This is a genomic window from Paenibacillus sp. XP01 (assembly GCF_057364885.1).
In genome coordinates, this window is the sequence record NZ_CP139481.1 from 318,015 (window position 1) to 375,685 (window position 57,671).

General features: G+C 53.0%; 48 protein-coding genes, 17 tRNA genes and 3 rRNA genes (2 of these 68 cut by a window edge). 51 read left to right on the plus strand and 17 right to left on the minus strand.

Going from position 1 to position 57,671, the window contains the following annotated elements; translation table 11 throughout:
• From iolD to SNR34_RS01470, 8 genes are all read left to right on the plus strand, one after another.
• Positions 1 to 503, plus strand: partial view of a 3D-(3,5/4)-trihydroxycyclohexane-1,2-dione acylhydrolase (decyclizing) gene (iolD, locus tag SNR34_RS01435; protein WP_486180994.1) — the final stretch only. 1,363 nt of this gene lie to the left of the window's left edge; 503 of the gene's 1,866 nt are visible here — the last part of the coding sequence; its start codon lies off the left edge, out of view; its stop codon occupies positions 501 to 503.
• A gap of 21 nt (positions 504 to 524) precedes the next feature.
• Positions 525 to 1,454 (plus strand): myo-inosose-2 dehydratase, encoded by a 930-nt coding sequence (gene iolE, locus SNR34_RS01440; protein ID WP_486180995.1) that lies wholly within the window; start codon positions 525 to 527, stop codon positions 1,452 to 1,454.
• Positions 1,451 to 2,461, plus strand: a complete 1,011-nt coding sequence (gene iolC, locus SNR34_RS01445) for a 5-dehydro-2-deoxygluconokinase (protein WP_486180996.1) — start codon at positions 1,451 to 1,453, stop codon at positions 2,459 to 2,461. The genes iolE and iolC overlap by 4 nt, the downstream gene beginning before the upstream one ends.
• A 447-nt stretch (positions 2,462 to 2,908) precedes the next feature.
• A complete protein-coding gene (locus tag SNR34_RS01450) occupies positions 2,909 to 4,381 on the plus strand; it encodes a CoA-acylating methylmalonate-semialdehyde dehydrogenase (protein ID WP_339278301.1) in 1,473 nt (490 codons plus the stop codon).
• Between the two features lie 176 nt (positions 4,382 to 4,557).
• Positions 4,558 to 5,610 carry an inositol 2-dehydrogenase gene (gene iolG, locus SNR34_RS01455; protein WP_236420284.1) on the plus strand — a complete coding sequence of 351 codons (1,053 nt, stop codon included), beginning with the start codon at positions 4,558 to 4,560 and terminating at the stop codon, positions 5,608 to 5,610.
• Between the two features lie 115 nt (positions 5,611 to 5,725).
• On the plus strand, positions 5,726 to 6,535 hold the full coding sequence (gene iolB / locus SNR34_RS01460; RefSeq protein WP_486180997.1) for a 5-deoxy-glucuronate isomerase: 810 nt from the start codon (positions 5,726 to 5,728) through the stop codon (positions 6,533 to 6,535).
• A 153-nt stretch (positions 6,536 to 6,688) separates the two neighbouring features.
• Positions 6,689 to 7,696, plus strand: a complete 1,008-nt coding sequence (locus SNR34_RS01465) for a LacI family DNA-binding transcriptional regulator (protein ID WP_236420282.1) — start codon at positions 6,689 to 6,691, stop codon at positions 7,694 to 7,696.
• A 393-nt stretch (positions 7,697 to 8,089) separates the two neighbouring features.
• On the plus strand, positions 8,090 to 8,449 hold the full coding sequence (locus SNR34_RS01470; protein WP_236420281.1) for a hypothetical protein: 360 nt from the start codon (positions 8,090 to 8,092) through the stop codon (positions 8,447 to 8,449).
• Positions 8,450 to 8,530: 81 nt separating this feature from the next.
• On the opposite strand, the gene SNR34_RS01475 is transcribed toward SNR34_RS01470, so the two are convergent.
• From SNR34_RS01475 to pyk, 4 genes are all read right to left on the minus strand, one after another.
• The gene (locus SNR34_RS01475; protein ID WP_236420280.1) at positions 8,531 to 9,331 is read right to left on the minus strand and encodes a DUF4261 domain-containing protein; all 801 of its coding nucleotides are present in this window, start codon (positions 9,329 to 9,331) and stop codon (positions 8,531 to 8,533) included.
• Positions 9,332 to 9,439: 108 nt separating this feature from the next.
• Positions 9,440 to 9,811: a DUF1304 domain-containing protein gene (locus SNR34_RS01480; RefSeq protein ID WP_236420413.1), complete on the minus strand. Its 372-nt coding sequence runs from the start codon at positions 9,809 to 9,811 to the stop codon at positions 9,440 to 9,442.
• Between the two features lie 148 nt (positions 9,812 to 9,959).
• Entirely contained in the window at positions 9,960 to 10,709 is a 750-nt protein-coding gene (locus tag SNR34_RS01485) for a WecB/TagA/CpsF family glycosyltransferase (RefSeq protein WP_486180998.1), read from the minus strand.
• A gap of 238 nt (positions 10,710 to 10,947) precedes the next feature.
• Positions 10,948 to 12,363, minus strand: coding sequence for a pyruvate kinase (gene pyk / locus SNR34_RS01490; RefSeq protein WP_236420278.1), 1,416 nt, complete (start codon positions 12,361 to 12,363; stop codon positions 10,948 to 10,950).
• Positions 12,364 to 12,475: 112 nt separating this feature from the next.
• Here pyk and SNR34_RS01495 point away from each other — a divergent pair, with 112 nt between their 5' ends.
• Positions 12,476 to 13,255, plus strand: coding sequence for a helix-turn-helix transcriptional regulator (locus SNR34_RS01495; protein ID WP_486180999.1), 780 nt, complete (start codon positions 12,476 to 12,478; stop codon positions 13,253 to 13,255).
• 55 nt (positions 13,256 to 13,310) lie between these two features.
• On the opposite strand, the gene SNR34_RS01500 is transcribed toward SNR34_RS01495, so the two are convergent.
• Positions 13,311 to 13,991, minus strand: coding sequence for a phosphatase PAP2 family protein (locus SNR34_RS01500; protein WP_486181000.1), 681 nt, complete (start codon positions 13,989 to 13,991; stop codon positions 13,311 to 13,313).
• A gap of 301 nt (positions 13,992 to 14,292) precedes the next feature.
• On the opposite strand from SNR34_RS01500, the gene SNR34_RS01505 reads away from it, so the two are divergent.
• The 3 genes from SNR34_RS01505 (at position 14,293) to SNR34_RS01515 (ending at position 15,970) form a co-directional block, all read left to right on the plus strand.
• Positions 14,293 to 15,078: a CPBP family glutamic-type intramembrane protease gene (locus tag SNR34_RS01505; RefSeq protein ID WP_343262831.1), complete on the plus strand. Its 786-nt coding sequence runs from the start codon at positions 14,293 to 14,295 to the stop codon at positions 15,076 to 15,078.
• A 357-nt stretch (positions 15,079 to 15,435) separates the two neighbouring features.
• Positions 15,436 to 15,636, plus strand: a complete 201-nt coding sequence (locus SNR34_RS01510; protein WP_236420274.1) for a cold-shock protein — start codon at positions 15,436 to 15,438, stop codon at positions 15,634 to 15,636.
• A 115-nt stretch (positions 15,637 to 15,751) separates the two neighbouring features.
• On the plus strand, positions 15,752 to 15,970 hold the full coding sequence (locus SNR34_RS01515) for a cold-shock protein (protein WP_236420273.1): 219 nt from the start codon (positions 15,752 to 15,754) through the stop codon (positions 15,968 to 15,970).
• Between the two features lie 161 nt (positions 15,971 to 16,131).
• On the opposite strand, the gene SNR34_RS01520 is transcribed toward SNR34_RS01515, so the two are convergent.
• Positions 16,132 to 16,488, minus strand: a complete 357-nt coding sequence (locus SNR34_RS01520) for a hypothetical protein (protein ID WP_339275655.1) — start codon at positions 16,486 to 16,488, stop codon at positions 16,132 to 16,134.
• Positions 16,489 to 16,647: 159 nt separating this feature from the next.
• Between SNR34_RS01520 and SNR34_RS01525 the strand changes: the two genes are divergently transcribed.
• Positions 16,648 to 17,391, plus strand: coding sequence for a class I SAM-dependent methyltransferase (locus tag SNR34_RS01525; protein ID WP_486181001.1), 744 nt, complete (start codon positions 16,648 to 16,650; stop codon positions 17,389 to 17,391).
• 136 nt (positions 17,392 to 17,527) lie between these two features.
• Here the strand turns inward: SNR34_RS01525 and SNR34_RS01530 are convergent, their stop codons facing one another.
• Positions 17,528 to 18,172 (minus strand): GntR family transcriptional regulator, encoded by a 645-nt coding sequence (locus SNR34_RS01530; protein WP_236420270.1) that lies wholly within the window; start codon positions 18,170 to 18,172, stop codon positions 17,528 to 17,530.
• Positions 18,173 to 18,450: 278 nt separating this feature from the next.
• On the opposite strand from SNR34_RS01530, the gene rocD reads away from it, so the two are divergent.
• From rocD to SNR34_RS01645, 23 genes are all read left to right on the plus strand, one after another.
• Positions 18,451 to 19,647 (plus strand): ornithine--oxo-acid transaminase, encoded by a 1,197-nt coding sequence (gene rocD / locus SNR34_RS01535; RefSeq protein WP_486181002.1) that lies wholly within the window; start codon positions 18,451 to 18,453, stop codon positions 19,645 to 19,647.
• 40 nt (positions 19,648 to 19,687) lie between these two features.
• On the plus strand, positions 19,688 to 20,674 hold the full coding sequence (gene rocF / locus SNR34_RS01540; RefSeq protein WP_486181003.1) for an arginase: 987 nt from the start codon (positions 19,688 to 19,690) through the stop codon (positions 20,672 to 20,674).
• 529 nt (positions 20,675 to 21,203) lie between these two features.
• A 16S ribosomal RNA gene (locus SNR34_RS01545) occupies positions 21,204 to 22,755 on the plus strand.
• 280 nt (positions 22,756 to 23,035) lie between these two features.
• A 23S ribosomal RNA gene (locus SNR34_RS01550) occupies positions 23,036 to 25,961 on the plus strand.
• Between the two features lie 76 nt (positions 25,962 to 26,037).
• A 5S ribosomal RNA gene (gene rrf / locus SNR34_RS01555) occupies positions 26,038 to 26,154 on the plus strand.
• Together the 16S, 23S and 5S rRNA genes with 17 tRNA genes alongside form the textbook arrangement of a ribosomal RNA operon.
• 48 nt (positions 26,155 to 26,202) lie before the next feature.
• Positions 26,203 to 26,279, plus strand: a tRNA-Ile gene (locus SNR34_RS01560).
• A gap of 34 nt (positions 26,280 to 26,313) precedes the next feature.
• Positions 26,314 to 26,389, plus strand: a tRNA-Ala gene (locus SNR34_RS01565).
• Between the two features lies 1 nt (position 26,390).
• Positions 26,391 to 26,466, plus strand: a tRNA-Asn gene (locus SNR34_RS01570).
• A gap of 4 nt (positions 26,467 to 26,470) precedes the next feature.
• Positions 26,471 to 26,562 (plus strand) — tRNA-Ser (locus tag SNR34_RS01575).
• A 15-nt stretch (positions 26,563 to 26,577) separates the two neighbouring features.
• Positions 26,578 to 26,649 (plus strand) — tRNA-Glu (locus SNR34_RS01580).
• Positions 26,650 to 26,658: 9 nt separating this feature from the next.
• Positions 26,659 to 26,734 (plus strand) — tRNA-Val (locus tag SNR34_RS01585).
• A gap of 16 nt (positions 26,735 to 26,750) precedes the next feature.
• Positions 26,751 to 26,824 (plus strand) — tRNA-Met (locus SNR34_RS01590).
• 26 nt (positions 26,825 to 26,850) lie between these two features.
• Positions 26,851 to 26,928: transfer RNA gene (locus SNR34_RS01595), tRNA-Asp, on the plus strand.
• Between the two features lie 126 nt (positions 26,929 to 27,054).
• Positions 27,055 to 27,130 (plus strand) — tRNA-Thr (locus SNR34_RS01600).
• 83 nt (positions 27,131 to 27,213) lie between these two features.
• Positions 27,214 to 27,286: transfer RNA gene (locus tag SNR34_RS01605), tRNA-His, on the plus strand.
• A 17-nt stretch (positions 27,287 to 27,303) separates the two neighbouring features.
• A tRNA-Gln gene (locus SNR34_RS01610) sits at positions 27,304 to 27,378 on the plus strand.
• Positions 27,379 to 27,393: 15 nt separating this feature from the next.
• Positions 27,394 to 27,469 (plus strand) — tRNA-Lys (locus SNR34_RS01615).
• A gap of 10 nt (positions 27,470 to 27,479) precedes the next feature.
• Positions 27,480 to 27,567: transfer RNA gene (locus tag SNR34_RS01620), tRNA-Leu, on the plus strand.
• A 7-nt stretch (positions 27,568 to 27,574) separates the two neighbouring features.
• Positions 27,575 to 27,649, plus strand: a tRNA-Gly gene (locus SNR34_RS01625).
• A 5-nt stretch (positions 27,650 to 27,654) separates the two neighbouring features.
• Positions 27,655 to 27,731: transfer RNA gene (locus tag SNR34_RS01630), tRNA-Arg, on the plus strand.
• A gap of 17 nt (positions 27,732 to 27,748) precedes the next feature.
• Positions 27,749 to 27,822, plus strand: a tRNA-Pro gene (locus SNR34_RS01635).
• A gap of 13 nt (positions 27,823 to 27,835) precedes the next feature.
• A tRNA-Gly gene (locus SNR34_RS01640) sits at positions 27,836 to 27,906 on the plus strand.
• 158 nt (positions 27,907 to 28,064) lie between these two features.
• Positions 28,065 to 28,670 (plus strand): short chain dehydrogenase, encoded by a 606-nt coding sequence (locus SNR34_RS01645; RefSeq protein ID WP_339275662.1) that lies wholly within the window; start codon positions 28,065 to 28,067, stop codon positions 28,668 to 28,670.
• Positions 28,671 to 28,902: 232 nt separating this feature from the next.
• Here SNR34_RS01645 and SNR34_RS01650 read toward each other — a convergent pair whose 3' ends face one another.
• Both SNR34_RS01650 and SNR34_RS01655 read right to left on the minus strand, forming a co-directional pair.
• Complete coding sequence (locus SNR34_RS01650; protein WP_486181004.1) at positions 28,903 to 29,763, minus strand: hypothetical protein; 861 nt, start codon at positions 29,761 to 29,763, stop codon at positions 28,903 to 28,905.
• 142 nt (positions 29,764 to 29,905) lie between these two features.
• Positions 29,906 to 30,814, minus strand: a complete 909-nt coding sequence (locus SNR34_RS01655) for a LysR substrate-binding domain-containing protein (RefSeq protein ID WP_343262757.1) — start codon at positions 30,812 to 30,814, stop codon at positions 29,906 to 29,908.
• Positions 30,815 to 30,978: 164 nt separating this feature from the next.
• Between SNR34_RS01655 and SNR34_RS01660 the strand changes: the two genes are divergently transcribed.
• The 7 genes from SNR34_RS01660 to SNR34_RS01690 all read left to right on the plus strand — a co-directional run bounded on the left by SNR34_RS01660 (position 30,979) and on the right by SNR34_RS01690 (position 39,038).
• On the plus strand, positions 30,979 to 31,995 hold the full coding sequence (locus SNR34_RS01660) for an ABC transporter ATP-binding protein (RefSeq protein ID WP_339275665.1): 1,017 nt from the start codon (positions 30,979 to 30,981) through the stop codon (positions 31,993 to 31,995).
• Positions 31,996 to 32,083: 88 nt separating this feature from the next.
• Positions 32,084 to 33,166, plus strand: coding sequence for an ABC transporter substrate-binding protein (locus tag SNR34_RS01665; protein WP_339275666.1), 1,083 nt, complete (start codon positions 32,084 to 32,086; stop codon positions 33,164 to 33,166).
• A 29-nt stretch (positions 33,167 to 33,195) separates the two neighbouring features.
• Positions 33,196 to 34,881 (plus strand): ABC transporter permease, encoded by a 1,686-nt coding sequence (locus SNR34_RS01670; RefSeq protein WP_339275667.1) that lies wholly within the window; start codon positions 33,196 to 33,198, stop codon positions 34,879 to 34,881.
• Positions 34,878 to 36,365 (plus strand): MBL fold metallo-hydrolase, encoded by a 1,488-nt coding sequence (locus SNR34_RS01675; RefSeq protein WP_339275669.1) that lies wholly within the window; start codon positions 34,878 to 34,880, stop codon positions 36,363 to 36,365. Before SNR34_RS01670 ends, SNR34_RS01675 begins: the two co-directional genes overlap by 4 nt.
• 42 nt (positions 36,366 to 36,407) lie before the next feature.
• Positions 36,408 to 36,668, plus strand: coding sequence for a hypothetical protein (locus tag SNR34_RS01680; protein WP_339275671.1), 261 nt, complete (start codon positions 36,408 to 36,410; stop codon positions 36,666 to 36,668).
• A gap of 195 nt (positions 36,669 to 36,863) precedes the next feature.
• On the plus strand, positions 36,864 to 38,093 hold the full coding sequence (locus SNR34_RS01685; protein ID WP_486181005.1) for an anhydro-N-acetylmuramic acid kinase: 1,230 nt from the start codon (positions 36,864 to 36,866) through the stop codon (positions 38,091 to 38,093).
• 105 nt (positions 38,094 to 38,198) lie between these two features.
• Positions 38,199 to 39,038: a MurR/RpiR family transcriptional regulator gene (locus SNR34_RS01690; protein WP_236421472.1), complete on the plus strand. Its 840-nt coding sequence runs from the start codon at positions 38,199 to 38,201 to the stop codon at positions 39,036 to 39,038.
• Positions 39,039 to 39,328: 290 nt separating this feature from the next.
• On the opposite strand, the gene murQ is transcribed toward SNR34_RS01690, so the two are convergent.
• Positions 39,329 to 40,234: an N-acetylmuramic acid 6-phosphate etherase gene (murQ, locus tag SNR34_RS01695; protein WP_339275675.1), complete on the minus strand. Its 906-nt coding sequence runs from the start codon at positions 40,232 to 40,234 to the stop codon at positions 39,329 to 39,331.
• Positions 40,235 to 40,256: 22 nt separating this feature from the next.
• Complete coding sequence (locus SNR34_RS01700; RefSeq protein WP_236421459.1) at positions 40,257 to 41,219, minus strand: N-acetylglucosamine kinase; 963 nt, start codon at positions 41,217 to 41,219, stop codon at positions 40,257 to 40,259.
• A 326-nt stretch (positions 41,220 to 41,545) separates the two neighbouring features.
• Between SNR34_RS01700 and SNR34_RS01705 the strand changes: the two genes are divergently transcribed.
• The 7 genes from SNR34_RS01705 (at position 41,546) to nagZ (ending at position 49,647) form a co-directional block, all read left to right on the plus strand.
• Positions 41,546 to 42,901, plus strand: a complete 1,356-nt coding sequence (locus SNR34_RS01705) for an ABC transporter substrate-binding protein (protein ID WP_236421458.1) — start codon at positions 41,546 to 41,548, stop codon at positions 42,899 to 42,901.
• 38 nt (positions 42,902 to 42,939) lie between these two features.
• Complete coding sequence (locus tag SNR34_RS01710; protein ID WP_236421457.1) at positions 42,940 to 43,863, plus strand: carbohydrate ABC transporter permease; 924 nt, start codon at positions 42,940 to 42,942, stop codon at positions 43,861 to 43,863.
• 23 nt (positions 43,864 to 43,886) lie between these two features.
• On the plus strand, positions 43,887 to 44,720 hold the full coding sequence (locus SNR34_RS01715; RefSeq protein WP_236421456.1) for a carbohydrate ABC transporter permease: 834 nt from the start codon (positions 43,887 to 43,889) through the stop codon (positions 44,718 to 44,720).
• Positions 44,721 to 44,771: 51 nt separating this feature from the next.
• Positions 44,772 to 45,881, plus strand: coding sequence for an ABC transporter ATP-binding protein (locus tag SNR34_RS01720; protein WP_486181006.1), 1,110 nt, complete (start codon positions 44,772 to 44,774; stop codon positions 45,879 to 45,881).
• 73 nt (positions 45,882 to 45,954) lie between these two features.
• On the plus strand, positions 45,955 to 46,674 hold the full coding sequence (locus SNR34_RS01725; protein ID WP_486181007.1) for a hypothetical protein: 720 nt from the start codon (positions 45,955 to 45,957) through the stop codon (positions 46,672 to 46,674).
• An 89-nt stretch (positions 46,675 to 46,763) separates the two neighbouring features.
• The gene (locus tag SNR34_RS01730) at positions 46,764 to 47,945 is read left to right on the plus strand and encodes an exo-beta-N-acetylmuramidase NamZ family protein (RefSeq protein WP_486181008.1); all 1,182 of its coding nucleotides are present in this window, start codon (positions 46,764 to 46,766) and stop codon (positions 47,943 to 47,945) included.
• A complete protein-coding gene (gene nagZ, locus SNR34_RS01735; protein WP_486181009.1) occupies positions 47,932 to 49,647 on the plus strand; it encodes a beta-N-acetylhexosaminidase in 1,716 nt (571 codons plus the stop codon). The genes SNR34_RS01730 and nagZ overlap by 14 nt, the downstream gene beginning before the upstream one ends.
• Before the next feature lie 109 nt (positions 49,648 to 49,756).
• On the opposite strand, the gene SNR34_RS01740 is transcribed toward nagZ, so the two are convergent.
• The 6 genes from SNR34_RS01740 to SNR34_RS01765 form a co-directional block, all read right to left on the minus strand.
• Complete coding sequence (locus SNR34_RS01740; protein ID WP_486181010.1) at positions 49,757 to 50,734, minus strand: formylglycine-generating enzyme family protein; 978 nt, start codon at positions 50,732 to 50,734, stop codon at positions 49,757 to 49,759.
• A gap of 35 nt (positions 50,735 to 50,769) precedes the next feature.
• Positions 50,770 to 52,242 carry a sulfatase family protein gene (locus tag SNR34_RS01745; protein WP_486181011.1) on the minus strand — a complete coding sequence of 491 codons (1,473 nt, stop codon included), beginning with the start codon at positions 52,240 to 52,242 and terminating at the stop codon, positions 50,770 to 50,772.
• On the minus strand, positions 52,239 to 53,789 hold the full coding sequence (locus SNR34_RS01750) for a sulfatase (protein WP_486181012.1): 1,551 nt from the start codon (positions 53,787 to 53,789) through the stop codon (positions 52,239 to 52,241). Before SNR34_RS01750 ends, SNR34_RS01745 begins: the two co-directional genes overlap by 4 nt.
• A 7-nt stretch (positions 53,790 to 53,796) precedes the next feature.
• Positions 53,797 to 54,663 carry a carbohydrate ABC transporter permease gene (locus SNR34_RS01755; RefSeq protein WP_343262770.1) on the minus strand — a complete coding sequence of 289 codons (867 nt, stop codon included), beginning with the start codon at positions 54,661 to 54,663 and terminating at the stop codon, positions 53,797 to 53,799.
• Positions 54,664 to 54,672: 9 nt separating this feature from the next.
• Positions 54,673 to 55,545, minus strand: coding sequence for a carbohydrate ABC transporter permease (locus tag SNR34_RS01760; RefSeq protein WP_236421448.1), 873 nt, complete (start codon positions 55,543 to 55,545; stop codon positions 54,673 to 54,675).
• A gap of 69 nt (positions 55,546 to 55,614) precedes the next feature.
• Positions 55,615 to 56,919, minus strand: a complete 1,305-nt coding sequence (locus SNR34_RS01765; RefSeq protein WP_486181013.1) for an ABC transporter substrate-binding protein — start codon at positions 56,917 to 56,919, stop codon at positions 55,615 to 55,617.
• A gap of 219 nt (positions 56,920 to 57,138) precedes the next feature.
• On the opposite strand from SNR34_RS01765, the gene SNR34_RS01770 reads away from it, so the two are divergent.
• A protein-coding gene (locus tag SNR34_RS01770) for a helix-turn-helix domain-containing protein (protein ID WP_486181014.1) crosses the window boundary here: on the plus strand, positions 57,139 to 57,671 show its 5' portion. It continues 430 nt past the right edge of the window; only the first 533 of its 963 coding nucleotides appear in the window; it begins with the start codon at positions 57,139 to 57,141; the stop codon falls past the right edge of the window.

Here is a 57,671-nt window from a genome sequence, read left to right on the forward strand (position 1 = left end):
TAGCCTTGGCCGAGCCGGATCGTGAGGTGTATGCGTTGGTTGGCGACGGCAGTTATCTGATGCTGCACTCCGAATTGGTGACCAGCCTTCAGGAAGGGCGCAAAATGACGATTTTGCTGTTCAACAACAACGGCTTCCAATGCATTCACAATTTGCAGCGGGAGCACGGCAGCGACGGGTTCGGCAACGAATTCCGCTATCGCGAGGCCGGATCCGGACGTTTGACCGGGGAGTACATGCCGATGGATTTCGCCGCCCATGCCCGCAGCTTGGGTGCAAAGGGTTATCGGGCGGAGAATGCGGAGCAGCTGGAACAGGCACTTCGGGCGGTGCAGGCCGAGACGGTGACAACATTGATCGAAATTCCGGTGGTGCCTGGCACCAACTCGGGCGGTTATGAATCGTGGTGGAACGTGGGTGTTCCCGAAGTATCCGCAGAGGGCAAGGTGGTAGAAGCACATGGCGCCATGCGGCGGAATCGCGCCAAAGCAAGGCTCATCTAATCGCAAAGGAGACGGGAATATATGAGCAAGCTTCCATTTCGGATCGGCATTCATCCGATTAATTGGGTCGGCGAGGATGTGAAGGAACACGGCAACGATACGACGTGCGAACAAATTTTGGACGACATTCAGCGTCTAGGGCTGACGGGCACGGAGATGGGGCGCAAGTATCCGACGGATCGGATTGAGCTAAAAAAAGAACTGGATCAGCGGGGCATACGCCTCGTATCCCAGTGGAAATCGGTGCTGTTTTCCGATCCGTCCTATCGGCAGTCCGAGCTGGACGGTTACCGCCGCCACGCCGAATTTTTGCAGTCCATGGGCAGCACGGTGATCAGCACATGCGAGGTGGGCGGTTCCCTGCATTTCGACCCACGGCGCACGCCTCATGAAAAAGAGGTGTTGAGGCTGGGAGAGCCGGAGTGGCAAGCCTTGGCGGAAGGGCTAAACGCCGCCGGGGAGATTGCCCGCGAGCACGGTTTGAAGCTGACGTATCATCATCACGGCGGCACGGCGGTAGAAAAGCCGGAAGAGATCGATAAGCTGATGGAGCTGACCGATCCTGCCCTGGTTCACCTGCTCTATGATACAGGGCACGCTTATTACGGAGGAGCCGATCCGTTGGAAGTGCTGCGCAAGCATTATGACCGGATCGCTTACATTCACCTCAAAGATGTCCGTCCACAAGTGCTGGCAGAGGCACGGGCGGAGCAGCGCGATTTTGTGGGGTGCATTCGCAAAGGAGTATTCACGGTCCCGGGTGACGGCTGCATCGACTTTGCCCCCATTGTGCAGGAGCTCGTTTCCCGAGGGTACAACGGATGGGCGATGCTTGAAGGGGAGCAGGACCCGGCAGTGCATAACCCTTACGAATATGCAAAGCGTTCCCTGGCGTATATCGATTCTCTTGTCCGGGAGCCAAACGATACGGAAAGGAGCCCGCTCACATGAACTACGTTGATTTCCCCGCTTCGCGGAAAATGGATTTCACGGCGATCGGCCGCCTGTGCATCGACTTGAACGCCAATGAAATCAACCGTCCGATGGAAGACACGATGACGTTTACGAAGTATGTCGGCGGTTCGCCCGCCAATATTGCGATCGGGATGTCCCGTCTTGGCTTGAAAACGGCTTTTGTCGGCAAAATCGCGGACGACCAGATGGGGCGGTTCATTCACCGCTACCTGGAGAACAACGGCATCGATACGTCCAATGTAGTTACTGATGATACCGGTGCGGTTACGGGGCTGGCTTTCACGGAGATCAAAAGCCCGACCGATTGCAGCATTCTCATGTACCGCGACAACGTAGCAGATCTGAAGCTGCGCGCCGGAGAGGTGCAGGAGCAGTTGATCGCCGACTCGCGCGTATTGCTGATTTCGGGCACGGCACTGGCGCAAAGTCCTTCCCGCGAAGCGGTGTTTCAGGCTTTGGCGTATGCGAAGCGGCATGGGGTGGTGATCGTGTTTGATCTCGATTACCGTCCTTACACGTGGACGTCGCCGGAAGAGACGGCGGTGTACTACAACCTTGCGGCCGAGAAATGCGATATTCTGTTGGGCACCCGCGAGGAGTTCGACATGATGGAGGCGTTCGACCACAACCCGGACCGCAGCGATCAGGTGACGGCCCGGAAGTGGTTTGATTTTTCGGCCAAGATCGTCGTCATCAAACATGGCAAGCAAGGCTCCATCGCTTATACGAGGGAGGGCCAATCCCACCGTGCGGACAGCTATCCGGCGCGGGTGGTGAAGACGTTCGGCGCGGGCGACTCCTATGCGGCCGGTTTCCTGTACGGCTTGATGCAGGGCTGGACGATCGAGCAAAGCATGGGTTACGGCAGTGCGGCTGCATGCATTGTGATTTCCAGCCATAGCTGTTCGGATGCGATGCCGACAGTAGAACAGGTCAACGACTATATTGAGCGCTGCAACCGGGGCGAGATTACGGTGCCCTGAATGGTGACGCAGGCAAGAAGTAGCGCAAGCCCATTTAGGATGATATTGCTGGAATGTGTGAGGCTGGGTCAGGAAAATTTGGTTTCCGGTTCAGGCAGGAACTCCAGCAACTTTATAGAGGAAGGCCGAAGTTTCAAAGGCTGTGACAATGTGGTTGGAAAATGTAACGAACATGAGGCACCTTATTCCCTCGAAAATGGAGGCTGTCTAATCCTAACGAACTTCAGCGGCGTTATTTACCGGAATTAGCTGGGACAAGAGCATAAATGGGGCAAATAACGCTTCTCATATTCGTTAGAATTCCAGATGGTCGAAATTTCGCCGAATAGCGTGCGTCAGGTTCGTAAGAGGTAGACATCGACAGCCGCTACCGACGCCAGAGCCAGGGTTGCTGTGCAGCAGAGACGAGTATACCGACTAGAACACCGTTGAAAGGGGAACAGGATGATGGGAAATGAAACTTCAACGCAGACGGGCGTTAAAATCGTGCAAAACTGGATCGGGGGTGCCTGGACTAGTCCGGCAAGCGACCGCACCGAGCCGGTGGTGAATCCGGCGACGGAAGAGGTCATCGCCCTCGTTCCGTTGTCCGAACAAGCGGACGTGGATCTTGCCGTGAAGCGTGCGAAGGAGGCGTTTGCCTCGTGGAGCAAAACGCCGGTTCCGCGGCGCGCGCGCATTCTGTTCCGCTACCAACAGCTGCTGGTGGAGCATTGGGAGGAGCTGGCGCGGCTGGTTACGCTGGAGAACGGCAAAAGCTACAACGAAGCTTACGGTGAAGTGCAGCGCGGCATCGAATGCGTCGAATTCGCGGCAGGCGCTCCGAATCTCATGATGGGCAAACAACTGCCCGATATCGCCACAGGGCTCGAATCGGGTATGTACCGGTACCCTATCGGCGTTGTAGGGGGAATCACCCCCTTCAACTTCCCGATGATGGTACCGTGCTGGATGTTCCCGCTGGCAATCGCATGCGGGAACACCTTTGTCCTGAAGCCGTCCGAGCGTACGCCGCTGCTGGCATGCCGCCTGGCGGAGCTGTTTCAGGAAGCGGGGCTTCCGGACGGCGTGCTGAACGTCGTTCACGGCGCGCACGACGTCGTGAACGGGCTGCTTGAACACCCGGATGTTCAAGCGATCTCGTTTGTCGGCTCACAGCCCGTGGCCGAATACGTGTACACGACTGCCTCCGCGCACGGCAAACGGGTGCAGGCGCTCGCCGGTGCCAAAAACCACTCCATCGTCATGCCGGATGCCGATCTGGACCTGACGGTGAAGGAAATCACGAGCGCCGCTTTCGGCTCCGCAGGTGAGCGCTGCATGGCCTGTTCCGTCGTCGTTGCCGTCGGCGACGTGGCGGACGCGCTCGTGCAGAAACTGGCGGATGCCGCCGACCGGATCACGATCGGGAACGGCATGCATGACGGCGTATTCCTCGGCCCGGTTATCCGCGGTCCGCACAAAGAGCGCACGCTGGGCTATATCGAGTCCGGACAGCAAGAAGGGGCGAAGCTCATCCGTGACGGCCGGAAGGATGAAGCGGCCGGAGCATCGGGGTATTTCGTCGGGCCGACCATCTTCGATGACGTGGACAGCACGATGAAAATTTGGCGGGACGAGATTTTTGCGCCCGTGCTTTCGATTGCGAGAGTAGCTACGCTGGAGGAAGCGATCGAGCTGGCGAACCGCTCCGAGTTTGCCAACGGGGCATGCCTGTTCACGCAGAGCGGTTCGAGCATGCGGCAGTTCCGGGAAACGATCGATGCGGGCATGCTAGGCATTAATCTGGGCGTACCTGCCCCGATGGCGTTTTTCCCGTTCTCGGGCTGGAAAAAATCCTTCTACGGCGATCTGCATGCCAATGGCACCGACGGCGTCGAGTTCTATACACGCAAAAAAATGGTGACGGCCCGCTGGTAATCGGCGGCAAGCCAAACGCATTAAAGCGCAAGTGCATACTTGCATGCGTGCATGGAACGGCGTTTTTGCGAAGCATCCCCTCTACGATCCGTGGTGGAATGATGATTCGCGTCATAAGAAGCTCCGCTCCTTGAATGGTTGCAGTATGTCCAGTCGCATACGGGGAGGATAAACGAATGACGAAGGACAAGGTGAGAATCGGAATTATCGGAGCAGGCAGGATCGGCAAAATCCATGCCGACAATCTGCTCCGCAACCCGCATGCCGAAATCGTCGGCATCAGCGATCTATATGCCGGGCCCGAGCTGGAGAGCTGGGCCGCAGGACGCGGCATCCCGGTTGTCACGACGGACAGCGGCAAGCTGCTGGCCATGTCCGACGTGGACGCGGTGCTGATCTGCTCGTCCACCGACACCCATGTGCCGCTCATGGAACAAGCGGCGCGCGCAGGCAAACATATTTTCTGCGAGAAGCCGGTCAGCATGGATCTGGCGCAGACCCGTTCTGTTGTGGAGGCGGTCCGGCAATCGGGCGTGAAGCTGCAGATCGGGTTCAATCGCAGGTTCGACCATAATTTCAGAAGGGTACGGGAGCATGTGCAATCGGGTGCCATCGGGGACCCGCACATCGTCAAGATCACGTCTCGGGATCCCAGCCCGCCTCCGGCGGAATACATTCGGGTATCGGGCGGCATTTTCATGGATATGATGATCCACGATTTCGACATGGCCCGTTATTTGACGGGCAGCGAAGTGGAAGAAGTATATGCGCAAGGCAATGTGCTGATTCATCCGGTCTTTGCCGAACACGGCGACGTGGATACGGCGATTGTTACCCTGACGTTCAGCAACGGCGCGATTGGGGTCATCGATAACAGCCGCCAGGCGGCATACGGTTATGACCAACGCGTTGAAGTGTTCGGATCGCTCGGCAGCGTCGCCGCGGCCAATGATCATCCGAACACAGCCGAGATCAGCACGGCGGCAGGTCTGATGCGCGACAAGCCGCTGCATTTTTTCCTGGAGCGGTATAACGAAGCTTACGTGCAGGAAACGGCTCTGTTTATCGACGCGATTCTAAACGATGTGCCGGTGCTGGTTGACGGTCATGACGCCGTGCAGGCAGAGCGCATTGCGCTGGCGGCCCGCATGTCGATGCAGCAGGGAAGGCCGGTCAAGCTTAGCGAAGTGCCGGGGGCTCCCGTCGGATCGAAGACGGTTTCTTTGTGAAGAACGTCAATCATTGGAACGAAAAGCCGGATCACGGATACGCTGCAAATAAAGGATCGGCAATCATGGGCATATTGAATGCTTCCAAGTTCATGGAAAGGAGTGTCATCCGCAAATGTCGGAATACATCATCAAACCGAAGAGCACGCCTGACGAAGACGGAACGATCCTGACGGTAACCCCGGAGACTGCCGGATGGGAGTATGTCGGTTTCCAAGTGGCGAAACTGGCGAAGGGACAGACGCTGACGCGGGAGAGCGGCGATCAGGAGTTATGCATCGTCTTTCTCAGCGGGGTGGGGGATGTCTCCACCAGAGAACAGACCTGGGAGCATGTGGGGAAACGCATGAGCGTTTTCGAAAAAATTCCCCCGTACTCCGTGTACGTCCCAAATTTGGATCGGGTAGAAATTACGGCACGAACAGCGTTGGAGCTGGCCATCTGCGCGGCCCCGGGAAAAGGCAGTTATCCGGCACGGCTGATTGCGCCCGAGGATGTCGGCGTGGAGGGACGCGGTTACGGAAATCTGGAACGCCAAATCCATAACATTTTACCGGAGCAGAAGGAAGCCGACAGCTTGCTGGTGGTGGAAGTATTTACGCCAAACGGCCACTGGTCCAGCTACCCGCCGCACAAACACGATCAGGATGCATTGCCGGAAGAATCGTTGCTGGAGGAAACGTATTACTTCCGCGTGGAGCCCGAGCAAGGGTTTGCCATTCAACGCGTGTATACCGATGATCGTTCCTTGAATGAGACGTTAGCCGTGAACAACGGAGAAGTCGTGCTGGTTCCTCGCGGATATCATCCGGTAGGCGCTCCTCCAGGGTATGACGTGTATTATCTCAACGTGATGGCCGGCCCGACACGAATTTGGAAGTTCCGCAACGATCCGGATCACGATTGGCTGATGCAGCCTAAATAATTCACACCCGTCTTCGTTGCCGTTATAGCGGTTAGGATACAGCTTTTGCCTGAGCTGGATGGGCGGATCATGGCAGTCCATGCCGACTCATGTTGCTTATGGGGGCATCCGCCTGCATAATGGGATGTAAACGAAACCAAATGGGGAATCTCGATGAAAGCAACCATTTACGATATTGCGCGGGAGGCCGGAGTATCTATTGCAACCGTCTCCCAAGTCATTAACGGCAAAGGCAAAATCAGCGAAAAGCGGCGTGCCGAGATCATGGAAATCATGGAGCGCCTGAACTATCAGCCCAGCGCCATCGCCGCGGCCCTGACGGGCAAACAGACGTACACCTTTGGGCTGCTCGTACCCGATATATCCAATCCGTATTTTGCGGAACTTGCCAGGGCGGTGGAGGATCGAAGCCGCAAATTGGGCTACAGCGTCGTTATTTGCAGTACGGACAACAAGGACGAGCGGGTAGAGCGCTATTTGAACCTGTTACAGCAAAAAAGAGTCGACGGCATGATGATCGGAACAGGGATCAGCAATGCCGAAATTTTGGCGCCGCTCCTGCAGCAGTCCATTCCCGTGGCCTTGATTGCCCGGCACCTGCCGACACTGGAGGTGCACACCGTCGCAATCGATGACCGGTTGGGCGGGGCCCTGGCGGCGCGTCATCTGCTGGAGCTTGGGCATGAACGCATGGCGGTTCTGGCGGAGCAAGCGGGGGTGAGCAGCAGCCGCGAGCGGGTGCGCGGCTTCCGTGAAGCATTGGAGCAAGCAGGGCATGAGCTGGCAGCAGAGCGAGTGCTGGAGTCTGCAATCGAGCCCGGCGCAGCCAAAGCGGCCGCGCTGCAGCTGCTCGGCGCATCCCCTCGGCCGACGGCGCTCTTCTGCTGCAACGACATGCAGGCCATCGGAGCGCTTCAAGCCGCCAAAGAACTGAAGCTGCGGGTACCGGAGGAACTGTCTGTCGTTGGTTTTGACAACACGATCCTTGCCTCGGTGACCAGCCCGCCGCTCACCACGATCGCCCAGCCGATCGAGGAACTTGGGCGCCATGCCGTGGATTTGCTGATCGATGAGCTCAAAGAGGAAAGGCAGCCTGCCCGGAACATGATCCTGAAGCCCGAGCTGGTTGTTCGGGAATCGACGGCCAAGGCCCGCTCATAATCGCTCGGGCAGTGCAATCCAATCAAAAAACAAGCCGAGATCACGCTCAAGCAAGGCGTGAAATGCACCCCGATTGTTAGACACACTCTAACAGTCGGAGGTGCATTTTTTGTTTTATTTTCGGCGCAGTGCCTCATAACTTACGTCGATTCGTTCGAACTTGTTGAACGAGTGATATAAGATTTAATGGTATACTGGGAAATATGAACATTTACTTCAGTTACATGAATCATTCTTAAAATATGCAAATGGAGTGAGGGGATTTTGCTGAGGACAAAAAGAGGCATCATTATTGCTGTCATTTTGATGGCAATAGTTGCAATTATGATACCGATATACATCAATCAGCAACGTCACACGACGTTTCGGGCTGAAGTGCTGGAGCATTTTGGGATGCTGGATCGGTTTAAACGATTGGAAATCCGGCAAATATCCAAAACAGGGAACGAAGCTGACGAGGAACGTGTTATTGAAGACGCTGAGGAGATCAGGAAGCTGCTGAACGATTATAAAGATCACGGATTGAAGCGGGCCGATCGCCCGAGCCTCAGCGAAGAAGCATCACCTTATTACTACGAATGGAGACTATTGATCAATAAGGAGGGCAGGGAATCGTCCGGATTCAACATCACGTTTTACGACAAGCAGCACATCGAAATATTCGATGCTTCCGCAACAAGGGATGCACTGACGAGTTATAAAGTGGATGAGCCGATGAACTGGTCCCGGATGGAACAGTATTTCAAGGATTGAAGAGAGGACAAGTTTACATAACAAAGGGAAACCGCGGCTAAGTCGTCGTTTTCCCTTTTGTTATTATATGGAATTGTGCATTTAAAATCCAATTTTCAAGCTGCTGCCTTCGACGGCAACTCCTTCGGTAAGGGTGATCGGCAGCTTTTGCTCGGCCGAGAACCCGAGGGTCTCTCCTTCGTGCAAGGTGACGTTGTTTTCGACGACATAGGTCATGGTCATGAACATCATCTCGAACACGTCACTTATATGTTGCTGGGAATGAACGATTTCCATTTCTTTCTTACCGAAGTTGCGGAGTCCTGCGGTATAGGCAGATGAGCCTTCAGGTCCCTGATACAGCCCGATAAAAATCCAGAGCGACACTGGCAGCTCGCCGTCTTTCAGTGAGCGGCTTGTCTCTACGTATTTATTCGCTTCCGCAACCATTGGTGCCGTGTAGATGGCCAGGGCGTGATCCAACTGCAGCAGCGCACAAGCTGTTTTCGTAAACAACACATGTCCGCGGATCGGATCATCTGCATTGAGCACCGATACGATGATTTGCGATTGATGTCGTGAGGTTACCTGTTCCGCTTCGCGCCAGAGCACATTCAGTTTGGCGTTCTCCTCCACTTCACGGTCTGGAATCGGTGCTTCGATGTGGGCACATACGACCTGCATATCATCCACTTCGAAAAAAAGATTTCCCTCCTCCGGGCGCTCCGCAATTTCAATGTTCCATTCGCGTTTCATCGTGTCTATGAAAGCATCGAAATCGCAGTCCAGGCGCTCGAGCAAAACGAAACCGACGATCGTTTCATTGTAGGGCGCTTGCTCTGTCGCTCCAGAGGTCGACGGGGTTTCCTTTTTGCGTCGTCTAAGTTTGTCAAACAGTCCCATGAGACGTTCTCCTTCCCGAATTCATCACAATGATCGGCATGTCCATGCCATGACCCTAACATACCATATCCAAGGCACGCTTGTAATGACCGGTCGGCCATTTCCCCTTTACGGGAGGAAGAGAACCAATAACAGGGCAATGATTGCAGGCAGACCCTGCTTGATAATAATAGAGCGGGAAGCTGTTGCACCCCCATATAGAGCGGCGATGACGACACATGCCAGGAAAAAGATCTGGATCTGGTGTCCGAAAGCCGCATTCGGATGAACGAGTCCCCAGATCAGTCCTGCGGCGAGAAACCCGTTGTACAGCCCCTGATTCCCTGCGAGTGCTTTCGTGGATTCGGCGAATTCCGGCGTGGTTCCGAACGTTTTCATTGTACGTGGACTAGTCCACATAAACATTTCCATTACTAAAATGTAAATGTGCTCAATGGCTACAAGAGCCACGAAAATCATGCTGATCAAACGAACCACCATACTTTCTCTCAATGTAATTTATTGGCTTCTGCTTCATTATAAGGTCTGGCACTCTAAATCGGAAGCGAAAAAGTTTTGGGCAATTAAATTGTGTGAATGCATAGTTGGTCGAATACCCAATCAAACAAAAACAACGACCCCGGATACATCAGGATCGTTGTCGTTTGGTTTCTTTGAAAAGCAATGCCTGAACGGCGAAGCGCGGCAAAATGAGTTGTCTTCGCCATCTGGAAGGCTGGCGCATGAGGCGATACAGCCACTCAAGATGGAGTTTCTGCCATAGAGCCGGGGCACGTTTTGTTTTGCCTGCCACGATATCGAGGCTTCCTCCGACGCCGATGGCCACGCGGGCCTGCAACCGATCCCGATATCGGTGTATCCATTCCTCGGCGTAAGGCGCGCCTAGGGCAACGATCAGAAAGTCAGGCTTGGCCGCCCCAATCTCTTCCACAATACGCAGCTCATCTTCCCCCGTAAAAAAACCGTGATGACGTCCGCATACCGAGACGCCCGGATAGTTTTTTTCGATGATACCGGCCGATCTTGCGTTTACTTGCTCTTCCGCGCCGAGAAGGTAGAAAGACCAACGTTGGCGATCGCCCTCCTCCAACAGGCGAAACAGCAGATCGCAGCCGGTGACCCGTTCGGTCAACTTACCTCCACGCAGCCTCGAAACCATGATAATGCCCGCTCCATCAGCTGTAACGAGCCCTGCCTGATCCACAATGGAGCGTAGGCGGTCGTTGTGTTGACAGGACATGACGATTTCCGGGTTGCCTGTAATAACGTGAAACAGCGTGGCATCATTTCCTTGAATAACATCGCCTAATAAGGATAACGTTTGTTCCATATTTACGTTGGGGAAGGGAATCCCCATAATGTTGGTTGTTTCGTTCATCGGTTTATCCTTTCTGGTTTCACCCCTGCATGTTTCAATAATTATCCGTAAACCCAACTTATCCCAGTATATCGAAAGCGGCCTTCGATGACTATGGCGAAATGACGATGAGCTTCTGCTTCCAGCTGCAAATAAAAAAGGCCCACCGGCATAACCCGGCTGACCCGTAATCGAACAAAAGCAACCCGTGAGGCCGGGTTGCTTTTGCGCGCTGCTATTCACTTGCTTGTATGTGGGATTATACTTGCAGGACCTTGATCAGGTTCGTATTGCCGGATTGACCGATCGGAACGCCCGCAGACAGCACGATGATGTCGCCTTTTTCAATGTAACCCGTTTTGATAGCGTTGCGCGTGGACGATTCGAACATTTCGTCCGTCGTGGTCACTTTGTCGCCCAGCACCGGAATAACGCCGGAGAGCAGGCAGATTTTTGCGAGCACTTTCTCATGCTGCGTGACCGCGATGATCGGCGCTTTTGGACGATATTTGGAGATCATGCGCGCCGTAAATCCGCTCTCGGTGGAAGTAATGATCGCTTTTGCATTCAGCACGAGCGAAGAGCTAACGGCACCTTGGCTGATGACTTCAGTGATGTTAGCCACCTGTTGGGCCGATTTCTGATTGAATTGTTCCTTATAGTCGATCATCGTTTCGGCGCGGCGCGCAACGGCAGCCATCGTACGGACCGATGGGATCGGATATTTACCCGCAGCGGACTCGCCGGACAGCATGACTACGTCTGCACCTTGCAGCACGGCATTGGCTACGTCACTCACCTCGGAACGGGTAGGACGCGGGTTGACCTGCATCGATTCCAGCATGTGCGTGGCCACGATGACCGGTTTGCCGGCACGGTTGCATTTGTCGATCATTTCTTTTTGCATCATCGGCACGTCTTCGATCGGCACTTCGACCCCAAGATCGCCGCGCGCAACCATGATGCCGTCCGATGCTTCGATAATGTCGTCGAGGTTGGTCATGCCTTCCTGGTTTTCGATTTTGGAAATAATCTGAACATGCTCGGCGCCACGTTCTTTGAGAATGCTGCGGATTTCGCGAATATCGTCGCCCTTGCGCACAAAGGATGCCGCAATGATTTCGATATCGTTTTCGATCCCGAATCCGATATGCATGACGTCGCGTTCGGTTACGCCCGGAAGGGTCGTTTTGATCCCTGGCAAGTTTACGCCTTTGCGAGGTTTCAGAATGCCGCCGCTAACGATATCGCAATGAATTTCGGTGCCTTCGACAGAAGTGACCGTCAGATCTACCAGACCATCGTCGATCAGAATGCGGTCGCCCGGCTTCACCACGAGATTCAACTCAGGATAGTTTACCGAGATCCGTTCGGCATCGCCCAGAATTTCTTCCGTGGTCAGCGTCAGTTTTTTGCCAGCCTGCAGATGGCAGGAAGCCTCTTTCAATTTGCCGATTCGCACTTCAGGTCCCTTGATATCCATCATGATCGGCACATATTTGTTCAGCGCGGAAGCAGCCGCGCGAATGTTGTTGATCCGTGCAACATGATCCTCGAGCTCGCCATGCGCCATGTTCAGACGGGCCACTGTCATGCCTTCCTGAATCATTACCTTCAACGTTTCAATGGAGTCACAAGCAGGTCCCATGGTACAAATAATTTTTGTTTTCAACATGTTATTTCCTCCTCATATCCTTTGCTTATAGGGTCATTGTAGCGTTTTCTGTCGAATCCGAATATGAACTATAGTACAATGATTGGAGTATAGTCCAATGGCGAGGTGTTTTATGATTACCCCACTAGAAGTGCGGCACATCAACAGTGTCGGCTGGTACGAAAAGGGCGTGCCATCAAGGGGGACTTGGCGGCTCAGCTTGGTCACCTATGGAAAATGTGTATATTGGGTGAACGGCGAGAAACAGATCATGGAAAAGGGAGAACTGCTGCTGATCCCGGAGAGCGTATCTTACTACGGCAAAAGCATCCCGACCGTTACCCACACCCAGATTGTCGTCCATTTGCAATGTCCTGCTTCCGGTGAATTGCCGATGTTGGAACAACCGGAAACGCTGCGGCATAAACCGGGCTGCTATGAACTTATCCTGGAACGCATGAAAACGATTCTCCAGCAGTGGCAGGAACGGCCATCTTATTATGTCATGATGAGCCAAGCCTTATTGACGGAAGTGTTAATTTACGTGAATCGGGAAGTGGACCGGGGCGTGATCCCGCCCGAGAGACATGTGCATGCGGAGCGGATGAAACGATACATCGAACGGCATTATCGCGAAAAGGTGACCAAAGAGGAGCTTGGGGATGCGATCGGCCGGACGCCCAATTATGCGGCGGCATTATTCAAAAGCATGACGAATCAAACGATCAGTCAGTACGTGCATGATCAGCGGATGAAACGGGCCATGTACATGTTGACGGAGTCCCAGCTCTCCGTGCAGGAAATTTCCGAGTTTCTCGGCTACCGGGACCTCTCTTATTTTTACCGCATATTCAAACGCCTTACGGGAACATCCCCATCGGACCTGTTGCAGGAACGCCCGCCAACGATATAAGAGATGATTGCATAAAAAAAGAGGGCTCGTCGCCCTCGCAAATCACGAATGTCTATTACGCATTGCCGCTCGTACTCTTTGTCCCCGACGCACCAAGCGGTTGCTTGGCTGGTTTTTTTGCACGCTCTTTGCGGCCGGCAAAAGCATGGACCGCCCAATAGGCCGCTTCCGCGAACGCGATGCCTCCGGCTACGTCCAGCAGGGAGTGCTGCTTCACGAATACGGTCGATGCAATGATGAGCCATAGCCACACCGACCAGGAGATTTTGGCCAGCGGTTTGAACGTAAGATGCCGTTGAACGATGATGAACAGCAGATAGCTGGTCAACACGTGAACGCTCGGAAAACAGTTGTATGGAGCGTCATTGCTGTAAATGAACTGTACCAGCAAACTGCTGAGGTCGCTGCCCTCCACAACCGGACGGGGAACGTGCGTAGGAAAGACCGCGAAACAGATGTTTGCGGCAATCACGCCAACGTTATACGTGAACAACGCTCGCCAAAACAGGGATTTGTTGGTTATGCCCAGATACAAAAAGCCTAGATACAGGATCGGCATCCAGCTTACGTACGGATATATGAATTCTTTGATAAACGGAATTTTAGTATCGATCAACGCATAATTGTAAAAGACATCGCTGCCTGTATTCCTGCCCAGCAGGACGTAGATGGAGCCCTGGAGCGGAACGCAAAGGATCGCAAGCAAGTGCCACCAGCGCTTAAAGAGTGCTTTCATGAATTACCCCCTGATTGTTTTTCTGAATGAACCATGAATCCTGATGTGTCTTCTGCCTAAGAAGACGTTCGGAAACGGCGTCAACCCTGCATCCGTATCATTATTTTATGTGAAATGGCTTGAAGGGCAATGAATCTTACCTGATTTTTAGGGTAATCACGTCCCAAGAAAGTCTCTATTTTGTTACTTTTGCAGTTTAATCCAATCTACGATATACATATTGTGGAATATGTGATACAACTATTGTTGGTTATCAATTCGCATGACAACAAAAAAGAAAACGAAATGGGGAAGAATTTTTATGTTGGTTTCCCAGTCCCAAGACAGTGAATCTTTTTCCGGGCGCAGGCCCATACTCGCTGTGGTCATTATCGAATTGCTTCTGCTGCTGGCTGTTTTTGCCGCCGGGGCCGTCGCTACCATTCGGGAAATGGACTATACCGCGCCTGTATGGATGTCTTTCACGCCGATCGCGGTCGTGCTGATAATCTATTTGACGTTCCGGCGCAGATGGGGTTTGATCGGATTTCGCTCGTTGCGAACGATTTCGGCCCGGCAGTGGATGTATTATATCCCGCTGCTCCTTCTACTGGGCACGCTGCTTTTGAAGGGGTTCGGAGAATTGACCCTTTCCAAATCGGTCTTTTTTATTTTCTTTACCTTGTTGGTCGCTTTCGTTGAAGAAACGATTTATCGGGGATTGATTTTTACGATCTTGTTGCGCAAAAGCGTAGTCACGGCTACAGTTGTTTCCAGCGTTCTGTTCTCCGTTACGCATATCATGAACGCCATGTCGGGCCAGAGTCTGGGCGATACCCTGCTGCAACTGGTATATGCATTGTTGGTCGGAGTGGTTCTTGCCCTGCTTATGAGTCTGAACGGGAATATTTGGCCGCTTATTTTTTTCCATTTTGTTCATAACCTGATTCAATTTCTGGGGGATGACCATCAAGGGGAAGGCTCGCTTCCTTACGATATTTTTGTTCTTGTTGTGTTGGCCGCTCACGCGATCTGGTTGGTGCTCCGCCTTCGGGCCGATTCTTCGAGCGTCAGTCAACCCAAACAGGGCCCTGCAATGATGAAGTAAAATCATCCTTTGGATATGCAGTTCAAAATTCGATCAGAAATAAATGTATAAATTGGTTTCGATCTGCATATCCTTTCATAAGACGAAGCGTGGTAAGCGCGCCGGTGACCTTTTCCGGGTTAGACGAATAACATGTATTTCCATAGCTGTTTGAAAACAAAATACAGGAATTGCTTTTTGGCAGAAGTAGAGGTATAATACAAGAAAGTTGATAAAAAGTGTCAAACCTAATTCACATATTGTAAAGGGCGATCACTTGGAAGTTATGACTGGTACCTTTTATAATGTGTGAATTTTTATTTGCTTGTGCAAAGAACAAAGGAACATGTTAATTTTTGATTTGGAGGTGTAATTCACATGCAAAACGGAACAGTTAAATGGTTCAACGCTGAGAAAGGCTTCGGTTTCATCGAAGTTGAAGGCGGAGAAGATGTATTCGTACACTTCAGCGCAATCCAAGGCGAAGGCTTCAAAACGCTGGACGAAGGTCAACAAGTGCAATTTAAAATTGTACAAGGAAACCGCGGTCCTCAAGCAGAAGAAGTTGTAAAACTGTAATTCAAGCATAGCTGCCCTTAACATGTTATAATGATTAAAGGCAGCTTTTCTTTTTTTGCTACTGTGAAATAACGTCTGCAGGATGTGTTTCCAATATCAAAAGGGGGTAGAAGTCATGTATAATCGCAAAAAACCGATTGAAGAGATTCCGCAAGCGGATGCGGCAATCTGGGAATGTACGAGCGATACGTGCAAAGGATGGATGCGGGACAATTTTGCGTTTGACAGCGTACCAACTTGTCCGATATGTACTTCTGAGATGGTTAGCACAACGAGAATGCTGCCATTGCTTGAGAATTCGACGAACCCTGCAAAGACAACGATGTCCAAGTGAAATCGGATATAGCATCGTTTTCTCACCTCTAGCGAGGTGTTTTTTTTATTGCTGGCGTGACCAACGACGATTCAAAGAAAAAGCATGGGCCCATCCCTAACGATGGAGACCATGCTTTTTTGATATTTTCAGGCTGGAATGGCGAGCGGGGAAGGCCGAGGTCAGATGAATAAGAACGGGATCAGCAGCAATGTGGCTACGAGTGCCAGGTCATAACCGGCCCCATATCCAGGTCCATAAGATCCGTAAGATCCATAAGGTCCATAACCATAAGGTCCGTAGGCCGAGGAATTCACTTTTTTCCCAGCCGTACGTTTTTTGCCGCTTTTGCGAAGTTGTTGTCCGGGTTTAACGGAAGACAAACGCGGACCTTCGAAGCAGTTGTTCAGGTAAACCTTTCCATCCCGAAAGCCGCCCAGTGCGCCATACATGTGCTTTCCGTCTTTCATAATGAGACAAACCGGACGTCCAATGTGCGGTGACACCGTCTCTTCGCAGATCGGATGAATTCTGTGCATGCATATCCTCCTTCGCGTTGCGAATTGCCGCCTGAAATCAACGGTTTGTATATCATAGTAAAAGCCGGCGGGATTGGTATGGGTGTGTACCCGTAAAACGTATGGGGATGTGCCGTTTTTGGCGTTGGTCCATACACTGGAGAGGAGGGGGATGAAGTTATGGACTATCATGATATGCTGGCAAAGCTTGGAGAGGGGAGTGCTCATCCTGGGGGATTTGCGGCAACGGTCCAACTGCTTCGTTCGTTGTCGCTGCCTGCGCATGGAAGTGTGCTTGAAGTTGGGTGTGGAACAGGACGGACGGCGTGTTTGCTTGATCGGGCGGGATATCGGGTTACGGCCGTGGACCGGCATCGAGGGATGCTGGAGAAAGCGGTAAGGCGTGCGAGGCGAGAGCGGCGTCATATCCGTTTTGTTCAAGCTGATGGCGAAGCATTGCCTTTTCCGGATGACAGTTTCGATATCGTATTTGTGGAGTCGGTCACGATTTTTATGCGCCGCCGCCGCGCCCTGTCCGAGTATAGGAGGGTACTGAGGCCGGACGGTCTGCTGATTGATCGGGAAATGACTTTGTCCGGAAGCAGATCCGATAAAATGTCGGAGGAACTGAAGCGGTTTTTCGGGTTAAGAACGCTCGCTACGGTGACCAGATGGAAGGAGTACTTTAAGGAAGCCGGGTTCGAAACGGTGAAGATGCTTGAACGTTCTTCCTCAATTGGAAGGTGGAGAATCGACCATGATCCCCTGCGGGAGATGGACCCGGATCTGTATGAAGACGTGCAGATGAAGAGAATGAGTCGCCTCAATGACCGGTTGCTTGCGAAGTATGGCAGGCGCCTGGGTTATGCCGTATTTGCTGCGAGTGCGCCAGTAGTGGACGATTACATGAATGCAAAACAATGAAGTTTTCAATAAGAACATTCTTGGTATAAAAGATAAAAGGCATTCCAACCGTATTGGGCTCTGTCCTGTTGTAACTAACAGACGAGGAGCTTCAGCGGCTGGAATGCTTTTTTATATGGTCTAGTTATGCGCTGCATTACAACATGTCGTTATCGATGATACGCCAGTGATGCTTCAGCAAGGATTCCAATAAAGGTTTATCCTTGTCTTTGAATGCGTCCAAAATGTGGCGATGCTCTTCATTGACTTCGCGGAGTATGCTGAAGAGTCTGTTTTTGTCCTCGCTTGCATAAGACTGCCTGATAAATCCGTTTTTCAGCATGTTCAGCATTTCGATCACGGTAGCGTTGCCGCAGCGCTGAATGTACAAATGGTGGAACTGGTACTGATCTTTATTGTAGGCCGGAAGATTGAGCTTGGCGATATCTTCGTCCATTCTTGCGATCAAGGCCTCCATTTCAAGCAAATCGGCATGGGTTAACTGGTCTGCCGCCAGAGTTCCGGCAAGTGCCTCCAATGCTCCGATGGCTTGGGAGAATTCAAGCTTTTTGGCGGCATCGAAGGGCGTGACGATGAATCCTCTGCGCGGGATGTATTGCAGAAGGTTATCCGATGCGAGTTGGAACAATGCCTCCCTTGTCGGAGTTCGGCTAATGTCGAGTTTCTTGCAGATCTCCGCTTCATTGATTTTCTGATTAGGGAGCAATGCGCCGTTCTGTATTTTTTCGGCGATATATTCGTAGACATGGTCTTTCAAGGACCGGTATTTGGGTACGTTCATATCGAATCCCCTTCCATGAACCGTGATATTGTGATATGCGCATGGGCACAGAGCCCGGTGCAGTGTCCGTTCGAGTGGCTGAAGTTTAAATCATATTAACACCGGGACTGGAGTTGGGCAAGCGGGCAGAGCGGTCAAGGGAGCTCTACTCAGGCTGAGGATTATGGAATCAGTAGGCTATGGCATAAAAAAGGCGAAGGAGTAGTAATCCGGCGAGGAACAGCATACATTGATATTGTATTTTGTATACAAATCAACAAAAGTTGGTGATGGGACATATGTCAACATCAGAAGTGTTTATTCATTGGTCTGAGAAGCACGCTGCGCCTAACTATAACCCGCTCCCGATCGTCATCGACAAGGCGGAGGGGGTGTGGGTGGAGGATCCGGAAGGGCATCGGTACATGGATATGTTGAGCGCATACTCGGCCATGAATCATGGTCACCGACACCCGACGATCGTGCAGGCGCTGAAAGAGCAAGCCGAGCGGGTCACGCTGACATCACGAGCATTCCACAGCAGTGCGGCTGCGACATTTTACCGAAAGCTGTCGGAGTTCACGGGCAAATCAAAAATTTTGGCGATGAATACCGGTGCCGAAGCGGTTGAAACGGCGATTAAGGCTGCACGCAGATGGGCTTACCGCGTCAAAGGCGTACCGGAAGATCAAGCTGAAATTATTGTTTGCTCAGGCAATTTTCACGGGCGGACCCTGACGGTAACTTCTTTTTCTTCTTCATCTTCATATAAAAAGGACTTTGGTCCGTTTACTCCAGGGTTTCGCATTGTTCCTTACGGTGACATCGAAGCGCTCAGGCAGGCCATTACGCCATATACGGCAGCATTTCTCGTAGAGCCCATTCAAGGAGAAGCGGGGATTGTTATACCGCCTGACGGGTATTTATCGCAGGCGATGGCATTGTGCCAGGCGCAGAACGTTCTGCTGATGGCCGACGAAATCCAGACCGGATTCGGCAGAACAGGCCGGAGGTTTGCGTCGGATTGGGAGGGGGTGGAGCCGGATCTATGGATTATGGGCAAAGCGCTGGGGGGAGGCGTTATGCCTATCTCCGCCGTAGCCGGCGAGTCCGAAATTTTGGATCTGTTCGAGCCGGGTTCGCATGGGTCGACGTTTGGTGGCAACCCGCTTGCTTGCGCGGTGGCCGTTGCCGCCCTGCAAGTATATGAAAACGAGAGGTTGGCAGAGCGATCAGAGCGCTTGGGGAACTATTTTATGAAGCGGCTCCAGAGTTTCCGGAATCGATGGATTCGCGAAATACGCGGAAGAGGGCTATTCATTGGAATGGAGCTGCATGCTCCTGCGCGTCCGTTCTGTGAAAAATTGATGCGTTCCGGTTTATTGTGCAAAGAAACGCATGAAACGACGATTCGGTTCGCCCCGCCGCTGACGATCAGGGAGTCGGAAATCGATTGGGCTGTGGAGCGGATTGAACGGGCTTTTGTTAACGCATAGATTGGGGATGGGAAGAGAACGCCGCTTATTACTTCCAATAATGAAGAACAAGGAGGCAGCTTCCATGGGGGAAGAGCATGTTGAACGATGTCAGGAACTCGAAAAGCCGGGAACATCGGTAAGATCGGCTGTCCGGCAGATTGCCGTCGTTAAGGTGCCCTTCGGTCTTGGTGGCGCGCAAAGGGGAGCGGAGTTCGGGCCCGGCGAATTGATCGCCGCCGGATTGAAGCGGGAATTGGAGTGGTTGGGTTATGTGGTTTCTGAAGAGATACGAGTGGATTGTCTGATGGAGAGTTCCGCAAAGCCTGGCCAGGATGGTACAAAGTATCTGGCTGAGGTGGAGCAGATGAGCAGAAATGTGTGCGCCGCAGTTTCCGGCGCCGTGACCAGAGGTTCCTTCCCGCTTGTCCTAGGCGGAGATCACAGCGTTGCAATCGGCACGATCGCCGGATTGACCGCAAAATATGCGAAGCTGGGAGTCATATGGTTTGATGCCCATGCGGACATAAATACGGAGAAGGCAAGTCTGTCAGGAAACATGCACGGCATGGGTTTGGCCGCGGCATTGGGCCATTCGTCCTTTAATATATCCCGTATCCCTGGAGCGGGTCCGTTCATCGATCATACAAACCTTGTATATGTAGGTTTAAGAGATCTGGACGAGTATGAAAAAGAAAAGATTGGGGAGCTTGGAATCCTAAGCTTCACCTTACGAGATATCGATCGAATGGGCATTCAGCATGTCGTTGAACAGGCGTTGTCCGCGGCCGGAAACGGCACGGACGGCATTCATGTCAGTTTTGACATGGACTGCCTTGATCCCCGTGAGGCGCCTGGCGTGGGTACTCCCGTACCGGGTGGATTGAGTGGTCGCGAGGCTCATTTTGCGCTGGAACTGCTGGCCGCAACGAATCGGGTAACTTCTATGGAGTTAGTCGAGGTAAACCCGTTTTATGACATCAACAGGCAAACTGCAAGACTGGGTGTTGAATTGATTGCTTCTATACTAGGCAAACGAATATTGTAGGGAGTGCACATGGGTACGGAAAGCGATCGGAGACAAGGCCGGATATGATGTTTCCTTCGATGAGGGGGATGTCCGGCCAAACCGGATCATTTCAATGAAGGTGAGCATGAGTCGTTTCAGTGATCGGAAATATGGAGGGGAACTTTTTTTGAAAAAAGTACTTGCATAATATTTATGTACATGGTATATTCTAATTCCGGCCAAGAAAACACCGAGAAACACGGTGCAGCAAGCAAAGCAAATAAGCTTCGAAAAAGAAACTTAAAAAAATGCTTGCAAAGTTGGTTCGGATGTGATAAGATATAAGAGTTGCTAAGGACAACAACCTAGTAACGAAAACGAAGTTTGATCTTTGAAAACTGAACAACGAGTGAGTAATGCGAAGGTTTTTGGTACATGTCGTATGACTGTATAAAAACCGGAGCGACATTGAGATATTTTATCTCGTCAGATTCAAAATGAGCTAATCGCTCTTTTCAATACCTCAGATGATTTTCATCATGATTAACCTCGTGACCGAAATTCATCTTTATTGGAGAGTTTGATCCTGGCTCAGGACGAACGCTGGCGGCATGCCTAATACATGCAAGTCGAGCGGAGTTGATAGGAAGCTTGCTTCCTTGATGCTTAGCGGCGGACGGGTGAGTAACACGTAGGCAACCTGCCCTCAAGCTTGGGACAACTACCGGAAACGGTAGCTAATACCGAATACTTGTTTTCTTCGCCTGAAGAGAACTGGAAAGACGGAGCAATCTGTCACTTGAGGATGGGCCTGCGGCGCATTAGCTAGTTGGTGAGGTAACGGCTCACCAAGGCGACGATGCGTAGCCGACCTGAGAGGGTGATCGGCCACACTGGGACTGAGACACGGCCCAGACTCCTACGGGAGGCAGCAGTAGGGAATCTTCCGCAATGGGCGAAAGCCTGACGGAGCAATGCCGCGTGAGTGATGAAGGTTTTCGGATCGTAAAGCTCTGTTGCCAGGGAAGAACGCTTGGGAGAGTAACTGCTCTCAAGGTGACGGTACCTGAGAAGAAAGCCCCGGCTAACTACGTGCCAGCAGCCGCGGTAATACGTAGGGGGCAAGCGTTGTCCGGAATTATTGGGCGTAAAGCGCGCGCAGGCGGTCATTTAAGTCTGGTGTTTAATCCCGGGGCTCAACCCCGGATCGCACTGGAAACTGGATGACTTGAGTGCAGAAGAGGAGAGTGGAATTCCACGTGTAGCGGTGAAATGCGTAGAGATGTGGAGGAACACCAGTGGCGAAGGCGACTCTCTGGGCTGTAACTGACGCTGAGGCGCGAAAGCGTGGGGAGCAAACAGGATTAGATACCCTGGTAGTCCACGCCGTAAACGATGAATGCTAGGTGTTAGGGGTTTCGATACCCTTGGTGCCGAAGTTAACACATTAAGCATTCCGCCTGGGGAGTACGGTCGCAAGACTGAAACTCAAAGGAATTGACGGGGACCCGCACAAGCAGTGGAGTATGTGGTTTAATTCGAAGCAACGCGAAGAACCTTACCAGGTCTTGACATCCCTCTGACCGGTACAGAGATGTACCTTTCCTTCGGGACAGAGGAGACAGGTGGTGCATGGTTGTCGTCAGCTCGTGTCGTGAGATGTTGGGTTAAGTCCCGCAACGAGCGCAACCCTTGATCTTAGTTGCCAGCACTTCGGGTGGGCACTCTAAGGTGACTGCCGGTGACAAACCGGAGGAAGGTGGGGATGACGTCAAATCATCATGCCCCTTATGACCTGGGCTACACACGTACTACAATGGCCGGTACAACGGGCTGCGAAGCCGCGAGGTGGAGCTAATCCTAAAAAGCCGGTCTCAGTTCGGATTGCAGGCTGCAACTCGCCTGCATGAAGTCGGAATTGCTAGTAATCGCGGATCAGCATGCCGCGGTGAATACGTTCCCGGGTCTTGTACACACCGCCCGTCACACCACGAGAGTTTACAACACCCGAAGTCGGTGGGGTAACCGCAAGGAGCCAGCCGCCGAAGGTGGGGTAGATGATTGGGGTGAAGTCGTAACAAGGTAGCCGTATCGGAAGGTGCGGCTGGATCACCTCCTTTCTATGGAGAATCGTCTTCTGCGATGAAGACATTCAAATAAGCAGCTCAGCTGCAAACTTACTCACTCGTTGCTCAGTTTTGAGAGTTCAAACTCTCAAACACATGCTCGTAACTTTCGACCGACACATTCCGTGAACGGCCCGAAAGCAAACGAGATTGTTCCTTGAAAACTGGATATCGAAACGAAAAATGCGAATTAGAACATTCCTTTTAGCTGAACTTGTGTCAAAACAAGTTTCAATAAAACGGTAGATTGCATCTTACTCTTTACGAGTAACATGGTTAAGCTACTAAGAGCACACGGAGGATGCCTAGGCGCTAGGAGCCGATGAAGGACGTGGCGAACAACGATACTGCCTCGGGGAGCTGTAAGCAAGCTTTGATCCGGGGATGTCCGAATGGGGAAACCCAGCTGGCGTAATACCCAGTTACTCTTGTCTGAATACATAGGGCAGGAGAGGCATACCAGGGGAACTGAAACATCTAAGTACCCTGAGGAAGAGAAAACAATAGTGATTCCGTCAGTAGCGGCGAGCGAACGCGGAACAGCCCAAACCAGAGAGCTTGCTCTCTGGGGTTGTGGGACGTCTCACATGGAGTTACAAAGGAGCCGGTTAAACGAAGAGGTCTGGAAAGGCCCGCCATAGAAGGTAAAAGCCCTGTAATTGAAAGTCTGCTCTCTCCGAGACGGATCCCGAGTAGTGCGGGGCACGTGAAACCCCGTATGAATCCGGCAGGACCATCTGCCAAGGCTAAATACTTCCTAGCGACCGATAGTGAAGCAGTACCGTGAGGGAAAGGTGAAAAGCACCCCGGAAGGGGAGTGAAATAGAACCTGAAACCGTGTGCTTACAAGAAGTCAGAGCCCATTTTAGGGGTGATGGCGTGCCTTTTGTAGAATGAACCGGCGAGTTACGTTCCCGTGCAAGGTTAAGGTGAGAAGCCGGAGCCGCAGCGAAAGCGAGTCTGAATAGGGCGACATAGTACGTGGACGTAGACCCGAAACCGGGTGATCTACCCCTGTCCAGGGTGAAGGTGCGGTAACACGCACTGGAGGCCCGAACCCACGCACGTTGAAAAGTGCGGGGATGAGGTGGGGGTAGCGGAGAAATTCCAATCGAACTCGGAGATAGCTGGTTCTCCCCGAAATAGCTTTAGGGCTAGCCTCGGAAAACAGAGTCGTGGAGGTAGAGCACTGATTGGGTGCGGGGCCCGCAAGGGTTACCAAGCTCAGTCAAACTCCGAATGCCATAGACTTACTTCCGGGAGTCAGACAGTGAGTGCTAAGATCCATTGTCAAAAGGGAAACAGCCCAGACCATCAGCTAAGGTCCCCAAGTGTGTGTTAAGTGGGAAAGGATGTGGAGTTGCACAGACAACCAGGATGTTGGCTTAGAAGCAGCCACCATTGAAAGAGTGCGTAATAGCTCACTGGTCGAGTGACTCTGCGCCGAAAATGTAACGGGGCTAAACACACCACCGAAGCTATGGCTTGATCTTATGATCAGGGGTAGGGGAGCGTTGTATGTACGTTGAAGGTGTACCGTAAGGAGCGCTGGAGAGCATACAAGTGAGAATGCCGGTATGAGTAACGAAAAGATCAGTGAGAATCTGATCCGCCGAAAGCCTAAGGGTTCCTGAGGAAGGCTCGTCCGCTCAGGGTAAGTCGGGACCTAAGGCGAGGCCGAAAGGCGTAGTCGAAGGACAACAGGTCGAAATTCCTGTACCACCGTAAATCGTTATGAGCGATGGGGGGACGCAGTAGGGTAGTGACGCAGGCTGATGGATGCCTGTCCAAGCAGTGAGGCTGGTTAGTAGGCAAATCCGCTAACCGCAAGGCTGAGCTGTGATGGGGAGTGAAAATTACAGTAGCGAAGGTCATGATCTCACACTGCCAAGAAAAGCCTCTAGCCAGATGAAGGTGCCCGTACCGCAAACCGACACAGGTAGGCGAGAAGAGAATTCTAAGGCGCGCGGAAGAACTCTCGTTAAGGAACTCGGCAAAATGACCCCGTAACTTCGGGAGAAGGGGTGCCCCGGTAGTGTGAATAGCACGAGGGGGCCGCAGTGAAAAGGCCCAAGCGACTGTTTAGCAAAAACACAGGTCTGTGCGAAGCCGTAAGGCGAAGTATACGGGCTGACGCCTGCCCGGTGCTGGAAGGTTAAGGGGAGCGGTTAGGGAGCAATCCCGAAGCTGTGAACCGAAGCCCCAGTAAACGGCGGCCGTAACTATAACGGTCCTAAGGTAGCGAAATTCCTTGTCAGGTAAATTCTGACCCGCACGAATGGCGTAACGACTTGGGCGCTGTCTCAACGAGAGATCCGGTGAAATTTTAATACCTGTGAAGATGCAGGTTACCCGCGACAAGACGGAAAGACCCCATGGAGCTTTACTGCAGCTTGATATTGAATTTGGGTACGATCTGTACAGGATAGGTGGGAGCCTGAGAAGCATGAGCGCCAGCTTGTGTGGAGGCACCGTTGGGATACCACCCTGATCGTATCTAGGTTCTAACCTGGTGCCCTAATCGGGTACGGGGACAGTGTCAGGTGGGCAGTTTGACTGGGGCGGTCGCCTCCTAAAGAGTAACGGAGGCGCCCAAAGGTTCCCTCAGAATGGTTGGAAATCATTCGAAGAGTGCAAAGGCATAAGGGAGCTTGACTGCGAGACCTACAAGTCGAGCAGGGACGAAAGTCGGGCTTAGTGATCCGGTGGTACCGCATGGAAGGGCCATCGCTCAACGGATAAAAGCTACCCTGGGGATAACAGGCTTATCTCCCCCAAGAGTCCACATCGACGGGGAGGTTTGGCACCTCGATGTCGGCTCATCGCATCCTGGGGCTGAAGTAGGTCCCAAGGGTTGGGCTGTTCGCCCATTAAAGCGGTACGCGAGCTGGGTTCAGAACGTCGTGAGACAGTTCGGTCCCTATCTGTCGTGGGCGTAGGAAATTTGAGAGGAGCTGTCCTTAGTACGAGAGGACCGGGATGGACGTACCGCTGGTGTACCAGTTGTTCCGCCAGGAGCACCGCTGGGTAGCTATGTACGGACGGGATAAGCGCTGAAAGCATCTAAGCGTGAAGCCCCCCTCAAGATGAGATTTCCCAATTAGTAAGACCCCTTGAAGACGACGAGGTAGATAGGCTGGGGGTGGAAGTGCAGCAATGCATGGAGCTGACCAGTACTAATCGGTCGAGGGCTTATCCAAAGAAATGCAGGTTCTAAGATCGCAAGTTTCGTTTCGAATCCAGTTTTCAGAGAGCAATCTCTGAACTGAAAAATCGTTTGGTGGCGATGGCGGAGGGGTTCCACACGTTCCCATCCCGAACACGACCGTTAAGCCCTCTAGCGCCGATGGTACTTGGACCGCAGGGTCCTGGGAGAGTAGGAAGCCGCCAAGCGAAACCCTTTCGGGTATTGAAATACTTCGAAGGTCTTGAATATAATTTGGGCCCTTAGCTCAGTTGGTTAGAGCGCACCTCTGATAAGGGTGAGGTCGGTGGTTCGAGTCCACCAGGGCCCACCATTTAACTTGCAAATCAATAAATCCTACATATCATGGGGCCATAGCTCAGCTGGGAGAGCGCCTGCCTTGCAAGCAGGAGGTCAGCGGTTCGATCCCGCTTGGCTCCACCATTCCCTGATAGCTCAGTTGGTAGAGCACTCGACTGTTAATCGAGTTGTCACAGGTTCGAGTCCTGTTCGGGGAGCCATTATGGAGAGGTGTCCGAGTTGGCCGAAGGAGCACGATTGGAAATCGTGTAGGCGCCAAAAGCGTCTCGAGGGTTCGAATCCCTCTCTCTCCGCCAGCTTGGTTTTATTGAGGCCCGTTGGTCAAGGGGTTAAGACACCTCCCTTTCACGGAGGTAACAGGGGTTCGAATCCCCTACGGGTCATAGTAGTACGGAGGCTTAGCTCAGCTGGGAGAGCATCTGCCTTACAAGCAGAGGGTCGGGGGTTCGATCCCCTCAGCCTCCACCATATATTTTTTTAACGACGCGGGGTGGAGCAGCCCGGTAGCTCGTCGGGCTCATAACCCGAAGGCCGCAGGTTCAAATCCTGCCCCCGCAATTGAACTTATTTTAATAAGGGATCGTGGAACCGTGGTGTAGTTGGCCTAACATGCCTGCCTGTCACGCAGGAGATCGCGGGTTCGAATCCCGTCGGTTCCGCCACTTGAATATTCATCAGGGATGAGAATCCGTAAATGGGTTCGTCGAAGCATTCACTTCGAGAGCATAAGCTGCGCAGTCTCGAACGAAGTGAGAGTATCCCGTCGGTTCCGCCACTTTTATGATTTTGCCGGTGTAGCTCAACTGGTAGAGCAACTGACTTGTAATCAGTAGGTTGGGGGTTCAAGTCCTCTCGCCGGCACCATGATTTTCTTTTAGCGGTTTGAATAGAACCGGGTCCGATTGGACAAACTATAATGTTCCTACATTGCGTTGGAACAACGTATGGCGGTCGTGGCGAAGGGGTTAACGCACCGGATTGTGGCTCCGGCACTCGGGGGTTCAAGTCCCCTCGATCGCCCTTTATCTTAACTTCATAGGGGATTAGCCAAGCGGTAAGGCAACGGACTTTGACTCCGTCATGCATAGGTTCGAATCCTATATCCCCTGCCATTATTTTTTCGGTGAGAGCCATTAGCTCAGTTGGTAGAGCACCTGACTTTTAATCAGGGTGTCGAAGGTTCGAGTCCTTCATGGCTCACCAGTTATATTATGCGGTCGTGGCGGAATTGGCAGACGCGCACGGTTCAGGTCCGTGTGGGCTAACCCCCCGTGGAGGTTCGAGTCCTCTCGACCGCACCAATCATTTGCGGACGTGGCTCAGCGGTAGAGCATCGCCTTGCCAAGGCGAGGGTCGCGGGTTCGATTCCCGTCGTCCGCTCCAAATATGCGCCCTTAGCTCAGCTGGATAGAGCGTTTGACTACGAATCAAAAGGTCGGGAGTTCGAATCTCTCAGGGCGCGCCATATTTACTCTCAAGTATCGGGATGTAGCTCAGCTTGGTAGAGCACCTGGTTTGGGACCAGGGGGTCGCATGTTCAAATCGTGTCATCCCGATTTTTTATAAGATGCGGGTGTAGTTCAATGGTAGAACTCCAGCCTTCCAAGCTGGTAGCGTGGGTTCGATTCCCATCACCCGCTTAACGAATTGCAAAATAGCTCTTGCCTCGTGCAGGGCTATTTTTTGTTTTGTATCGAAAATATATGGTCATCCGATCAATGATTTGAATTTGATAACAGACGTGATCTTTGATTAAATAAATGAAGTGAATGAACAACGATCAGGGGGGATTCGAAGGATGAAGCGGGCACTTGTTATTGGAGGACATGGAACATTGGGCAAAGCGGTTGTTGCCAAGCTGCAGGAATGGTCTGTGGAAGTTGTAACTGCAGGCAGAAATTCGGGAGATTATACGGTCGATATGACTTCAACCGATAGTATCAAGACGCTTTTTGAAACGGTTGCCAATATCGACTACGTCATTGTGACAGCAGGCCAGACTCATTATGCCAAGCTGGCTGAACTCACGCCCGAGAACAACATGGTCAGCGTGCAGAGCAAGCTGCTTGGTCAAGTCAACATTGTGCTCATCGGTCAACACTACATTAACGATAAGGGAAGTTTTACACTGGTCAGCGGAATTATCAAGGACCATCCGATCGAACAGGGTGCTTCCAGCGCGATGGCGAACGGGGCTATTGATGCATTTGCCAAGGCGGCTGCTTATGAGCTGCCAAGAGGTATCCGTTTGAACTCCGTCAGTCCGAATCTGTTTGTGGAATCGGCCGAGAAATACCGTGATTTCTTCATTGGGTTTAACCCGGTGCCCGTTGAGCGCGTCGCCAATACGTTCATTCAAAGCGCGCTTGGCATTGAAACAGGGCAAACATTCAAAGTGTATTGATACTGCCACATTTATATAGGAAAAAGAACATCTGAAAAGGATCGTTTATCTCACCGCAAAGTGCTAGCGGACAAATAAAGGCCTCATTTCATTGATCTTAAGGATCAGAAATGAGGCCTTCGTTTCATGCTATTTTTACCAGCCAGCAGGTGGGTAATCGTTCCGGCTGTTCTGTCAAAAGTGGAGATGTATCAGAAACGCGATGCTCAAACAACATACCCCGTAGATTCCATTAATAACGTTCCAAAATAAGTTGGGTTTTCAGGCCGTCTCCCGGAAGAAGCCAGTTTTCGTTCTCCAGCAGCTGCATCAGTTGGGCACGGAGGCCGGATACCGTAGACGCATCGTCTGTCTTGAAGGAGACCTCCACGATGTTTTCAACCCCTGTGCCAGCTTCATTCAGAATCGGCCACACTTCAAGCGTCATTTCTTGACCGTTCCAAGTTCCTTCATAACGCTCGAACGTAATCGGGCCGTAGGCACGGGAAGCGGACAATTGTTGTTTGCCCCAGTTGGAAGCAGACCAGTTTTTCAGTTTGCCCGGCAGTTTGTCGAGCAGCATTTCCAAAGCCTTGCTATCGGAAGGAAGCTGCGCGCCGCTTGTTATGGCATCGACTTTTTTGGTATTGGAGAAGCTCAGGGTCTGTTTGCCGTAGCCCCAATCGATTTCAGCCTCGTAATTATCGTCAGATGCGTCAAATCCCTCCTGGTTAGCCAGCGTCAACGCTGCTTCGACATCACCATCAATGATCGGGTAGCGCTTTTTATAGGTCAGCTCGTAATTGTTTTTATCCTCCTTCTTGCGGAAGCGTACGTTCCAGCCCTGCTCGTCGAATCCAAGGGAATCGTTGTCAAAATATTCTACGCCAATGGCTCGTGGCGAGCTGTCCAATCCAAGCGTTTGCAGTACGTCGCTGTTTGGTTTGCCGTCGGCATTCAGCACGGCTTCCGGCTTGGCCAAAAACTTGACTTCATAAGCAGGTACCGCGTTGGCCGCAGCCGATGCCTGAGGAGTTTCGAGCACCGTCAGTCCACTTCCCAGCGTCATGATGCTCAGCATGATTGAAGCGGTGACCTTTTTCCATGTTTTCAAAACATTCACTCTCCCTAAACTTGGATTAACGTACAGAACCAATGTAGCGTTCTAATATCTTGAATCCATCAAATGGAGGGCCTGTTTGCGTTAATCCTGCATAGATTTGATGAATGGTCCCCGATAGTTTTTATTCATAAGATCAAAAACGGACAGGCGGAAAGTGGGTGCTCATCTCGCGCAGCATTTCCTTAAAACGGTTCACCTGCACGGAGGGATGGCGTTCTTTATTATGCACGGCATAGATATGGCGGGAGGCCTGTTCTCCTGGAATAGGGAGCACCTGGACAAGCCCTTGCCGTTCCTCCCACTGCACGGCCATCCGCGACATGAAGGACACATGCCCGCCGAGTAGAACCAATTGTTTGATCGCTTCGAGCGAATCCATCTCCACGGCAGTGCGCAGACGGACGGCATGCTGCTCCAGCCATTGGTTGGTCAAACGGCGCGTGCTGGATTCATCCCCATGCAGGGCAAAAGGAATCCGCGCAATATGCTCGGGCTGCAATTCTTCCAGCTGCGTTAACGGGTGCTGCGGGGCACAGATCAACACCAGGTCATCCGCACACAGTGGCTCTGCGTGCAGTAAAGGTCTCACGAACGTTTCGGAAGAGATGATGCCGAGATCGATCTGGTGCCCGATGAGCATGTCGCGGATGGCGGACGAAGGTTTGACCGACAGCACGATGCGAATGCCCGGGAATTCCTGCGAAAATGCATTGAGCATGGCCGGCAGCAAGTAGGTTGCAGGCACATAGCTTGCCCCAATATGCAGACTGCCCCGATACAGGCTGTCATATTCCCGTACGACGCGGCGGGCTTCCTGGGTAAGGGCATTGATTTTGACGGAATAGTGCAGCAGGGCCTGTCCTGCCTCGGTCAGAAAGGTTTTGCCATTGCGCGATTCAAAAAGTCGCACGCCCATTTCTTCCTCCAATGATTTCATATGAAACGTAACAGTGGGCTGTTTAATACCCAGAACTTCGGCGACGCTCGTCATGTGGTGATGTTTGTCGATCAGTTCGACGATTTGCAGTTTGATCAGATTCAAGCGAAAGGCACTCCTTCCATATTACATATCTCCTCTATAGATTTAATCTATGAACATCAACAGAATTCATCTAAAAAGTTAATTCCAATTTTACATTCGGCTCATACAAACCGCGAAGGCAGGCGTTAGACTAAGATCAGAACAGAGGACAGGCAGGGGTGCTCATGAAACTAGAAATCAGAAACGTGCAAAAATCGTTTAACCGGACGCCGGCGCTGTTTCCCACCGATCTGACGCTGGAGCATGGTCAGTTCACAACACTGCTCGGCCCGTCCGGCTGCGGCAAAACGACGCTGCTGCGTATACTGGCCGGATTGGAGCAGCCGGATGCGGGAGAGATTTATGCCGACGGCGAGTGTATCTATTCCGCAGACAAGCGAATCGATGTGCCTACGCATAAGCGAAATCTCGGCATGGTGTTTCAGGATTTTGCCTTATGGCCCCATATGACGGTATATGAGAACGTAGCATTTGGACTGCGGGCCGGCAGGCAAAAGGGCGAACTGCATCAGAAGGTCACTGAAGCGTTGGAGATGGTGCGTTTGCAAGGCATGGAGGGTCGTTATCCTCACCAATTGTCGGGCGGACAGCAGCAACGGGTCGCTTTTGCCCGGGCGGTGGCAGTCAAACCAGGCGTCATTTTGTTCGATGAACCACTGAGTGCGTTGGATGCAGTACTACGGGAGGAAATGCGGCTGGAGATGATGGCTCTCGTACGCGACATGGGGCTGACGGCGTTGTACGTCACTCACGATCAGGTTGAGGCGATGTCCATGTCGGATGAAATCGTTGTGATGCAAAAAGGGAGGATTATGCAAAAGGGCGCTCCTGAAACGATCTATTCCTCGCCAAGCAATGCATACGTAGCCTCGTTCATCGGCAAATCGAACTGGCTCACCACAGATCAATCCATGATTCGTCCGGAACATGTATCCTGGAGCAAGAGCGAACATGACGACCTGTGTTATCAGGGCGCGGTGATCGATGTCAGTTATGTCGGTGAACGCTACGAAATTCGGGTACAGATCGACGGTCTTAGCATCTGGACGACCTACTCCAACACAAGAGTAAAAGCCGGTGAGCGCGTCAAGCTGTATGTGTCGCCGGACCGGATTTGCCGTATGGGTGAAAAGCCTGCGGAGCGCAAGGTAGAACGCAGCGCTAGCGGGGCTAGCGCATAGAGCGACAGTACGGTAGCCATGCAATGTTACATTTTCGCTGAAATCGATTAAAAACAAATTGAACAAAACCAGAGGAGAGGTATTCCAAATGATGAATGTTAAAAAACGCAAAAAAGGCGCCATGCTGCTGCTGACGGCAGTAATGAGCATCAGTTTGTTCGGCTGCAGCACGGGGAACGGGGCAACGGGCACAAGCGCACAGGGCTCTGGGGAGAGCAGCACGGCGGCGGCAGGGGCAGAGGCACCAGCCACATCGACTACCGGTGGGAAACTCGTATTGTACAGTGCCGGCCCGCAGAAACTGGCAGATAACATCATCCATGGTTTTACAGAGAAAACGGGCATTGAAGTCGAGATGTTCCAAGGAACGACAGGTAAAATTTTGGCGCGTATGGAGGCTGAGAAAGCCAACCCGGTGGCCGACGTTGTCATTCTGGCCTCGTTGCCCTCCGCACAAGCATTGAAAGCAGATGGCCTGACATTGCCATATCCAGAAGCCGCGAATAGCGACAAGCTGAACAAGGAATGGTCTGATGCCGAAGGCAACTACTTCAGCTCCAGCGCTTCTGCGCTTGGCATCGTGTACAATACGAAACTCGTCACAACGCCGCCAACGAGCTGGGCCGATCTGGCTACGGCAGCTTGGAAGGACGCCGTCAACATTCCGGATCCTACCCTGTCCGGGTCCGCCTTGGACTTCATCACCGGTTATTTGAGCGCAAACGGGGAAAAAGGCTGGGACTTGTTCAGCCAATACAAAGCGAACGGCGTTGCCATGGCTGGTGCCAACCAAGAGGCGCTTGATCCGGTCATCACCGGAGCGAAAAGCATCGTAGCGGCAGGCGTGGATTACATGGCGTATTCCTCCAAAGCGAAAGGCGAACCGCTGGATATCGTATACCCATCGGAAGGAACCGTGGTCAGCCCTAGACCGGCAGCGATCCTGAAATCGAGCAAAAACGTAGAGAACGCGAAAGCATTCATCGATTATTTGTTGTCCGACGAAGCACAGAAACTGGTTGCAGATGCTTACCTGATTCCAGGACGCGAAGATGTGGAAGCAACTAACCGTGCCAATCTGAAGGACATTCCTCAGCTTAAAGTCGACTGGAACTGGATGAGCGAGAATGGCGACGACACAGCGGCACGCTTCTCGGAGATTTTCAAATAAACGGCTTCGCGATCTGAGGTGAACAAGCAGTGAGACCTGTTGCAGTGGACAACAACCGTATTTTTCGGAGAGTGGGCGTCATTCTCGCCCTCTTTCTGCTAACCGTAAGCATTGGCGTGCCGCTGCTGCTGATTTTCTGGCAGAGCGTGTACGTGGACGGGCAGTGGGATTGGATGGCCCCGCTAAGAACCATTGCCGGACACCATTTGTCCGGGGTGCTGTTGAATTCTGTTTGGCTGGGCATATGTGTAGCGGCGGGTACGACGCTCTTGTCGCTGCCGCTGGCTTGGATGATGGCAAAGACGCGCATGGGACGGCATCGCTGGGTCGACGTCATATTGATGATTCCTTTCATGACCCCGCCGTATATCGGCTCCATGGGCTGGATTCTTTTCATGCAAAAAGGAGGCTATCTGCAGCAATGGTGGCCTTCTTCCGCAAACTGGACCGAGCATTTCTTCAGCTTCTGGGGCATGGTGCTGATCATGAGCTTGCATCTGTTTCCTTTCTTGTACCTGCTGCTCAGGGATGCGCTGATCCGCATCGGCGGAAACCTGGAAGAAGCAGGAGCCGTGCATGGCGCGCCGTCAGGGTATCGGTTCAGACGCATTATTTTGCCGCTGCTGCTGTCTTCTTACGGCATGGGGATCATGCTTGTGTTTGTCAAAACGATTGCGGAATTCGGAACGCCGGCGACGTTTGGCCGCAAGATCGGGTATTACGTCATGACTTCGGAGATCCACAAGTATATCTCCAGTTGGCCCATCGATTTCGGCAAGGCGACCTCGCTTGCTTCGATCCTGTTGTCGGTATGTCTCGTGATGTGGTATATGCAATCGGCCATGAGCCGCAAGTTCACGTACCGCTTGGTCGGAGGGAAAGGCCAGCGTTCCAAAACCTATTCCCTTCGCGGGGGTGCCGGCTGGTTGTGCGGTTTGTATATGGCGGCATTGCTCATATTGTCGGTCGGCATTCCCTATTTCTCGATCATTGCCGCTTCGACGATGAAACTTCGCGGGGCGGGGCTCTCTTTCAACAATCTCACGTTGGAGCATTACGGAACCTTGCTCACATGGGGTTCGGTCAGTATGAAAGCGATCCTGAACAGTCTGGGATTGTCGCTCGCGGCTTCTACGGTGGCCGTTATTTTCGGCACGGGTTTCGCGCTGGCCATTGGCCGCTCGTCATCGCGCATGCAGCGTGTCATCGACCTGTTCAGCTTGTTGCCCAACACGGTACCGGGCATCGTTATGGTGGTGGGACTTATCTTGTTATGGAACGCACCGTGGATGCCGGTTAATCTGTACAACACGTACGGTATGGTGGTGCTAACCTATGTGGTATTATTTCTGCCCTATACGGTACAGTACGTCAAGTCGAGCTTTACCCAGATTGACGGCACATTGTTTCAGGCAGGTCAGGTGTTCGGCGGAAAGCCGCTATATATTTTGCGGCGGATTTTGGTTCCGCTCATCATTCCGGGCATGCTGGCCGGATGGATGATGACCTTTACGATCGCGGCGCGGGAGCTGGTTGCTTCGCTCTTGATTCTGCCACCATCGATGCAGACATCGGCTACCTATATTTTCGCTCAGTTCGAGCAGGGGCAAGTATCGCTTGGCATGGCGATGGCCGTCGTTTCGGTCGGCATGACGGTGTTGATGCTGCTGGGCATTGAGATTTTGAATTCAAAGAGAAAGTGGAATGCATCATGATGAAGTTGAAGGTATGGGGCGGAGCTGGCGAGCATGGTCGTTCTGCCTACCTCCTGAGCGGAAACCATGTTCACCTTTTATTGGATTGCGGGGTGAAGAAGGAAGGGGCCGGGGAATACCCGCTGATCGATCCGGAAATGGTTCCGCAGCTTGGAACGGTATTGTTGTCCCATGCCCATGAGGACCATTCGGTGGCGATTCCCCTGTTGTACCGGATGGGTTATACGGGAGAAGTATGGACGACCCGGGAAACCCGTGAACAGCTGAAATCTTATTTTCAATCATGGCGAAATAACATGGAACGTGCGGGGAATGAGCTGCCTTATACCGAAGCCGACGAGCAGGCCATACGTTATCGTTACTTGGAAGACGAATCGGAGAGCGCGCAATGGTTCGAAATTCTTCCCGACGTTCAGGCCATGTGGGGAAAGAGCGGGCATCTGGCCGGTTCGGTATGGCTGGGCCTACGGATGGAGGGCAAACGTATTTTCTATTCGGGGGATTACACCTCCGAATCCATGTTGCTGCAGGATGACTGTCCGGCAGACACGTTACTTATGCATGATGATCAATGGATTCATGAGCAACGAACGGGTACAGAACATGGTGAACGTTTGGGCCGGGAAGGAGTCGCTGTATCGTCCAAGCATCGCCCCAAAACGCTGGAGCATGTCAAACCGTCGACGGAAATTGCCAGCTTATCGCACGAGGCATTTATCCCGCATGTCATGGATTTGACCATCATGGATGCCGCTTATGGGACCGATTCCGAAACGCAGCAGGACAAACTGATGCAGTTGCATGAGGCGTTGCGGCAAACGTTGGACCGCGGCGGCAAAGTGCTTCTCCCCATGCCTGCGGTAGGGCGCGGACAAGAGCTTGTGCTCTGGGCACGGCAGCAGTTTCCGAGCGTACCCCTAATTGTGGAACCGAAACTGGCTGCAGGCATGATGCAGTTACTCCACTCCCCATACTGGTTGAAGAAATCCGGGGACTTGGGGCCAGGAACGGCAGTGGATGTCATCAAAAGGTTCCTGAACGAAGGCGGCTGGAGCTCGCCAATCACGAATGAGGAGCGCCAGCAGCTGCTGGAACGGACAGGACCGTCCTTATGGTTCATCTCCGACGGCATGCTGCAGTCCACGCTGGCACGGTGGTATTACAAGCAGTTTGCCGATGACAGCAAAAATCTTGTGCTGATTACCGGGCATGCCGCGAAAGGGACTTTTGCCCACCGGTTGTTGGAAAACCCCAAGGAGTACGGTGCTTGCGAAGTGCGGAAAATACGCTACAAGGTGCATCAAGGCGTGCGAGATGTCAGAGATATGCTGAACCGGATTCCCGCCAAACACACGGTGCTTGTGCATGCGGATCGTGCCGAAACCGATCGGTTGAAGCAGACGCTGCTTAAAGAGCGTGACAGCTTGCAGCCGGAGAAGGGGCTTTTGCATTCATTGGGCCCTGGAGAAGAACTGATTCTATGAACCAATGACATGATGCGAATGGAATGACCTGCTGGGTGCTGGATGCACCTAAGCGGGCATTTGGCGTTATGTGCGGTTCGCCATGCTTTTTGGGCGTTTTATGATATTGCAGCACAAAAAAACAACCTACATACGACCATCCATTTAGGTAGACCGAAACATATCGCTGAAATGATCCATTATTTACAGAAGGATCAAGAGCTTTGGGTTAATGGAAAGCAGCATACGATAGACAATGCTTGGGAGCTGCTGCAAGTCATGGGTTACTCCGATATGGAACCAATTTGGATCAAGCAATGGTAGTTGGAGTAAATCTAAGAACAATGCAGATTTGCCTCGTTTTCGAGGATAAGCGGTACATAAAGGAGTTGTTCCGATGTTCTGGTATGAGTGTAATATAATTTCATAATATTATTGACTTGTGAAATTTTATATCATATACTGAGTAAAATTTGTTCGAGAGATCGGATTCAATCGGCTTGCGGGAGGTATGGGGGAATGGATCGTGGCAGTTTTCCGATGTGGGAACAGTATCGCAAGAAACGGGAACATGTGGTGATCGGCCTGATGTCGGGCACGTCACTGGATGGGACGGATGCGGCACTGGTGCGAATCCGGACGGATATAAGCGGTGCCTTGCAACAGATCGAGCTCGTTGATTTCATTTGCGTTCCGTATTCGGACACATTAAGAGAGCGGTTAATTCGGCTGTGTTCGCCCGAAACGGCCCGCATCGATGACCTTACGACCGCGCATTTTGGCGTTTCCGAGTGGTATGCGCACAGCGTGAGCGAGCTTATTCGTTCGGCAGGCATATCCCTTGCCGATGTCGACGTAATCAGCATGCATGGCCAGACGGTGTGGCACGCGCCGGAGGAAGCGGCTTTTCCCGGCCCGGCGGACACACTCCTTAACGTCAAATCGACTCTCCAGATCGGGGAGTGTGCCGTCGTTCGTGAACGGACCGGACTACCTGTCATCGGCAACCTGAGAGCCAGGGATATGGCTGCCGGAGGTGAAGGTGCGCCGCTGACGCCATATGCGGATGCGCTACTGTTCCGAAGTCAGGCCGTAGGAAGGCTGGTACAGAACATCGGGGGAATCGGGAACGTAACTGTTTTGCCTCCGCTTTCTTCAATGGAAGAGGTATCGGCTTTTGATACGGGACCCGGAAATATGGTCATCGACGCGATTGTTCGACAAGCTACCGAAGGACGGCAGCATTATGACCCGGATGGCAGCATCGCTGCCAGAGGGAAGGTGGATACAATATTATTGGAACAATGTCTGGACGATGAATATTTCCGCAAAATGCCTCCAAAGAGTACCGGCCGTGAAGTTTACGGGGCTGCTTACGCCGAACGTATCATGCAATGGGCACGGCAGCATTCATTATCGTTGGAGGACACACTAGCCACCACGACTTACCTTACCGCAGAGACCATTGTGCGGTCTGTGGAGAATTTCGTTCTGCCTAGAATGAACGTAGCTGCTATGCTGGCTTGTGGCGGGGGGACTTCCAACGCTACCCTGATGCGCATGATCCGCGAGCGCCTTCCCGCGAGTATTCGCCTTGAGCGTACAGCTGATCATGGCGTCCCGGATGACGCACGTGAGGCGATGGGTTTTGCGTTGCTAGGACATGAAGCGCTGATGGGAAGGGCGAATACCCTCCCAGCTGTGACAGGAGCGTCAGCCCCCGTAATTTCGGGCATCCTGACGTTATGACTCAGGTGGGATTTTACTCTTTACACTCAGATTAGACTTTTTAGAACGAATAAGACAAAATGATTGTACATGAATCAGTACGGAAGGGAGGCGCAGATGGAAGGCATGAAAGGCGGGCTTGTGCGTTTGCGCGCTATATTGGATGATTTGACCCCATCGGAACGGAAGATCGGGGCTTATATTTTGGAGCACCCTGAAGAAACGGTGCAGTCTTCGGTTGCGCAGCTGTCGGAGCGCAGCGGGGGCAGTCCGGCGGCGATCATCCGACTGTGCAAATCGCTGGAGGTGACAGGCTTTCAGGAACTGAAGCTGAAGATTGCCGGGGATTTGCAGACAGGGGAGTCGTATGAATATACGGAGATACGTCCACAGGACTCCATGGAAAGCATCATTCAGCACGTCTCGGCGAACAACATTCAATCGATCAAGGACACGGTTCACATTTTGGATCCTCGCATGGTGGAGCAGGCAGTGGATGTGCTGCAGAAGGCAAACCGTATCTTTTTCTACGGCGTGGGAGCGTCCAATCTGATCGCTTTGGATGCACACTACAAATTTATGCGCATCAACCGTACGAGCTTTTCGTTCGCCGATCCGCACATGCAGATTTCATCCGCTACGACGCTCCGGGCAGACGACGCCGTCGTCTGCATCTCGTATTCGGGCGAAACGGGCAGCGTCGTGTCTTGCTTGAAGCATGCACGCGAAGGCGGAGCAGCGACGATCAGCATTACGAAATGGGGCAGCAATACGTTAAGTTCGCTTGCGGATGTTCCCCTGATGATTACCTCCATGGAGAGCAATATTCGCAGCGGGGCCACCTCTTCGCGCATTGCGCAGCTTAACGTGATCGATATCCTGTATCTGGCGGTCGCCAGCAGGGACTATAACCAATCGGTTCAGTATTTGGAGAAGAGCCGTCAGGCCATCCTGGAACACAAATAAGTTGCAGTCAACCGGACGCTTGATTCCTAGGGCAACAACACACTTCGGCAAGCCACGGCCAATAAACCTTTTCTAACGTCCGTACCGGCACGAACGCTAGAAAAGGTTTTTTTGTATTTTTGCCATATTGCGAAGCTGACCCATAGAGTTGAGTATTGGTCTACTCTATAAAAAAAGAGCCCGGACCATGCCGGACTCCGAGCTGCAAGCTTCATCCTTCAGCCTGCAGCTCGCATGCGTATAAACGATTGCATGCCCGCTTGCGGCACGCCGCGCGTTCTGTATTGCCGTCATGAAGAGCCGGCAATGGCGCTGCGGACAAACCCGCCAGCCGTATCCAGCCTTTTCACAGCTTCCGTCGCGTCCACATTGGCCATCAGCATGACGATGGCCGTTTTGACGTGTCCGTTTGCTTCCGCGAACGCCTGCTCCACTTGAGGTTCGCTGGCATCCGTTGCCAATCGGATCATACGCTTGGCCCGATGGACAAGCTTTTGGTTCGACGGGTTCAGGTCGACCATGAGATTGCGGTATACCTTGCCGAGCCGAATCATGGCGGTGGTGGTCAGCATATTCAAAATCATTTTTTGTGCCGTTCCAGCCTTCATGCGGGTAGAACCCATCACTACTTCCGGGCCGACAACAGCTTCGATGCTAATGTCCGCCAAGCTGGACATGGGGGAGCCTGCGTTATTGCTCAGGCTGATCACTCCGGCCCCCAATTCGCGCGCCCGTTTCATGGCACCCAGCACGTATGGCGTTCTGCCGCTGGCAGCGATGCCGACTACAACGTCATGATCATTCACGCCATGGTCATCGAGATCAGCCGCACCGGTTGATTCGCTATCTTCGGCCCCCTCGACCGGGTCCTTCACGGCACGGAAACCTCCGGCAATAATACCTTGCACCATGCTGGGCGGCGTGCCATAAGTCGGCGGACATTCCGAAGCATCCAGAATGCCGAGCCTGCCGCTGGTGCCTGCGCCAACGTAGAACAGTCTGCCGCCGGAATGGAAAGCTTCGACGATGCGATCGGCCGCTTGGGCAATGACTGGAATAAGCGGCTGAATCAGCTCGGCAATGCGGCGATCCTCCCGATTGATCAGTTCAACGATCTCCGCAGAAGGCAGTACGTCGATCTGATCCGTTAGCGGATGGGGTTGTTCGGTCAGCAATGAGTTAAGCATGTGATTCATCAGTATGGCCTCCTTGTCTCTTCTATCTGGTATCGTGCAGGGAGCGATGGAACCGTGCCAAGCGTGCCGCGCCAATGGCTGGAGGTGGAGCATGCTCCGTCTGCACGTATTCGAGTCCTTCGTAGTACCGGGAAAGCTGCTGCATAAAGGCCTCTCGGTACAATGGAGAATGACGAAATAACGATCCGGACAATACGACAGGTGCTGCAGGGAACTCCGGGTCTCGGGCAATCAGCGCTCGTGCAGTCTCGGCGAGGTGCCTTGCCTCGTCAGTGACCAAGTCGCTCGCGACAGGGTCTCCCGCTTCAGCCGCCGCGATGGCGAGGCGAGCGAGCGAAGCGGTCTCCTTTTTTCCCCAACCGTTGTGATATACGCGATCCTTGAGCTCTGTTGGTTCCTTGAGCCCCAGTTCTTGCAAGAGAAGCGAAGTCAACCGGGTTGGTGGCAGAATGCCGTCATGGCTCTGCATGACCGATTGAAGTGCGCGCTGCCCGATGCGATAACCGCTGCCTTCATCGCCCAGCAAATGTCCCCAACCACCCGTGCGATAACGGGTGCCTTCAGAGTTGAATCCATAGACGATGGACCCCGTGCCGGAAATGCAGAGAACGCCGCGCGTACTACCCAAAGAGGCCATAAGAGCCGTTTCTCCTTCAGTTACAATCCAGACAGGGCATGTGTTAAACGCTTCCGGTAAACGTCTTTTCATGTATTGAATCACGACATCACTGATCATCTGACGTTCTTGCATTTTGTCTATACCTGACATACCAAGACATATACCATCACATTTTGTCAAAAGCTCATGATTTGTGCCAAATAGTCGATCCAATACTCTTTCCAGCTCGGGAACGGCTTGCTCCAGCGACACGCTATATGGGTTGCTTGGTCCTCCGCTGACTTGAGCAACAATATCTCCCGTATCGGAAATCAGCGCTGCATCTGTATTGGTACCGCCTCCATCAATACCCGCATAGACACGCAAAGTGAATCACCTCGCTTGCTTCATTTTTCTTTGTTCATAGTATAGTGGCAGGGAACGAAAAAGTAAAATTAAATTTTATGATTAAAAATATTGTTGAATTTTTATTTCACAGCTCATATAATGAACTCAATCTACAATTTTGGAAGGAATTAATACTGTTAATGTCATCTAAATTGACGTTAAACTTTCATTAAAAAGATTTGATTAGCAAAGGGCGGGTCGAATCTGAAGGGGAGGATGCGGAGAGATTTCAAAGGGTCAGCACACAGATTGGAATTGGCTCAGATATTTACCAAAGGTAGATGACATGCGAAGGAGATGAAAGCATGAAGAAGAGAAGTCTGGTTTGGTCCATGCTGTTAATGATGATTCTGGTAACGGCCTGTGGCAATGGGGGGAGCAGCGCGACGGAGAACGATCCTGACGCAAACGATACGGTGACGGTATGGACGTATCCGGTTCATGGCACTTACGAAGACGAGCTAAAGGATCTCATTGCAGATTTTAATAAAGAGCATCCGAATATCACGGTGAAGACCGAAGTGCTCTCATGGGCTGAGGGACCGAAAAAATTCGATGTTGCGCTGAACGCGGGGAATCCGCCTGATCTGTATTTCCACAGCGTGGACGGAACTTATGTGAATACCGGGCTTGCCCTGGAGTTGGACTCTTATCTGACGCCGGAGATCAAGGATGATTACCTGCCGGGAACGCTGGAGCTAGGCCAGATTCAAGGCAAGCAATATGGTCTCCCTTTATACCAATTCCAGTGGGCGTGGGGCGGAAACAAGCGCATTCTGGAGGAAGCGGGCATTGACTGGCAATCCATTCAGGCGAACGGCTGGACCTGGACCGAATTCAAGGAGGCCGCCGCGAAGTTGACCAAAACGTTGGATGGCGGCAAAGCTCAGTATGCTCTCGTTACCGATGGCACGTCGCTTGACTTCATTGAAATGTTGACGCGTAATAACGGCATGATCGACGTATTGGACAAAGACGGCGTGTTCCAGTGGAACGATGGCCGCATTCTGGATACGCTTGGTTTCGTCAAAGAACTGATGGATCAAGGTTACATGCCGAAGGAAACGGCCGCAATCGCTCCGGCGAAACGCACGGACATGTTCTATGCCGGCGAAGCGGCAATCATCTCCAAAGCGATTCCTTATTACGACGTGATGATCCAGAATCGCAGCAAAGACATCGATGCGGGCAACGTGCAAGGTGAAAAAATCGACTTCGTGTTGTTGCCTGTGCCTCACAATGACGACCAGCCGGCTCAGACGACGATGGGTGGCGAAGGTTATGTCGCGTTCAGACAGAAAAACGACAAAGGCGAGCAGCATGCCAAAAATACATTCCTGGTCATGGAGGCGCTTAGCGGCGCGAAGGCGGGCAATTCGGCCAATGAGTTGGCACTGCCGTTCGTAAGAAAGTCCCAGGCGGACCTCTTCAGAGGCAAGGAGCTGGGCAAACCGGAAAATATCGCTGCTGCCAACCTTATGGCTGAGAACATTGCAATGCCGGTTGTACTGGAACTGGATATCGACAAGGCTGCCCAAATGAAACAGTTTAAGGAGCAGGTTGTGAAACCGAATATTCAGGCTTTGTTCTCGGGGGAGAAAACGCCTGAGCAGATCGCTGAAGACTTCAAAGGCAAAGGCCAGCAAATGTTTGGCCAATAAGCATCCAGGCATCATCATCTCGGAGAGGAGGATTCGCCATGCAGACCGCCCTTGCGCCAAAGCCGTCCGCGGCCCGGACTTCCCGGTTCGCCCGGTTTTGGCGGGATTACGGGTGGGCGTATTTGTTTATTTTGGCGCCTGTCCTGCTGTTTCTTGTGTTCACGCTGTACCCGGTACTGTCGGCACTGGTCATGAGTTTCCAGAAGTACAATATTATGAATTCCACGTGGGTCGGGCTGGACAATTACGAGCGTTTGGTCAAGGACGATACGTTCTGGAAATCCATCCGCAACACGATCATTTTCACGGTGGGCACCGTGCCGGTCAACATTCTGATTACGTTTGTGCTGTCTTATTTCATCTTTCAAATGAAAAGCAAATGGCAGACCTTCTTCAAAGCTACGTTATATCTGCCTGCCGTGGCATCCGGAGTAACGATTTCCATCGTCTGGCTTGCCATTTTCGATCCCACCGACTCCGGTTTGCTGAACCGTTTCCTGAGCCTGTTCGGCCTGGACCCGGTCATCTGGCTAGGGCAGTCGGGAACGGCGTTATTTTCGCTTATTCTGATGAACTGGCTCGGTTCGCATGGTGCGGGCATCATTCTGTATTTGGCGGCGATGGGCGGTATTCCGAAGTCGCTGTATGAAGCGGCGGACATTGACCATGCCAGCGGCTGGACCCAATTCAGCAAAATCACGTGGCCGCTCCTCAAACCGACGACGCTCTATCTGCTTGTTACCGGAGTCATTACGTCTTTTCAGGTATTCATTTCGGTATATCTAATGACACAAGGCGGCCCGAACTTTGCCACAACGACGATTGCTTACCTGATTTATGAGACGGCCTTCAAGTTCTACGAATTCGGATTGGCGTCGGCGCAGTCGTTCGTGCTCGCGGTGATCATCATCGTCATCTCCGTGATTCAATTCAAGTACTTCTCGAGCGATATCGAGTATTAAGCAATCGGAGGTGAATTTCATCCATGAAAACATCACGCCATAAGCTGCTGCTGATCATAGCTGCCGTTCTGCTAAGCGTGTGGACGATCGTGACAGTCATCCCCATGTACTGGATGTTGGTAGGCTCGGTGCAGGATAGCGCAATGTCGGCATCCTTTCGGCCGCAGATGCTGCCGAATCAGCTGTCCTTGTCGCCGTATGAACGCTTTTTTGCCAAAACGGACGCCTGGCGCTGGCTCTATAACTCGCTGTTGATTTCGGCTATCCTGACCGTGACCAACGTATTCTTTGCCTCGCTGGCAGGGTATGCGTTTGCCAAACTGAAATTTCCGGGCAGTCAGGCTGTCTTCTGGACGCTGCTCGGCACGATGATGATTCCTGCTCAAGTTACGCTGATCCCGCTCTACATTTTGATGGTCAACGTGTTTAACCTCGGCGACACATACATCGCCATTATTCTGCCTGCCGCGGTAAGCGTAGGCAACATCTTTTTGATGAAACAGTTCATGTCCACGCTGCCAACCTCGCTGATCCATGCGGCGCGCATCGATGCATGCAGCGAATTCGGCATCTTCTGGAAGGTGATTCTGCCTATGGCGAAGCCGGGGATCGCGGTGCTTGCGATTTTTACCTTCGTCGCTTCGTGGAACGAATTTTTCTGGCCGTTTCTCATTACCAATTCCAACGAAATGCGCACCATTCAGGTGGGGCTCGCATCATTCGTCTTTGCCGAATCGACCGATTTCGGGGCGATGATGGCAGGAGCGACGATCGGCGCGCTGCCGATGATCATACTGTTCTTCTCGCTGCAGCGTTACTTCCTGCAGGGAATTACCATCGGCGCGGTTAAGGGATAACCCCTCTAATCGGGCTATAACACATGCGACAACGCAAAGGGGGATCTGCCAATGGCACGCGTGGAGTTTCGCCAAGTACGCAAAGAATTCAAAGATGATCATAAAGGAGCGTTCACGGCTGTCGCCGGGTCGGACTTTGTCATAGAGGATAAAGAGTTCGTGGTGTTCGTCGGCCCGTCGGGATGCGGCAAAACCACGTCGCTGCGAATGATCGCCGGGCTGGAAAAACAAACGAGCGGAGATATCGTCATCGGCGACCGGATCGTGAACGAGCTGCATCCGAAGGATCGCGATATTGCGATGGTGTTCCAGGACTATGCGCTGTATCCACACATGACGATCCGGGAAAATTTATCCTTTGGACTGAAAAACTTGAAGAAACCGAAAGCTTACATTGATGAAAAGGTAAACCATGCCGCAGCCATCCTGGGGCTTGAAGCGATGCTGGAGCGCAAGCCGCGCGAGCTTTCCGGCGGCCAGCGTCAACGGGTTGCCGTGGGCCGCGCCATCGTGCGCGACCCGCAGGTATTCCTGTTCGACGAGCCTTTGTCGAACCTCGATGCCAAGCTGCGCGTGCAGATGCGTGTGGAACTGGGCGAGCTGCACAAGCGCTTGGGAGCGACGATCGTATACGTGACGCACGATCAGGTCGAAGCAATGACGCTGGGCGAGCGCATCGTGGTCATGAACCACGGCGACATTCAGCAGATCGCTTCGCCGAAGGAATTGTACGCAAGTCCGCGCAACATGTTCGTGGCAGGATTCATTGGCTCGCCGGCGATGAACTTTATCGATGCGCGGCTGGATGGTGCGCAGTTGGTTTTGGAGGGCGCGTCGTTTGCTTTGCCGGAGGATGTGCTTGAGCGTTTGCGCGAGTATCAGGGCAAGCGGTTGATTCTTGGCATTCGGCCAGAGCATGTTTTTGGCGAGGATGTTGCGCCGAATATTCCGAGGGACCATATGCTGCAGGCAAGAGTGCAGGTCGTTGAGCATCTGGGCTCCGAAAATTTGATTTATTTTCCGTTGGGTAATCGTACCGTTACCGCCAAGGTGCACCCTGAGACGCATACGTATGTGGGTATGGATAAAGTGTTTGTGCTGGACCTGCGTAAGGCGCATTTCTTTGACCCGGAAACAGAGCTTGCAATTGGACGCGAATAAGTGGTGGAACAAGGAAGGTGCAGAGAAGTCGGAGTCATTTGTGGCAATAACCGCAAGGGAGGAGAGCTGAAATATGCGTAAGCTGAGCGAGGTGCTGGTAAAGACGGGAGTTGAAATCTATCAGGACATGATTCGGGTTGCCTTGTACAGTGTGGCCAGTTCGGTGGTGCTTGTGCCCATCCTGCTGTTTGCGCCGCTGCCCGTAGCGTTACTTCTGCTTGTGGTCACATACATGCCTGTGCTGTTTGGAGCCTGCTTTGCGATGCATCATCGGCTGGAACGCAAGGAGCAGCGGAACGGCCTGAAGGATATGTGGACAGGGACGTTAAAGGGAATCGTTCCCGGAGGGATGGTTGGCGTACTGTTTGCTGTGTTAAGCTTCATTCTTTGGTCGACATGGTGGTACTACGGCGGCCAGGGAAGCATGTTGGGCATGGCGGTGATGGCATTTCAGACCTGTTTTGTGCTGATGGCGGCGCTTTCCCAGTTCTATACGTGGCAACTGGTCATTCAGAAGGATATGGGGATCGTGCAAGCGATGGGAGAGAGCGTCAAGCTGTTCTTCCGATATCCGGGATACACCATTGCTGCCGCATTTCAGGCATTGTGTCTTGCTGCGCTGCTCCTGTTAACCGTTGTGGGATATGGCGCGCTGTTTGCGGGCATGTTTGCCGTTTATCAGCATAAGGTGGCGCGAAATGTACTGGAGCCGGAGGAAGAACCTGCCGTACTGCAGGGTAATGACCATCAACCGTCCACTTGGTTTGGCCAGAGTCAAGGGAGTGCGCGATGAACGGAAGTGAAGGACGGCGTAAGATTCCGAGAAAGGATGTGGTGAAGGGTTTAGGCTCGCGCCTTACAAAGGCAGGAGTGGTTAAGCCGATGTCTTCCAAGGTTCGGACAGGAGTTGATCTGCTGGCGGAAGGTCTTTCCCATCCATGGATTACCGGTTCGCGCATCGGGTTGATCACCAATCCGACGGGCATTACATCCCATTTCAGGTCTACCATTGAAGTATGCGCCGGGCTGAAGGATGCCGAATTGGTGGCGCTTTATGCATGTGAGCATGGACTGGACGGCGAGCTGCAGGCAGGCGTACGTTTCGGAGATACACTGCATCCGAAGCTTGGCATTCCCGTGTTCAGCTTGTACGGAGAACAGAAAAAGCCCACACCCGCGATAATGGCTGGTGTAGATACGGTATTGTTCGATATCCAGGATATCGGCATTCGGTATTACACCTATGCATCGACGCTGTTTCAAATGATGGAGACGTGCGCGCAGGCGGGCAAGCGACTGCTTGTGCTGGATCGTCCCAATCCGTTGGGCGGATGCATCGTGGAAGGTGGCGTTTTAAACGCGGGGTATGAATCGCTTGTGGGTGCCTGGCGCATGCCGGTACGCCATGGTATGACGGTTGGTGAACTGGCGTTGCTCGTCAACAGTGAGCTGGAACATCCTTGCGAGTTGGACGTAGTCGCCATGGAGGGCTGGCGGCGCAAGATGTCCTTTGCCGATTGCGGGCTGCCATGGATGATGCCATCGCCGAACATGCCTACGCTGGACACGGTGCGGGTATACGCCGGAAGCTGTTTGCTGGAAGGTACTAACGTATCGGAGGGCAGGGGCACGACCCGCCCGTTCGAGTGGATCGGCGCGCCATGGGTCGATGGTGAGCGACTGGCCGAGCGCGTTCGTCAGCATGGGTTAGAGGGAGTGCATTTCCATCCCGTGTACATGTCGCCTACTTTCTCCAAACATGCGGGTGAGTTGTGCGGAGGCGTTCGTATTTTCGTGACAGATCCGGAGAAATTCCGCGCAGCGGACATGGGCTTGGTGCTTCTGCATGAGCTGATTTCGCTTGCGCAAAATGAGTTTCGATGGCTGGAGCCGCCAAAATCGGGTTCGCGGTACTTCATTGACTTGTTGACCGGAGGAAGCGTTGTCCGGGAAAACATTCATGATCCTGGAGTCCTGGAACGACTCAGACGGGAGTGGAAGATGCAGGCGATGGCTTGGAATGATCGCCGGCAGCCGTTTTTGCTTGGTTATGAATGGGATTAATGCGAAAGGGGACGAAGGGATGATGGAGCAGAATCAAAGCGGTCGGAGCCTGCTGAAGCAGATGACGTTGCGCGAGAAAATCGGGCAGATGCTGCTGTGCGGTTTTCACGGCACGGAAGCTTCCGGAGATATTGAGCGCCTGCTGACGGAGGTCCCGATCGGCGGCGTAATCTATTTCGCGCGCAATGTGGAATCGCCGGAGCAGGTAGAGCGACTGTCGAAAGGATTGCAGCACATTGCCAGGGGCAGAGGGAATTTGCCGCTCTGGATATCTATCGACCAGGAGGGCGGTATGGTAGCGCGAATTACCGAGGGCATTTCGCTGATGCCGGGACAGATGGCGATTGCGGCAGCAGGCTCGCTCGAGGATGCGTACGAAGCCGCGCGTATCAGCGGCCTGGAACTGAAATCCATGGGCATTAACATGAACTTCGCCCCGGTACTGGACATCAACAACAATCCGGCTAATCCCGTAATCGGCGTACGTTCCTTCGGGGAAGAACCCGAGGCTGTAGCCGAATTCGGTGTACATACGATAAGAGGGCTGCAGGATGCGGGCCTTGCTGCAACGGCGAAACATTTTCCCGGTCATGGGGACACGGACATAGACTCCCACCTGGATCTTCCCGTCATCGCGCATGGGCGCGAACGGGTAGAACGCGTGGAGCTTGTTCCGTTTCGTGCCGCCATAGCGGCCGGCGTGGACGCGATGATGTCGGCGCATATTTATTTTCCGGCGCTGGAGCCGCAGCGGCTGCCAGTCACGTTATCTCCTGCCGTGCTGAGCGGACTGCTGCGCAAAGAGTTGGGATATGAGGGACTGATCGTTACGGATTGTATGGAGATGGATGCCATTGCCGTTCATTATGGGACGGTGGAGGCTGCGGTCATGGCCGTTGAAGCCGGAGCGGACCTCGTGTTGATCAGCCATACGGCAAAATTGCAGAGGGAGTCCTTCGGTGCGCTGGTACAGGCGGTAGAGAGCGGGAGAATTAGCGAAAAGCGCATCGACGAATCGGTCTTGCGGCTGCTCACATACAAAGCGAAGCGTGGACTGCTGCGGATGGATGCCGACGAGCCGGCAGCAGTGGCTGGCCGCGAAAAGGATAATGCCATGTCACTAGCTGCAGCTGCGCCTGAACAAGCAGAGCGCGTAGAGCGGGGCGATCGCTCGCATCTGGATGTGGCAAGGCGGATCAGCGAGAACAGCATTACGCTGGTTCGCGATGAAGAAGGAATGCTGCCGCTCAAGCTTGAGCGAACGCTGGTCATTACGGTGGCGACGGAGGTAACGACAATTGCTGACGAGCAGCTCGTCCAGGCACCGACGCTTGGTTCGGCACTTGCCGACTTTGGCCTTGAAGTAGTGGATCTGACGGTATCACCGGAAGACGTGGCGTCCGATTCAGCGCGTCTGCTTCAAGCCGCCGAAGATGAGGGGGTCAAGCAGATTGTGGTGGGCACTTACAATGCCGTCAATCCCTCAGGCGACCCGCAGCGCAGATTAATCGGCCGGCTAAACAGACTGGGCAAGCCGGTAGCAGTGGTGGCGCTGCGCAGCCCTTACGATCTGCTGGCCATTCCCGATGCATCGGTATATGTGGCCGCGTACGAGAGCAGGCCGCTGGCTATGCAGAGCATTGCACGCGCGCTGACGGGGCAGATTCCTTTTGCAGGGAAACTTCCGGTGTCTTTGAAATAGCACGTCGCTCTAATCGAACCATTACTGCTCTGCGGGAATCGAAAGAAAAGCTCGTTGCCATAGGCACCGGGCTTTTCATCGCACATCCAGATCCAGGTTCCGCGTTGGTTTAGCGAACAACCACTCGAAAACCGCAGTTCCCGGACGAGCTGTCTGGCGTATTCCCGGTTCGCGCAGCTACACGATACCGATTGCAATATGAATGGTGGCACAAATAAGAGCCGCCGCGCATCGAAACCTTGTCCGACATTCCTGCAAACAACGGATTGCACGTTTCGGTGATTTCATGATACCTGGGCGTGAAACGGTCGAGGCACCATTCCCATACGTTCCCGGCCATATTGTACAGACCGTATCCGTTGGGACGGTAGGCATCAACGGGTGCGGTTCCCGCGTAACCGTCTTCTGCAGTATTTTCAGTCGGGAATCGCCCTTGCCAAATGTTGCATTGATGCTCTCCGTCAAGCAGCAAATCATTGCCCCATACGTAGGTTTTACCTTCCAATCCGCCTCTCGCCGCATATTCCCACTGCGCCTCGGTCGGCAGGATGGTGCCGGACCATGAGCAGTATGCCAAGGCATCGTTCCAACTGACGTGTACGACCGGGTGGTTCTCCCTCCCCTCAATAGAAGAATCCCACCCTTCGGGGCGGTGCCAGCACGCGCCTTCCACGACGAGCCACCATGGCACGCCGTAAGGCACGCGCTGCACTTCGTTTCGAACCTTCTCCGACGCGAGCAATTCGAAAACGTAAGACCAGCCGAATTGCTCCGCTTCGGTCATGTAACCCGTCTCCTTGACGAATTCCTTGAAATCCCGATTAGTCACTGCATAGGGTGACATAAGGAAGCTATCCACTTCCACAATTCTGGAGGGCCCTTCGCCGTCCGAGGCGAAACCGTTCAGATCATTGGTTCCCATGACAAAGGTGCCGCCTTCGATGCGGACCATACGTTCCAGCAGTTCGGGCCGCACAGTTTCGACGCTGGTCCCCAGATCTGCATGATGATTGGGGAGCTGCACGGTCGCTGCAATGGCGGAATTCCGTTTTACGGAGCAGCAGCATCCGTTTTTCGATGGTTTCATCCGTGTTCATGCTCCCTTCGTTCAAGATATAACTATCATTCCCGTCGTGCGCGCCGGTGCGGGACCACGTCGCAAGTGGATTGGTAAAAATCAAGCATGCGCTCCTTCAAACGTTGCAATTCTTGCGCAAGGGAAGGATCGCTGATCCGGTTGCGGGTCTCTCCCGGATCGAGAACGAGATCGTATAACTCGTCTTGCTCATCAAGTCTGCGCACATACTTGAACCGATCCGTGCGGATCATCGTGGCTTTGGTATGCTCCGGTCCCTCGCTGCGCTGCGTTTCGCCCCTTGGCCAATACAGGCTGCGGGGATCTTCGTTGAACGGCGTGGATTCGTTGCAGTGCGATTCGCCATGCAGTCGACCGCCCTCACTGAAAACGGCGTCACGGTGCTCCGTCAGCTGCCCGCTGATTACGCCGCGAAGGGAACGGCCGAAATGGGTGTACCCCTCGTCAATGCCTGCATAATCGTATACCGTAGCGCACAGATCGACCAGCTCAATCATGGCGTCGGAGATGCCTGGCCGTACCGGAACGCCTGCAGGAGGTTTGACGATAAAGGGGACGCGGGTCAGGCAATCCTCAAACGTGTTTTGCGTTTTTTCCACCAGCCCGTAGTCCCCTGTGAAATCGCCGTGGTCCGATAAAAAGAAAATGGCCGTATCCTCGTACATTCCCGTATCCTTCAGAGCCTGGACAAGCAGGCCGAACTGCTCGTCTACTCTGGCGCACATGGCGTAATACGTTGCTCGCAGCTCGTCCCAGCGCTGCTCGGTCCAACCGTGCAGCTGCATCCTCTCCCGCAGTCCGGTTAACATGGACGGTTTGCCTTCCCAGACCGGCTCGGCGACGCGGGGCGGCAGCAAGGAACGGTCAATCGAACCGTACCATGGCTCTTCTACGGCATAAGGAGGGTGCGGGTACAGGATCGGCAAATAAATGCATACAGGCTGATCCGACCGGGCTTCCCGAATCAGATTAATCGCTCCGTGGATATGAGCCCAATCCGAGTCGGGATAATAGTCTTCCCCGTCCCCTTTGTCGATGTTGCCGACGTAAAACGAATAGAACGTATCCTCTTCCGGTTTGCCGCGCCTCCAATCCGGTCCGAACATGCGTCTCGTTGTGTCGGGCGGAACATACTTGACGTCGCAATATTCGCCATAGCCCGATTCGGGATCGACCAGATCGTTTTTCCCACCCCACCATACGTAATAACCAGCCTCTTTCAGCTTTTGCAGCAGCATGGGTTCATCCGGCTTGAGCATATGGTACATGGTCCGATGGCCCCTGACGTGCGGATACCACCCCGTCATAAAGGAGCAGCGGCTTGGCGTGCAGACCGGGTTCTGACAAAAAGCGTGACTGAACGATACGGCATCTTCGGCTACGAAACGGTCCAAATGCGGCGTTCGTGCTGCCGGATTTCCGAGATGGCCGAGCACATCGCCCCGCCATTGGTCCGGATTGAACAGGATGATATGCGGACGCTTCGGTTTCGCGGTCATGGACGATGCTCCTTTTCGCCTTCGGAAGCCGATTCCCCGGAATACTGCACTTTTGCTTCGCGGCGTGCGTTCGGTTCGAGTCCCAATCGTTCATATTGCTCGATCGGCGCATCGTTCTCTTGCATAAGACGGATGAGCAAAGCAACCATTTTGGCCTCAAGTTGTGCATCCTCGATTGGATGCTCCTGTCGCGGGTCCGTTTCCAGGTCGAACAACAGCGAGCCGAACTGATGCAGCGTTCCCCGGCCTGCGCTCCTTATTTTCAAGACCTGTGCTCCTTTGGTAAACGGAAGTGGTCCGGCAAGCTCCATGTCCTGCAGCTCGGAAGGGGAGAAGCGGCTTCGCATATGCGTGGGCATCAGGGTGTAGTCGAACAGCGGCTGGTTGTCCTCGCTTGCGGCTGCTCTCATATATACGTAACGCCCGTCTGTAACGCATACGTGGCCGCCATGCAATCCGAACAGCGCTGCTTCGCGCACAGGTTGATCGCTGGTTATGGTAGCGCGAAGGGATTGACCATGCATATCGGATGTAGGCTGCACGCCGAAATAATCGAGCAGCGTTACAGGCAGGTCGATGGTTTGAACAAGGCTGTTTCGCCGTTCCCCCTGAACGTTGCTGCGCGGGTCCCAGATAAACAGCGGCGTGTGGGCGACCTCGTTATAGAAGGGCTGCACGCATTTGGCCCAATGTCCGTGCTCGCCAAGCAAGAAGCCATGATCCGTATTCACGATAAGCAATGTATCTTTCCACAGATCCAGCTCGTCCATGACATCCAGCACTTTCCCAAGATGGTCATCACACATGGTGAGCAGGGCCGCATAACGATGCCGCATGCGCTCTACCTCGTCATCCGTTTCCTTCACGGGTCCGTAAGCCGGCCAATCGTTTCCACGATCCCCGATCAGCTTCGGATACAAGTTGCGGAACGATTCCGGACTGTAGAACGGTTCGTGCGGATCGAACGTCTCCAGCTGGAGGAACCAGCGTTCTTGACCAGCGTTGCGGCGGATGAAGTCGATGCCCAGCTCAAAGGTCTGTGCCTGCGGAAATTGCTCCTCGGAAACGATGTGTTTGCGATTGATCCGGTCGTGATGAACAATTTTCTGGTACGTTAACGGGATGCCCGATCCCGCTCTTCCTTGGGTAGCCTCCTCGCTTACCTCACCTTTCCAAGGGTCTCCTTCCTGGCCGCGAACGAATTCAAAGCTCTCATATCTGGGGTGATATGTTCCTCCCCCGTCTTCCCAATAATGTTGGTGATCCGTGACCAAATGAGTGTACACTCCTGCTTGCCCAAGCAGCTCGATGGCGGAATCGTCGAACGGTTCCAGCGGGCCCCAGCTTCGGTGCAGGAAATTATGCCGAGCTGTGTGCAGTTCCCGGCGGGCCGGCATGCAGGGCATGCTGCCGATATAACTGTTCAGGAAAACGGCGCTGCGCCGGGCAAGCCTGTCGAAATGAGGCGTTTGTACCCAATCGGGCGCGCCGTAGGGGGAGAGCATATGCCGATTTAACGTGTCGAACATGACCATGACTGCTTTCATGCAAAAATCATCCTTTCACACCCGAGGATACCACGCTGCGGATGAATTGTTTTTGGAATAGGAAAAAGGCAACGACGATGGGCAAAGACACCATCAGTGTAGCGGCCATCAACAGGTTGTATTGCACCTGATATTCGCCCCGGAAAACTTGAAGGCCCAGCTGGATTGTTCGCATGGACGGGCTGCTGGTGTAGATGAGCGGGTGAAAGAAGTCGTTCCACACCGCAACGAATTTGAAAATGCCGAGTGTACCGAGCAGCGGCCCGCTCAGCGGGATATAGATGTAGAAAAACAATCTCAGAATACCGGCTCCGTCAATATATGCCGCTTCGTCCAGCGCCTTCGGCACCTGCTGGAAAAATTGCCGTGCCATAAAGATGCCGAACGCTCCGGATAACTCGGGAATGATCAAGGCATAGTAGCTGTCCAGCCAGCCGGTCCCGCCGCTTCCAAGCCAGTCGTTCCCGCCGAAGAATGGAACAGACTTCAACAGCAGGAATTGGGGGATGACCGTGACTTGGGCCGGAATCATGAGGCCGAGCAGCAGCAGCAGGAACATGAACTGGCTTCCTCGGAAGCGGAGCCTGGCGAAAGCAAATCCGGCAAGGGTATTTAACAAAAGGCTGCCCCCTACAGCTGCAGCAGTAACGATAGCACTATTGCGGAAAAAGAGACCCCATTCCGCCATGCCCAACGCCCGGACGTAATTATCGAATTGCAAGCCGGAAGGCAAGATGGTCGTTCTGCCCAATCCAAACTCGTCATCCCCCTTCAAGGAGGTGAAGACAAGCACCAGGAGCGGCAGAATAGACAGCGCGGTGACGAAAGCGAGTGCGGCATAGGCTGAAATTCGTTCGAATGTTGTCGGTTTCATGTCATTCTCCTAATCTGAGGCAGAATTTCGTCCGCCCATCCAGTATTGCAGCAGCGTGACAGCCAGCGTGACCAGCAGCAAAAAGACGGCCATCGCCGAAGCGTATCCCATTCGGTATTCTTGGAAGCTGGCATTGACGATCTGGCTGACGATCGTTGTGCTCGAATTGGCAGGACCGCCGCCGGTCAGAATGTATACCAGATCGAAAACCTGAAACGACCGAATGGTTGCAATGATAAACAGAAACAACAGCATGGGCTTCAGAAGGGGAATCGTGATGTGAAAAAACTGACGTAATCCGGAAGCGCCATCGAGCGCGGCGGCTTCATACAGGCTGACCGATATGCCTTGAATGCCGCCGAGCAGCACGATCATGCAAAATCCGATGCCTGTCCATATGCCAATCACGATAATGGAAGCAAGGGACGTGTCCGGGCTATTCAGCCAGTTGCGTCCGGCAACGCCCATGAAAGAAAGCCAGCGGTTCACCGGCCCGCTGGACGGATCCAGCAGCCAGAGCCATGTCATGGCAACGGCAACGGAAGACAATGTGCCGGGCAAGTAGATCAAAGCCCGGAAGAGGGGCAGCAGCTTCAGGCGCATGGACATGAGCACAGCCAGAACAAGGCCGATGGCCATCGAGGGCAATACGGTGCCGAGCCAGTACCATGCGGTGTTGCCCACCGATTTGGCGAACAGCGGATCTTGGAGCAGGCGTGCATAATTGTCGAGCCCTTTCCATACGGGAGGCTGCAGCATGGAGTAGTCAGTGAAGCTCAGGTAGACGATCCAGGCGATTGGAATCAGCCCAAACCATACGAATAGCAGCATGCTCGGAAAAACGAACAGATACGGGAAAACGCGATTCAAGCCTTTATTCATCGTTACACGTCCTTTGGGCCATGGAGATGCCCCTAATCCAGCCATGATACCGAATTAGGGTGCTCATGTTTACTTGATGGACTTGATTTCGTCCCGCGCAAGCTCGGCGTTGGCAATCAAAGCATCTTCCGCCGATTTGGAGCCATTATAGGCTTCTTCGAGGGCCGTTCTCAGATATTTGATGTTTACTGACCAGTATTTGGAGGCGATATACCCTTGTGCATCGTTCATCGCTTCATAGATCACTTGATTTTGCGGAAAGTTCGTCAGATATTCGTCTCGAATGGATTGCAAAGGCGGAAGTGCTCCGGTCTTGGAAGTATAAGCCATTTGATTGTCGGGACTGAACCAGAACTTGATGAAAGTCCAAGCTTCCTCCGGATGTTTGGAAGCCTTGGCTGCTGTCAGGAACGTGCCCAGCATCAGCGATGTGCGTTCTCCGTTCGGTCCTGCTGGCGGAAGCGCCCAATCCACCTGCTCCTTTCCGATGGATTGAATCAAGGATGCGGTATTGGAAGGAGAGACGAATGCCATCGCGGCCTGACCTTGAGCGAAAGGTGTCCCTCCGGTCTGCTGCTGATTGCTTGCCGTGAATACACCCGCTTTGTATAGCTCGACCAGTTTCTCAACCAGAGCGATGGAGGTTTCCGAATCAAAGGTCGGATTGCCCTCCTTGTCGTAAAAATTCTCTCCGTATAGGAGCAGGAGGGATAGATAGGATTGCTCTCCGTTGCTCGTCTGAATATCCAAGCCGGAGCGTACCGTCTGGCCGTTTTGCACGACTTTCAACCGATCGGCGTACTGGAACAGCTCATCGAGGGTTTGCGGCGGAGATTCCGGATCCAGGCCGGCTTCGGCCAAATAATCTTTACGCCATGCCAGTGGGCGCAGATCCGGTATCAACAGCCCGTATTGTCCATTCTCCCACTGTCCTGCTTTGAGGATATCGGGGTAGAAGTCGGTTGTCCCTTCCCACTGGTCTTTGTCGATGTATGGCTGCAGGTTCAGATATTTGCCCTGATCTACCGTGGAAATGAGCTGACCGAAGCCGAGACCATGCACATCCGGTTGCGTTCCACCGGAGTACGCGACGGCAAGTTTCTGGAAATATTGGTCCCAAGGGACAGAGGTTAGATTTACCTTAATATTTGGGTTCTGCTCCTCGAACGTTTCGATAGACGCCTTTACGGCGTTTACAGTCACCTGATCCGTCCCCGGAAACCAGAAGCTCAGTGAAATTTGTCCAGCGTTCTCTACCTTATCGGTGCTGGAAGCGTTAGGTTGGCCACTGCTCGTCAGACCGCATCCGGCAAGCAGCAGACTTAAGGCGGTCATTGTCAGGATGGCGCGAATGAGTGAATTTGCTTTCAACATGTTTCCCCCCAGATATGTTCGTCATCGTCGTTTACAGTCTGCGTGCTTCTCCGTACGTACGGTCAAAACACATATCAAGTATTCCGACTGAAATACTTGATTTTTGAATATTTAATGCCTATGATTATAGCATTCAGAGGTACAAGCGTATGTACTCAAAAAACGTAAATCGTTACCCATTATGCAGATTTGCACAATTAAGAATAGGGAGGGAGGATGTTGCAGAGAACCGTCCCTGCTGTCGATTCCATCTCAAAGGACCGGATTGACCGCTGGCATTCCCAGACCCGCCAGAGTCTTGAATTCGAGACTCGAAACTTGCTGGAACAGCTTTCCATCCAGATCCGATGGCTCAAGGAGTGGGATGTGCGGGAAGGCCATTCCGGCCGGTTTGTTTTCCCGTATACCGCCATTTGGCTGGTTACCGGAGGAGAAGCAACCATCCTGTACGATCAAACCCCTTACATCATCGGAAAAGGGGACATTGTATGCATTCCTCCTCAAACTTGCCAGTCGTGGCAGAGCATTGATGATTCGGAACCTTTTCATTATTATGCGTTTGCTTTGGAGGCCAAGATCGGGCTTCTGGATTTCATTCGCCTGTACCGTTTTCCAAGGGTAGCGTCTGCGGTTGATCCTTCCGCCTTCGGCAAACTGCTGCAATCATGGCACAACGTCGCCGATCAATGCATGTCGTACACCGAAACGATAAAGGAAGAGCGGGTGAACGGATTGCAGCAAGCGAGGTTGGA

Coding starts and splice junctions, on each gene's coding strand:
- iolE (WP_486180995.1), top strand. CDS start 525: ATGAGCAAGCTTCCATTTCGGATCGGCATTCATCCGATTAATTGGGTC.
- iolC (WP_486180996.1), top strand. CDS start 1,451: ATGAACTACGTTGATTTCCCCGCTTCGCGGAAAATGGATTTCACGGCG.
- SNR34_RS01450 (WP_339278301.1), top strand. CDS start 2,909: ATGGGAAATGAAACTTCAACGCAGACGGGCGTTAAAATCGTGCAAAAC.
- iolG (WP_236420284.1), top strand. CDS start 4,558: ATGACGAAGGACAAGGTGAGAATCGGAATTATCGGAGCAGGCAGGATC.
- iolB (WP_486180997.1), top strand. CDS start 5,726: ATGTCGGAATACATCATCAAACCGAAGAGCACGCCTGACGAAGACGGA.
- SNR34_RS01465 (WP_236420282.1), top strand. CDS start 6,689: ATGAAAGCAACCATTTACGATATTGCGCGGGAGGCCGGAGTATCTATT.
- SNR34_RS01470 (WP_236420281.1), top strand. CDS start 8,090: ATGCTGGATCGGTTTAAACGATTGGAAATCCGGCAAATATCCAAAACA.
- SNR34_RS01475 (WP_236420280.1), bottom strand. CDS start 9,331: ATGGGACTGTTTGACAAACTTAGACGACGCAAAAAGGAAACCCCGTCG.
- SNR34_RS01480 (WP_236420413.1), bottom strand. CDS start 9,811: ATGGTGGTTCGTTTGATCAGCATGATTTTCGTGGCTCTTGTAGCCATT.
- SNR34_RS01485 (WP_486180998.1), bottom strand. CDS start 10,709: ATGAACGAAACAACCAACATTATGGGGATTCCCTTCCCCAACGTAAAT.
- pyk (WP_236420278.1), bottom strand. CDS start 12,363: ATGTTGAAAACAAAAATTATTTGTACCATGGGACCTGCTTGTGACTCC.
- SNR34_RS01495 (WP_486180999.1), top strand. CDS start 12,476: ATGATTACCCCACTAGAAGTGCGGCACATCAACAGTGTCGGCTGGTAC.
- SNR34_RS01500 (WP_486181000.1), bottom strand. CDS start 13,991: ATGAAAGCACTCTTTAAGCGCTGGTGGCACTTGCTTGCGATCCTTTGC.
- SNR34_RS01505 (WP_343262831.1), top strand. CDS start 14,293: ATGTTGGTTTCCCAGTCCCAAGACAGTGAATCTTTTTCCGGGCGCAGG.
- SNR34_RS01510 (WP_236420274.1), top strand. CDS start 15,436: ATGCAAAACGGAACAGTTAAATGGTTCAACGCTGAGAAAGGCTTCGGT.
- SNR34_RS01515 (WP_236420273.1), top strand. CDS start 15,752: ATGTATAATCGCAAAAAACCGATTGAAGAGATTCCGCAAGCGGATGCG.
- SNR34_RS01520 (WP_339275655.1), bottom strand. CDS start 16,488: ATGCACAGAATTCATCCGATCTGCGAAGAGACGGTGTCACCGCACATT.
- SNR34_RS01525 (WP_486181001.1), top strand. CDS start 16,648: ATGGACTATCATGATATGCTGGCAAAGCTTGGAGAGGGGAGTGCTCAT.
- SNR34_RS01530 (WP_236420270.1), bottom strand. CDS start 18,172: ATGAACGTACCCAAATACCGGTCCTTGAAAGACCATGTCTACGAATAT.
- rocD (WP_486181002.1), top strand. CDS start 18,451: ATGTCAACATCAGAAGTGTTTATTCATTGGTCTGAGAAGCACGCTGCG.
- rocF (WP_486181003.1), top strand. CDS start 19,688: ATGAAGAACAAGGAGGCAGCTTCCATGGGGGAAGAGCATGTTGAACGA.
- SNR34_RS01645 (WP_339275662.1), top strand. CDS start 28,065: ATGAAGCGGGCACTTGTTATTGGAGGACATGGAACATTGGGCAAAGCG.
- SNR34_RS01660 (WP_339275665.1), top strand. CDS start 30,979: ATGAAACTAGAAATCAGAAACGTGCAAAAATCGTTTAACCGGACGCCG.
- SNR34_RS01665 (WP_339275666.1), top strand. CDS start 32,084: ATGATGAATGTTAAAAAACGCAAAAAAGGCGCCATGCTGCTGCTGACG.
- SNR34_RS01675 (WP_339275669.1), top strand. CDS start 34,878: ATGATGAAGTTGAAGGTATGGGGCGGAGCTGGCGAGCATGGTCGTTCT.
- SNR34_RS01680 (WP_339275671.1), top strand. CDS start 36,408: ATGCACCTAAGCGGGCATTTGGCGTTATGTGCGGTTCGCCATGCTTTT.
- SNR34_RS01685 (WP_486181005.1), top strand. CDS start 36,864: ATGGATCGTGGCAGTTTTCCGATGTGGGAACAGTATCGCAAGAAACGG.
- SNR34_RS01690 (WP_236421472.1), top strand. CDS start 38,199: ATGAAAGGCGGGCTTGTGCGTTTGCGCGCTATATTGGATGATTTGACC.
- murQ (WP_339275675.1), bottom strand. CDS start 40,234: ATGAATCACATGCTTAACTCATTGCTGACCGAACAACCCCATCCGCTA.
- SNR34_RS01705 (WP_236421458.1), top strand. CDS start 41,546: ATGAAGAAGAGAAGTCTGGTTTGGTCCATGCTGTTAATGATGATTCTG.
- SNR34_RS01710 (WP_236421457.1), top strand. CDS start 42,940: ATGCAGACCGCCCTTGCGCCAAAGCCGTCCGCGGCCCGGACTTCCCGG.
- SNR34_RS01715 (WP_236421456.1), top strand. CDS start 43,887: ATGAAAACATCACGCCATAAGCTGCTGCTGATCATAGCTGCCGTTCTG.
- SNR34_RS01720 (WP_486181006.1), top strand. CDS start 44,772: ATGGCACGCGTGGAGTTTCGCCAAGTACGCAAAGAATTCAAAGATGAT.
- SNR34_RS01725 (WP_486181007.1), top strand. CDS start 45,955: ATGCGTAAGCTGAGCGAGGTGCTGGTAAAGACGGGAGTTGAAATCTAT.
- SNR34_RS01730 (WP_486181008.1), top strand. CDS start 46,764: ATGTCTTCCAAGGTTCGGACAGGAGTTGATCTGCTGGCGGAAGGTCTT.
- nagZ (WP_486181009.1), top strand. CDS start 47,932: ATGAATGGGATTAATGCGAAAGGGGACGAAGGGATGATGGAGCAGAAT.
- SNR34_RS01740 (WP_486181010.1), bottom strand. CDS start 50,734: ATGAAACCATCGAAAAACGGATGCTGCTGCTCCGTAAAACGGAATTCC.
- SNR34_RS01745 (WP_486181011.1), bottom strand. CDS start 52,242: ATGACCGCGAAACCGAAGCGTCCGCATATCATCCTGTTCAATCCGGAC.
- SNR34_RS01750 (WP_486181012.1), bottom strand. CDS start 53,789: ATGAAAGCAGTCATGGTCATGTTCGACACGTTAAATCGGCATATGCTC.
- SNR34_RS01755 (WP_343262770.1), bottom strand. CDS start 54,663: ATGAAACCGACAACATTCGAACGAATTTCAGCCTATGCCGCACTCGCT.
- SNR34_RS01760 (WP_236421448.1), bottom strand. CDS start 55,545: ATGAATAAAGGCTTGAATCGCGTTTTCCCGTATCTGTTCGTTTTTCCG.
- SNR34_RS01765 (WP_486181013.1), bottom strand. CDS start 56,919: ATGTTGAAAGCAAATTCACTCATTCGCGCCATCCTGACAATGACCGCC.